This is a genomic window from Gardnerella sp. DNF01198P, from assembly GCF_049244165.1.
GTDB classification, from domain to species: domain Bacteria; phylum Actinomycetota; class Actinomycetes; order Actinomycetales; family Bifidobacteriaceae; genus Bifidobacterium; species Bifidobacterium swidsinskii.
Genome location: NZ_CP058382.1, coordinates 403700 through 461370 on the forward strand (window position 1 = coordinate 403700; position 57671 = coordinate 461370).

The 57671-nt window shown below is 43.1% G+C and carries 33 protein-coding genes, 3 tRNA genes and 1 pseudogene (2 of these 37 running past the window's edge); 28 read left to right on the forward strand and 9 right to left on the reverse strand.

Annotation, left to right across the window (positions count from 1 at the left end):
* From HXT44_RS01850 to ileS, 13 genes and pseudogenes are all read left to right on the forward strand, one after another.
* Positions 1-5262 carry the 3' portion of a Rib/alpha-like domain-containing protein gene (locus tag HXT44_RS01850; RefSeq protein WP_421783021.1) on the forward strand. 792 nt of this gene lie to the left of the window's left edge, so 5262 of the gene's 6054 nt are visible here — the last part of the coding sequence; the start codon falls outside the window, past its left edge; its stop codon occupies positions 5260-5262.
* Between the two features lie 272 nt (positions 5263-5534).
* Positions 5535-7217 carry a SpaH/EbpB family LPXTG-anchored major pilin gene (locus HXT44_RS01855; RefSeq protein WP_421783023.1) on the forward strand — a complete coding sequence of 561 codons (1683 nt, stop codon included), beginning with the start codon at positions 5535-5537 and terminating at the stop codon, positions 7215-7217.
* A gap of 209 nt (positions 7218-7426) precedes the next feature.
* Positions 7427-8545, forward strand: coding sequence for a class C sortase (locus tag HXT44_RS01860; protein WP_421783025.1), 1119 nt, complete (start codon positions 7427-7429; stop codon positions 8543-8545).
* A gap of 1001 nt (positions 8546-9546) precedes the next feature.
* Positions 9547-15606 (forward strand): S8 family serine peptidase, encoded by a 6060-nt coding sequence (locus HXT44_RS01865; RefSeq protein WP_421783026.1) that lies wholly within the window; start codon positions 9547-9549, stop codon positions 15604-15606.
* A 441-nt stretch (positions 15607-16047) separates the two neighbouring features.
* A complete protein-coding gene (locus HXT44_RS01870; RefSeq protein WP_285089557.1) occupies positions 16048-16830 on the forward strand; it encodes an Abi family protein in 783 nt (260 codons plus the stop codon).
* Between the two features lie 672 nt (positions 16831-17502).
* Positions 17503-23163 (forward strand): S8 family serine peptidase, encoded by a 5661-nt coding sequence (locus tag HXT44_RS01875; protein WP_421783028.1) that lies wholly within the window; start codon positions 17503-17505, stop codon positions 23161-23163.
* Positions 23164-23274: 111 nt separating this feature from the next.
* Positions 23275-24375: pseudogene (locus HXT44_RS01880) on the forward strand (class C sortase).
* An 88-nt stretch (positions 24376-24463) separates the two neighbouring features.
* Positions 24464-24537 (forward strand) — tRNA-Lys (locus HXT44_RS01885).
* A 120-nt stretch (positions 24538-24657) separates the two neighbouring features.
* Positions 24658-26073, forward strand: coding sequence for an exodeoxyribonuclease VII large subunit (xseA, locus tag HXT44_RS01890; RefSeq protein ID WP_041160555.1), 1416 nt, complete (start codon positions 24658-24660; stop codon positions 26071-26073).
* Between the two features lie 48 nt (positions 26074-26121).
* On the forward strand, positions 26122-26442 hold the full coding sequence (locus HXT44_RS01895; RefSeq protein ID WP_004110585.1) for an exodeoxyribonuclease VII small subunit: 321 nt from the start codon (positions 26122-26124) through the stop codon (positions 26440-26442).
* Between the two features lie 43 nt (positions 26443-26485).
* Positions 26486-26558, forward strand: a tRNA-Arg gene (locus HXT44_RS01900).
* A gap of 160 nt (positions 26559-26718) precedes the next feature.
* Positions 26719-27843 carry an Abi family protein gene (locus HXT44_RS01905; protein WP_219705410.1) on the forward strand — a complete coding sequence of 375 codons (1125 nt, stop codon included), beginning with the start codon at positions 26719-26721 and terminating at the stop codon, positions 27841-27843.
* A 346-nt stretch (positions 27844-28189) separates the two neighbouring features.
* Positions 28190-31600, forward strand: a complete 3411-nt coding sequence (gene ileS / locus HXT44_RS01910; protein WP_012913935.1) for a mupirocin-resistant isoleucine--tRNA ligase — start codon at positions 28190-28192, stop codon at positions 31598-31600.
* An 89-nt stretch (positions 31601-31689) separates the two neighbouring features.
* On the opposite strand, the gene HXT44_RS01915 is transcribed toward ileS, so the two are convergent.
* Together HXT44_RS01915 and HXT44_RS01920 are read right to left on the reverse strand one after the other, a co-directional pair.
* A complete protein-coding gene (locus tag HXT44_RS01915) occupies positions 31690-31893 on the reverse strand; it encodes a hypothetical protein (protein WP_033888599.1) in 204 nt (67 codons plus the stop codon).
* Positions 31871-32146, reverse strand: a complete 276-nt coding sequence (locus HXT44_RS01920) for a BrnT family toxin (protein WP_004110572.1) — start codon at positions 32144-32146, stop codon at positions 31871-31873. Before HXT44_RS01920 ends, HXT44_RS01915 begins: the two co-directional genes overlap by 23 nt.
* A 512-nt stretch (positions 32147-32658) precedes the next feature.
* Here HXT44_RS01920 and HXT44_RS01925 point away from each other — a divergent pair.
* The 5 genes from HXT44_RS01925 to murI all read left to right on the forward strand — a co-directional run bounded on the left by HXT44_RS01925 (position 32659) and on the right by murI (position 39165).
* Positions 32659-33588 (forward strand): ABC transporter permease, encoded by a 930-nt coding sequence (locus HXT44_RS01925; RefSeq protein WP_004110570.1) that lies wholly within the window; start codon positions 32659-32661, stop codon positions 33586-33588.
* On the forward strand, positions 33585-34781 hold the full coding sequence (locus tag HXT44_RS01930) for an ABC transporter permease (RefSeq protein WP_415692926.1): 1197 nt from the start codon (positions 33585-33587) through the stop codon (positions 34779-34781). Before HXT44_RS01925 ends, HXT44_RS01930 begins: the two co-directional genes overlap by 4 nt.
* Before the next feature lie 173 nt (positions 34782-34954).
* Positions 34955-36664, forward strand: a complete 1710-nt coding sequence (locus HXT44_RS01935; RefSeq protein ID WP_421783031.1) for an ABC transporter substrate-binding protein — start codon at positions 34955-34957, stop codon at positions 36662-36664.
* 6 nt (positions 36665-36670) lie between these two features.
* Entirely contained in the window at positions 36671-38332 is a 1662-nt protein-coding gene (nikE, locus tag HXT44_RS01940) for a nickel ABC transporter ATP-binding protein NikE (protein WP_102703406.1), read from the forward strand.
* A gap of 62 nt (positions 38333-38394) precedes the next feature.
* Positions 38395-39165: a glutamate racemase gene (gene murI, locus HXT44_RS01945; RefSeq protein WP_012913941.1), complete on the forward strand. Its 771-nt coding sequence runs from the start codon at positions 38395-38397 to the stop codon at positions 39163-39165.
* A gap of 40 nt (positions 39166-39205) precedes the next feature.
* On the opposite strand, the gene HXT44_RS01950 is transcribed toward murI, so the two are convergent.
* On the reverse strand, positions 39206-39856 hold the full coding sequence (locus HXT44_RS01950; protein ID WP_004110557.1) for a vitamin K epoxide reductase family protein: 651 nt from the start codon (positions 39854-39856) through the stop codon (positions 39206-39208).
* Between the two features lie 175 nt (positions 39857-40031).
* Here HXT44_RS01950 and HXT44_RS01955 point away from each other — a divergent pair, with 175 nt between their 5' ends.
* Entirely contained in the window at positions 40032-40889 is an 858-nt protein-coding gene (locus tag HXT44_RS01955; protein ID WP_102703408.1) for a PHP domain-containing protein, read from the forward strand.
* Positions 40890-41367: 478 nt separating this feature from the next.
* Here HXT44_RS01955 and HXT44_RS01960 read toward each other — a convergent pair whose 3' ends face one another.
* A complete protein-coding gene (locus HXT44_RS01960) occupies positions 41368-41586 on the reverse strand; it encodes a DUF3107 domain-containing protein (RefSeq protein WP_004105154.1) in 219 nt (72 codons plus the stop codon).
* A 63-nt stretch (positions 41587-41649) separates the two neighbouring features.
* Entirely contained in the window at positions 41650-43380 is a 1731-nt protein-coding gene (locus HXT44_RS01965) for a phosphotransferase (RefSeq protein WP_415693107.1), read from the reverse strand.
* Between the two features lie 155 nt (positions 43381-43535).
* On the opposite strand from HXT44_RS01965, the gene HXT44_RS01970 reads away from it, so the two are divergent.
* On the forward strand, positions 43536-45083 hold the full coding sequence (locus HXT44_RS01970; protein ID WP_421783033.1) for an ATP-dependent helicase: 1548 nt from the start codon (positions 43536-43538) through the stop codon (positions 45081-45083).
* Positions 45084-45237: 154 nt separating this feature from the next.
* Here the strand turns inward: HXT44_RS01970 and HXT44_RS01975 are convergent, their stop codons facing one another.
* Positions 45238-46998: a zinc-dependent metalloprotease gene (locus tag HXT44_RS01975; RefSeq protein ID WP_421783034.1), complete on the reverse strand. Its 1761-nt coding sequence runs from the start codon at positions 46996-46998 to the stop codon at positions 45238-45240.
* A gap of 260 nt (positions 46999-47258) precedes the next feature.
* On the opposite strand from HXT44_RS01975, the gene HXT44_RS01980 reads away from it, so the two are divergent.
* Positions 47259-48146: a YlbL family protein gene (locus HXT44_RS01980; RefSeq protein ID WP_410311005.1), complete on the forward strand. Its 888-nt coding sequence runs from the start codon at positions 47259-47261 to the stop codon at positions 48144-48146.
* A gap of 44 nt (positions 48147-48190) precedes the next feature.
* On the opposite strand, the gene HXT44_RS01985 is transcribed toward HXT44_RS01980, so the two are convergent.
* Positions 48191-48264: transfer RNA gene (locus HXT44_RS01985), tRNA-Val, on the reverse strand.
* A 118-nt stretch (positions 48265-48382) separates the two neighbouring features.
* Here HXT44_RS01985 and HXT44_RS01990 point away from each other — a divergent pair.
* Genes HXT44_RS01990 through HXT44_RS02000 form a run of 3 tightly spaced genes read left to right on the forward strand, consistent with a single transcriptional unit; the run spans position 48383 to position 51469 of the window.
* On the forward strand, positions 48383-49894 hold the full coding sequence (locus tag HXT44_RS01990; RefSeq protein WP_004110540.1) for a DivIVA domain-containing protein: 1512 nt from the start codon (positions 48383-48385) through the stop codon (positions 49892-49894).
* A gap of 31 nt (positions 49895-49925) precedes the next feature.
* Positions 49926-50672 (forward strand): DNA repair protein RecO, encoded by a 747-nt coding sequence (recO, locus tag HXT44_RS01995; protein ID WP_004110538.1) that lies wholly within the window; start codon positions 49926-49928, stop codon positions 50670-50672.
* Positions 50673-50674: 2 nt separating this feature from the next.
* Positions 50675-51469 (forward strand): isoprenyl transferase, encoded by a 795-nt coding sequence (locus HXT44_RS02000; protein ID WP_004105147.1) that lies wholly within the window; start codon positions 50675-50677, stop codon positions 51467-51469.
* A 17-nt stretch (positions 51470-51486) separates the two neighbouring features.
* On the opposite strand, the gene HXT44_RS02005 is transcribed toward HXT44_RS02000, so the two are convergent.
* Together HXT44_RS02005 and HXT44_RS02010 are read right to left on the reverse strand one after the other, a co-directional pair.
* Complete coding sequence (locus HXT44_RS02005) at positions 51487-52719, reverse strand: M20 family metallopeptidase (RefSeq protein WP_421783037.1); 1233 nt, start codon at positions 52717-52719, stop codon at positions 51487-51489.
* A 64-nt stretch (positions 52720-52783) separates the two neighbouring features.
* Complete coding sequence (locus tag HXT44_RS02010; protein ID WP_033888601.1) at positions 52784-53149, reverse strand: MTH1187 family thiamine-binding protein; 366 nt, start codon at positions 53147-53149, stop codon at positions 52784-52786.
* Positions 53150-53328: 179 nt separating this feature from the next.
* Here HXT44_RS02010 and HXT44_RS02015 point away from each other — a divergent pair, with 179 nt between their 5' ends.
* From HXT44_RS02015 to HXT44_RS02030, 4 genes are all read left to right on the forward strand, one after another.
* Entirely contained in the window at positions 53329-54849 is a 1521-nt protein-coding gene (locus HXT44_RS02015; protein ID WP_064621737.1) for a glycine--tRNA ligase, read from the forward strand.
* 69 nt (positions 54850-54918) lie between these two features.
* Positions 54919-56073 carry a tRNA dihydrouridine synthase DusB gene (dusB, locus tag HXT44_RS02020; RefSeq protein ID WP_064621738.1) on the forward strand — a complete coding sequence of 385 codons (1155 nt, stop codon included), beginning with the start codon at positions 54919-54921 and terminating at the stop codon, positions 56071-56073.
* A 202-nt stretch (positions 56074-56275) separates the two neighbouring features.
* Positions 56276-57487 carry a cell division protein FtsZ gene (gene ftsZ / locus HXT44_RS02025; protein ID WP_064621739.1) on the forward strand — a complete coding sequence of 404 codons (1212 nt, stop codon included), beginning with the start codon at positions 56276-56278 and terminating at the stop codon, positions 57485-57487.
* 24 nt (positions 57488-57511) lie between these two features.
* Positions 57512-57671 carry the 5' end (the start) of a cell division protein SepF gene (locus tag HXT44_RS02030; RefSeq protein ID WP_004105139.1) on the forward strand. The gene runs 299 nt beyond the window's last position, so the window shows 160 of its 459 coding nt (coding positions 1-160); the start codon lies at positions 57512-57514; its stop codon lies beyond the right edge, outside the window.

The window sequence follows — 57671 nt, forward strand, 5'->3', positions numbered from 1 at the left end:
TCTATTGAAAAATGTGGTTTAGGTACAGATGCAACATGTGAAGTAGATACATGGCGTCGAGCTGGTAATTTTGGTAGGTTATTTAAATCTTGGGAACAAGATAACGCTGTAGATTCTATTCGCTGGATTGTTACTGCAGAAGTTGAAGAAGGCAGTGACCCTTATAAGTTACCTTTTATGGCAGGTTGGATTTCCTACTATGGAGATAAGCATAAGTTTACAGTTTTTGGTCCGTATGATCATGATGGCGACGGCATACCAGACTTGGAAGAGTTTAAGTATGGTTTAAATCCTAAAAATGATGATGACATCCAATTCCCAAAGAGGTCTAAAGAGGACGCTGTTTACGGTGAAGTTACTTCCGTGAAACCGTATATAAATACTGGTGAGTGGGTTGGTGATTCTTATAACGGCGATTTTAAATATTATAAGGACATGCCAAATCATGGGGGCAGAACTACGTCTGAGATGATTCCAACTGATGCTGGAATAGAATTTACGTTTAAAAAGAATGAAATTGGAAATAGTGAGATACTTCCGCCCGGTGTTACTAAGACGTATAATCCTAATAATATGCAGCCTGGTCAAGCCTATATTAATCCAAGAACAGGCGAGGTTAAGTATAGTCCTAAGGCTTCTGATAGAAACAAAACTATACATTTTGATGTTCAAATAAACTATCCTGATCCTAAACCTAACAATTGTAAAATGAACAATTCAATTGTGAAGGTCAAAGGCGTTGATATACACGTTGTTTCGCAGGCGTCCCGGTATAACCCTTACTATGACGATACTACAGTAAAAGCTGGTGAAGAAAAGAATTCTCCAAATCCAAAAGACAGGGGAGGGAAGAAATTCCCATCTGGCACTAAGTTTAAGGCAGAAATTTATAATAAGTATCAAAATCCACCAACTTGGGCAAAGATTAATAACGAGTCCACTGGTGTTGTCACTTTCCACCCAAATAAGTGGGTTCCTGCTTCTAAAACTGGTCAGCCTGAGAAGAGACCTGTAGTTGTGCATTATCCTGATGGTTCAACTTCGAAGGATAAAGATTCTGGTAATCATGGTGATCCAGTTAATGCTCCAGTGTATGTAACAAGAGATAACCCTGGCACTGGTGACTTGCAGCTCCATATTCATAAGAACCAAAATGGTCAAGAGATTGACTACAACGATGGATTCGTATTCCGCAAGAATCGTGAAGTTAAGCCACAACCATGGATAGATTCTTGGTCAGTGCAGGAACCTGGCGATATTACTATTCGCTCTGTGTGTGCTGATACTACAAATCCTCTGAATCTTAAGTTTTATCTTAACGGTATTAATGGAATAACAATAAATGGTGAAAAACCGTGGCCTCATGCTACTGATGAGGAACAAGAAAAGTGCCGAAATGGTCAGGGCTGTGCAGCAAACAAATTATTTGATAGCACAGGCAGAACCATGGAGCGTACGCGTGGTAGCATCACAGGAAAGCCACTAAAGGTTGGCAATTACCAGTGCACTGTGTATGCTTTGAAGCCTAAAGCTTTGAAGAAATTTGAGGATGCTGCTAAAAAGAACAAAGATATTGAAAAGCAAACCGGTTCTCCTACCAATATCATTAATCCGGATACCTTCAAGGGTTTAAGAGAAGATATTGATTATACATCTAGGACTGTGCCAATTAAGGTTCACTCCGACGCGCATTATTATAACCCTCAATACGATAAGGTATATGTGCAGGCTGGTGGTAAGTCTAAAGAATCGGCTGCTCCAGTAAGCCATTCTGGTGCTAACGGCGTGAAAGGTAATGACAAGAGTCAACAGGAGCTTGTGCAGAATGGTACTAGGTTGCCAAAAGGCACTTGGTTTGAGCTAAGAACCTATCCTAAAGATAATGAACATGTTCTTACATGGTATAAATTTGTCAATAAGCAAAGTAACAAGAAATCAGGCAAGGATGAGCCTGAAGATAGTACTACTGACGCTAGATATGGCAAAGTTACTTTTTCTCCAGAAAAAACTGTAATGCTTGGTGAATATTTTGCTCCTGTAATTGTGCATTATCCAGATGGTTCCACTTCTGAAGATCCGGATTCTGGTAATCTTGGCAAGCCTGTATATGCGCCTGTAGAGGTAACTAGTCAACCGATCCAAAAAAATGATTTAAAGCTCAATGTTTATTCGCAATATGGCGGAAGACGAATTGAAAACAATGATAAAAATGGTATGCGTTTCCGTAAAGATGAAGTGTTAGGCGACGCTACTGGTAACACTAAGCCAATGTTCTTTGACTCATGGTCAAGTGCTAAGCAAGGAAAAATTTATCAGCGCATGCTTTGCTATAAAAAGAATCCACAAACTGGTAAACCTGAAAGCTATGAGATTGATGGTATTAATGGTCTGACACTTGCCGGTCGAAAAGGTAATACTACAAGCGGTGAATTTATTGATAAACAACCATCACAATGGACAAGAGCTACTGAAAAGAATAAGTATGAATGTACGGTTCATGGTAAAAACTGCAACCGTAACCTTTACTTATACGGTGATGAGCATGATACCGTAGAGCGCACTTGGGGTTGGTTACATGGCAAGGTTAAGGAAAATGGCGACTTTGTGTGCACTGTGTACGCTATTAAAGACCTTGAAAATAAAGATGGTAAGCATGGTGATTTACAAAATAAGTTTGATAAAGCTGTAAATGACTTTGTAAAGAAACCTGCTGATCGCAAGTTTGAAGAGGTTATTAAATCAGTCTTAACAGATAAGCCGGGTAGTGAAGATAGTCCTCAAGAAGCCACTCAAAGGCATATCGATTGGGATTCGGTAACCTTCCCAATTCATGTGCATAGTGATGCTCACTACTACAACCCAGAGTATAAGACTATTAGCATGGAGGCTGGTACCAAACAAGCCACTGAGGTGCCTAAGAGCAAGAAGAATGCCAACGATGCTAATACGTTGCAAGACGATGTGCGCGAAGGTGATCTACCGGACGGAACTTGGTTTAAGTTTAAGAAATCTTTAAGCTACACATTCTTTGAGGATGATCAAGATAATAAAGCTGACTCTGGTGATTCAGCTAAGAAGGGCACGGGTCAGTTTGGCAAGGTGACGTTCCGACCGCACAAGTGGTTCCCTGTTGGTTCTGACAAAGTGCAGGTTATTGTGCACTATCCGGACGGTTCCACTTCTGAAGATAAGGACTCTGGTAATCTTGGTAAACCTATTTATGCGAAGGTAGACATTACGCGATCGCATGATGAGGATGCTGGTAATTTACGGCTGAATGTTGGCGATCGTGAAGGTAGCGGCGACTGGAATGATACTACCATCAAACTCACTAAGGGCGAGGAACTTAGTACTTCTAAAAAGACGACCCGTTGGCTTGATTCATGGTCCAAGTATAAGCCTGGAAAAATCAATTTGCGCACAATTTGCAATAAGATCAATTCAGACGGCACTAAGTCTCACTACCAGTCGGGCGGTATTGCCGGCATTACGATGCAAGATGTAAAGATTTGGGATCATACTGAAGATGCGTCAGCGCAGAAAGCTTGCGAGAAGGATGCAAGTCAGTGCCACCCTGATAGGCAGCTGTACGACGATTACATTGCAAATGGTAACTCAAAAGATACCACTGAGCGTACTCGTGGGTGGATTAAAGGCAAGGCTAACGAATCCGGCGACTACGAGTGCGTAGTTTACGCGATTAAAGCAAAACAGTTTAGTAAAGACAATAACGATTTGCTTACTAGATTCGATGCAGCTGTTGGCGCACTTAACAAAGATGCAAGTAAGAATAACACTGATCCTTTGAAAGACTTCAAGTGGAAGCTTGATGGTAATAACGGCAACAAAAACGCGGTTAAAGGTGTCGACTACGAGTATCGTTCAATACCAATCCACATTCACAACGACAACCACTTCTACAACCCGAAGTATGTTGATGTGAGCGTTACGGCTGGTCAAAAGGTTGAGAATGCTGTGCCGCAAAGCGTTAAGAGTGCTAACGGTGCGGATAAATACCAGGATGTTGTGAAGGCTGGTGCGCTTCCGGACGGAACTTGGTTTGAGTTTAAGGATGCCACAAACGGCTTTGAGGTAAATGCTGACGGCACTGCTGGAAACAAGGTGTCTTTAGACTGGTCGTATTGGGCTTCTAATAACGCTGCCGATAAAACCGGTGAGCAAAGCAATAAGCCTGACAATCCTTCCAAGCAAAAGAATGGCAAGCACAGTTCCAAGGATGACGGCACTCGCTACGGCAAAGTGACCTTCCACCCAGATCAATCTGTTGCTCCTAAAGCGTACTTGAAAGAGATTGTCATCCATTACCCGGATGGCTCCACTTCGGACGACTCGGATTCTGGTAACAACGGCAAGCCTGTGTATGCGAAAGTTACAGTTGGAGGCCTCAGTGGAGCTGACAAGGATCTTAAGATGACATTGCTAAGATCCCAAGACGCTGATCCTGTTCATGACACGCTTGGTAGTGGTAATTCTCTTACTGTTATGAGCGGCACGAGCCTTACTAAGAATCCGTATGTGCTCGCGTGGAGCTTGAAGGATCGTAGCAATATTTCATTGCGTATGATGTGTGCTAAGCAAGGCGAGCAAAAGTGGAGTCGCGGGCTTGACGATACGCTCAATATGCACCTGAACCAGAATTATGGCGAAAGTGTAAAGCCGTGGGCTTTTGCAAATGCTGATCAGCGAAAGTCTTGCAGTCAAGACAGTAAGAATTGCATGGCTAACTTGCTGTATGGCTTTACGAAGGATAAAGATCCGAACAGCATAGAAAGTGCTGTGTCTCGCAGTGAAGACGATATTGCTGGCGTACCTCAAAAGGCTGGAAATTACACGTGCGCTGTGTTTGCGTTGAAGCCGAATGCGCTGACGGTGTTTAATAACACTGTTAATGGAAGTCTTATTGAAGGTAACAAGTATTCGTCTACAAATATGCAAACAACTCAGCTTGCCGGCGTAACCGTTGGAAAAGACTGGAACAGAATTGCTGTTAATGTGACCGTGATCGATCCGCCTAAATTCGCTCTGCCAAAGACCGGCGGAATGAACTGGAACGTGCTGCTTGGTGCGTTTGCTGTGATTGGCACGGGCGTGATGGCGGCTGGGTTCTTCCTTGAGCAAACCAAGTGGGGGCGCGCGATGCTCGAGGCGTTGCTGCGTAAGACACTGATTAAAGATTTTATCTGCAAAACTGCCAAAAAGCTTCGCGCTTTAAGGCGACGTAGCGAAAGGTGGCGATGCTGATGAAAATTTTCTGCAGCTTAAAAACTGCAGTATCAACGTTCCATGTGCTAGCAATGGCATTACGCGTTACACAGTGATGTTACACAGTGACGGTAATTATGCCGGAGCATGGTTCGGATTTAATCTTGCTGCGCGCGGCGCAAATCGTAGCCGCCGACAGAGTTCATGCGGCTTTGCGATGACTCCGCCGACCGTGCGCAACACAAAATAAAACAATAAACGTATTTTCCTCAAAACCTGCCCACAAGGGCACTGATATAAAGGAGAAGAAAGTGAATAAATTCACTAAACAATGCGTGGCGGCATTCGCCTCGCTCGCAATGGCTGGCACGCTGTGCGTCGCCGGCGCCGTGGTGGCAAACAACGTAGCATTTGCTACGGGTAGTGAGAGAGCAGCTGCTCAGCCAGCACCTTGGTCTGAAGTTGGTAAGAAGATGAAGGGTAAGATCATCATCAATAAGAAGGATGCATCTAACAATAATGGTTTGAAGGATGCTGTTTTCACCATTCAGAAGGTTACCAATATTAAGAGCGATAATGACCAGACTGGTCTTAGTGTAGATTTAACTTCTGAAGATGGCTGGACTAAGCTCGCTGCTAAAGTAAAGCAGCTTAATGCAACACCTCTTGATGAAACCAAGCTTACATTAGATAACGTAAAGGAAAAGACTACCGATCAAACTGGTAAGGCTGAATTTGATAACCTTGATTTGGGCTTGTATTTAGTGAAGGAAAAGTCTGCTCCTGCTGGCTATGCAACTGATGTGAAGCCATTCTTCATGACTGTTCCAGAGATTACGCGTGAAGCCAGTGCTAAGAACAACACCTACACATATGAAGTGTCAGTTGCGCCTAAGAACACCAATGTTAAGGATAATGTAACCAAGACCGCTGATAATGGAAAGATTGTTGGTGCTGGTGATACATTGCCTTACACTATTACTGCAAAAGTAAACAAGAAGAAGTCCGATGCTGCTGATTCTAAGACTGGAATTACGAAGGATGAGCTCCAAGGTTTTGCTATTTACGATGACGCTGTAACTGCGGCATATGATTCTGTAGGTACTGGCGTCGTTAAAGAAGTTAAGATTGAAGGTCAGCAGAATGCTATGACTGCTGATGATTACGTTGTGACTTCTTCCGCATTGACTAAGCCTGAAGATACAACTCGTACTCGCATCATGGTTAAGTTTAAGGATGCAGGTCTTACAAAGATTGCAACTGTTGTGAATGGTGCAAATGGCGCTGATGTTAAAATTACTGTTAAGTTAGAGTTTAAGTTGAAAACGGATCTTTCTAATTTTGTTGGTTCCGATAAGAAGTTAGATAACAAGTCTGGCTTCGTTCCAGGTCACGGTGCCGGCGTTCCAGATACTCCAACTCCTGGCGGTGACGCAACAACTGAGTTCCGTAAGTTCCACATCAAGAAAGTTGATGCAACTGATAAAACAAAGCTTCTCAACAAGGCTGAATTCAAGGCATTTGCTGATCAAACTGAAGCTAAGAAGTGTGCTGCTGACCCAACTGCTGCTCAAGCTTGCGATAAAGCAATGGCGGGCTTTACTGACACAGCACAAACTAATACTGAGGCTACCATCACCACAACTGGTGTTGATAAGACTGCTAGTGGTGTAACTAAAGATTATGTTGCTAAGGTTACAGATGCTAACGCTAATAGCAAGATTTATCTTGTTGAGGTTAAAGCACCAGAAGGTTATGCTCGCTCTGAGCAGCCTCATGAAATTTCTTTAACTTCTGCTGAGTCTAATGCAACTGCTCAGGAAATTGAAATTGTGAACGTCCCAACCAAGGATAATGGTTCTTGGTTCAACCTTCCAAAGACCGGTGCCGCAGGCGTGATCATCTTCGCGTTGGCTGGCATGTGCTTGGTTGCTGTTGGTATGTTCATCTTCTTGCGCAACCGCAAGAAGGATGAAGAGCAGCAGAACGCCTGATTGTAATTGGTGACTGCTGAGAAAAAATCAGCAGTCACTGCTACATGAATGTAAATATCTGTTTGCATGGCATAAATATTGGAGCTGGGTGCGACTTGTTGCTCCCGGCTCTATATTTGTGCGCTTTAATTGAACTAACTAGCGAGCGCAAAATAGATAAATCGTAAATCAAATCTAAATCCAACGAAAAACTCACGAAACGAGGAAGCATGAAATTAAACGACGCTGTTGCTAAAGTATATGCTTTCCTCAACAAAATCTCCCAAAACAAGCTTTTCAAAAACCAAACAAACGCAACTCAAACTAACGAAACCAACTTAATCGAAACCAACTTAACCGAATCAAACGCAACCGAAAATAACGCAACTCAAACCCACGCAACCGAAGCAAAATCCACCGCAAGCAATCACAAATCTAAGCAAAAATCTAAGCTCCGCCGCATCGTCGAGCCAATCGCATTCGTGCTGGCAGGCATTTTGTGCTTCAGTTACCCTGTTGTTTCAACGCTTTGGAATAATCGCGTGTCGAAGGAGATTTCTAACGCGTACGACAAGTATAACCACGATCAGGCTGGTGACGTGCGTCGCGCTCACATTCGTGCCGCGAAGCTTTACAATAAAACTCGTAAGAATATGCTTACCACGGATCCGTATGGTCCGGATGGGCAAAAAGACATAACTAACACACCTGAATACAAGCGTTATCTTAAGGCGCTTGAGGAGCCTATGGGCATTATCGGCATTGTAAAAATTCCGAAGATTGGCGTAAAACTTCCTATTTATCACGGCAGTTCGCAAGAAGTTTTAGCGCACGGCGCTGGTCATTTGTACGGCACGGATTTGCCGGTTGGCGGCAAGAACCGCCACACAGTTATTACCGCGCACACGGGTCTTGCGGATGCCACCATGTTCGATGATTTGGTGAATTTGAAGAAGGGTGACTATTTCTACCTCGACGTGCAAGGCGAAACTTTGCGATACAAAGTGTTCCGCATCAGCGTGGTTGAGCCGCACGATATTAGTTTGTTACAGCGCGAAAAGGGGCGCGACTTGGCGACGCTGCTAACGTGTACCCCGTATGGCGTGAATTCGCATAGGCTTTTGGTGACGGGGTATCGTGTGCTGCCGGACCCTGTGAAGGTGCCGGGTGACCACGTGCAATGGCCGCTTTGGATGACGCTATTCGTGATTGCAATGGCGTTCTCATTGATTATTTTGTCCATGATGATCGCTGTTGCAACGTCTAAGCGAGGGCGACAGCTCGACATTCGCGGCAAGCATTTGCTGGTACTTTCGCGCAAGATGCTGCGTAAGTTGCGTCGCGAGTAGCGCGACGACCTGCCTGAGCGCAGTATTGCGCGCGCGAAGGCAATTCGGAGCGCCGAGCTTGCTCAGCGTTGAAAGCACGGTGTGCTTTCAACGCAAGCGAGGTCTGCCTGCGGCTTTATTGACGCAGGCAGGGCAGGTTAGTGCGGTTGTGCTTTAGAAACTAGGTTGTGACTGGTGTGCGCTGACGACCTGCCTGAGCGCAGTATTGCGCGCGCTTGGAGCGTCGCACAATGCTAATCACTCCAAATGTGAGATAACGCTCGCACTATAAGTGCTCGCTTACGAAACTCGCGTTGGAAGTCCACTGGACTTCCAACTTGAGCGAGTTTCCGCTCCGAGTTGCTTTCGCGCGCGCTGTGCTGCGCTCAAGCATGTCGTCGCGCCTGCGTTTGGAGTGCTAAAGTAGCGCAAACCCTCCAAACGTGAGATAACGTTCGCGCGAGCGTAAAATTTAGGTCAGTTGCGCATATCGTCGGTTGGCTGAAAAATTTACGGTTTATATTGCGCAACGCACTAACATTAGTTGGTAAACCAGCAATATTTTTTTAAAAAACATTGTCAAAATGCAAGGTTGTTGAAAAATTCTGTAAATTATATGTTAACTACAGATTTTTTACATGTTACTTGTGGAAAAGTGTTTGCGAGAAAATGGCGTAATTTAGCCATTTTTTCTATCCTAAATACAAATTTTTCAAATTTTATTTGCTAAATTAACAAGTTAAAAAAATTTTTTCTCTTTAAACAAGTGCTAGAGTATATGAAAAATATTTTGTTGCACTTGCAAAAATACACCATTATTTGCTGTTTGCATGGGGGGGGGGTATATCTCTTATGCGATATTTAGCGGAAATGATTCAAACCAGCGTAACAAAAATATTTACACCCGTATGAAAAATTTTGGCAGCCAGTATGAAAGATTTTGGCAGCTGGTATGAGTTTGTGATAGCTAGAACCGAAATTTTTCCGGGATAACAACCACCATTTTGAAGGAGAGTATGTTTATGAAGTTCAAACGAACGTCATATCTGACTCGTTTAGCAGCATTAGGTGTGGCTGCGGCGACGCTTATGGTGCCGCTTGGTACAGTTCCTGCGGCATTTGCAAAAAATGATAATGAAACTAAAAAAGATGGAAATGCACTTGTCTCTAAGATACTTGATTCATCTTTAAAAGCTAATAGTGAGATTAAGTCTATAGAAGATTTACGCCATGTTAATCCAACTCTTGCTAAAGCTTTTGAGCATTACAGTAAAAAAGATCAATTTAATAAAAATTCAAATGCTCAAGTGACTGTTGTTGTTACGTTGAAAAATAATCATCAGCAACTCACGGATACTGACGAAAAAGCCAACATTCATGAGCAGAATGCTTTAATTAACCGCGTAAAGTCAAAGTACAATATGACGGTTCGTCGCCAAGTTGGTTATTTGATGAGCGCTTTTGAAGCTACACTCCCTGAAAAACACGTTCAAGATTTGAAACGTGAGCCAGGTGTAGTTTCTGTCGCAAAAGAACGTTTATATCATCCAATGGAAAATACTGCACGTAATTTGCAAGGTGTGCAAGCTGCGTTTAAAAAATATCATCTTGATGGCACTGGTATGTTGGTTTCCATCATCGATACGGGCATAGATCCAACTCACCAAGATATGAAGCTTGATGCTTCAGCTAAGACGCATCTTCGATTACAACCAACAGGTAAAGGCAACACTACTGACAAAGTGCCTGCAGGTTTCAATTACGCTGATGAAAATACTAATTTCACAGATTCGGGTGCGGAACAGCACGGTATGCACGTTGCCGGTATTGTGGCTGCTAACGGCGATGAGACTGGTGCTCCTGCATCTGAACATAATCGTGTTGATGGCATAGCTCCAAACGCTCAGCTGCTTGCTATGAAAGTATTCTCAAACGTGCCGGGTTCGCATGGTGCTCGTGATGTTGATATTGTTGCTGCAATCGAGGATTCTGTAAAGCTTGGTGCTGATGTTATTAACATGTCTCTCGGATCAGATAACGGTTTTGGTGGAACTTCTAATGCTACATCTCTCGCTTTAAAGAAGGCTCACGAAGCTGGTGTGCTTCCAGTTATTTCTGCAGGAAACTCCGGCTTGAACTTCTCTGAAAGTGGTGGCATAGACGATGTTCTAGGTAAGTGGGATGATGCAACTCTTGGTTCACCATCTTCTTATCCTTCTGCTTTCAGCGTTGCTTCTGTAGAAAATTCAAATATTACTCAGCAGTCTGCAAATTGGGTTGGAAAAGATGGCAAGTCACATACTTTGCCGTACAGCTATTCTATTGGTTCTTTAACGGATGCACTATCTCAGCATGAACTTGTGGATGCTAAAAAAGCTACTAAAGCTGATGTTAAGGATCTTGATCTTACAGGTAAATATGCTCTCGTAGAACGTGGCGATATCAGTTTTACTGAAAAGTTTAATAATGCGATTTCTAAAGGTGCTAAAGGTGTGATTGTTTACAATCACGACAAAGATTCATCCTTATTCATAGGAATGGGTGGATTGGACAAAATCAAAGGTTGCTTTGGTGCGTCTATTCCTCGTTCTTATGCATTAGAAATTAAAAAAGTATTAGATAATGGTGAGAAAGTAAAGATTGCTTTCACTGAACAATTCGTTACTATCGCCAATCCGGATGATGGGAAGCCTTCTAGCTTTACTTCTTGGGGTCCAACTCCAGAATTTGATTTTAAACCTCAAATTGCTGGTATCGGTGGTAATGTTTGGTCTACGCAGAATGGAAATAAGTACACCAGCATGTCTGGTACTTCCATGGCTGCTCCAAACGTTTCCGGTCTTTCAGCGTTGGTGATGGAAAGCTATAAGAAGCGTTTCCCTGATCTTAAAAAGTCTGAAATGGCTACTCGTGTAAGCCAAGCATTAATGAATACAGCAAGTATTATTGGACATAAAGATTCTGCAGATAGTCGGAAAATTCCTTACGCTCCTCGTCAAATTGGCGCTGGTTTAGCTCAGGTCGATAAAGCTGTTGCTACTAACGTGATTGCAACAGTCAACGGCAATTCGTACGTTGCTCTTAAAAACGTGAATTCTAATCGCAACTTTACAGTTACTTTGCATAATTATGGTAAGACTCCAGTAAAATTTGCTGTTCCAGATCAGGATGTGGTAAATGAGTCTAATGAGGCAAATAAAGATACAGTAACCTCTATTAGTGATACTGAAACGTTGCAATCAAAAACGCGTGAAGTTACGGTAAAGCCTGGCAAAACCGCTGATGTTAAGTTTACGTTAAGCCCAAATCGTTCTAAAGGCAATCATTATATTGAAGGTTGGGCGCGATTTGAATCGCTTACTGATACTCAGCCAGATGTTTCTGTGCCATATCTTGGCTTTGTTGGCGATTGGAACGATGAACCTATAATGGTAAAACCGGGAGAAAGCTATAGTGCAAGCCGTAGTGATCTTACGACATCATTGCTTTCTGTAGCTGGTTTTATGGGTAAACTTCCGGTTAATAATGAAACGAAGCCTTATGTACTTGGCGAATTTTCACCTGCAAATAGAGATGGCTGGATGGATTATGTTGTTCCATCTATGGCTATATTCCGCGGTGCATCTGAAGTAAAATATTCTGTGTTGGATTCACATAATAAAACTAAGATTGTTCTTGGAACAGAACACAACGTGAATCGTTCTACTATTTCTAATGTTGGAGCAACCGATGGCTTAGCCGGAAATTTTGACGGGTCTGTGTGGAATCCAAAAACAAGTAGATTTGAAATTCTTCCTGACGGATGGTACACGTATCGTATTCAAGCTCGCTTAGGAGATAAGTTTGATTGGCAAACTTATGACATGAAGGTAGCAATCGATAATCATGGACCTAAAGTCACAGTATCTGATCGTGATGCTAACGGCAATGTGAAGATTGTTATTAGTGATGAATTAAGTCCTGATCCTGGCGTACCAACTATTCATCTTCCTGGTGTAAAGGATGCCTTGAACTATGGTGATGAAGACACTCAATGCCCGTTGAATGAAGCAACTCGTACGCGAGTGTGCAAGACTATTCACATTGGTAATGAAGCTCAATACATAGATGTGCTTGTTCGAGACAATGCTATGAATTCAACTGAGGTTAAAAAGGTATTCGACACATATGCTGTGAAGAAACCGGATGGTTCAGAAGAATCTAAGAAGAACAAGAAGTTTATTATTCCAAATGAACAAAAACTTACTTCTCAACAAATTAAAGCTAATGCTCTAGAAGAAAGTAAGACCGACCCAGATATTAATGGTAAGTTCTATCTTGAGGGATATCTCACTAAAGATGTTGCTTCTATAAAAGCTTATGTGACTCCTGAAGGCGGTAAAAAGCAGGAAGTCAAATTAGCTAAAAAGCGCAAGGGTGAGAATACTTTCTATGCGTTTGTGCCACTGAAAAATGGTGAAAATACTGTGATGCTTAAAGCTTTTGATAGTAAGGGTGACCGTATTGGCAATAAGAAACTTGTTTTAAAGTTTAATGCACAAACACCTAAGATTACTGTTGATGGTCTTGACAACAAGGGTAATTTGCCTGTAGCTGCAGATGGTAAAGTAACTGTTGCTGGTAAAGTAACTGATACTCCTGGAGATACTGTAAAGCTAACGCTTAATTATCAAAAGGCTGCTGACAACACTACTGCAGCTAATGCAGTTGCTGGTTCTGTGAACAATCATGCTTCTGGTTCTGCCTCTGAATCTACTACTAAAGCTGTTTCTGGTGCTAATACAACTTCAGCAGCGAATATTAATGCAAATATGAAGCAAGCAGATACAGCTGCAGCTAGTAAAGAAACTGAAGAAGTAGTAACTGTTGGTAAAGACGGTAGCTTCAAAACAGTTATTACTCCTGCCGCTAAAGCTGTTATGGTAACTCTTGTAGCTACTGATTCTGCTGAAAACACTACAACTATAGGTTTGGCTCTCGCTGGTCGTTCAACTCCTACGCCTAAACCTGCAGCTGCAACAAAAGATTTCATGCTTACTAATGCTGGCTCTATGGGTTCTTATGCGTGGTTAATTCATAAGAAGAATAATGGTCCAGACGTTATTGGCACTGATTACTTTGTTGCTCAAGGTGATGTGAGTTCCAAAGTGACTAGCGTGGTGTTTACTCCAGCTTCGCGTTTTGATGCTACAACTAAGAATCTTGTAACTCCAAACCCATTGCGTGCTGAAATTAAGAACGGAAAGTTTAGTGTAAAGCTTCCAATGCATCCGGGTATAAATGATTTCCGCTTGCAGGTGAACACTAAATCAACTGACGAAGATGCTGATGAAGACGATGAAACGAATGTAATCGATACTCCTGCAGCATTCTACTTCGACATTACGCCTCCAACAGCACATTTCGATACTCCAAAACTGTATGGTCACACGTTGTTCACTAATCGTGACACAGTGACTTTCAGTGGAAATGTATCAGATGATGCTTTCGGTCAAAGTTTGCGAATTAATAATGATTCTGTAGGTGATTTCTACACTTTGGACACGAATGGTAAAGAAACAACTCGTCGCCAATTCTCAACTGACATTCAAGTAGACAATGGTGATAAGTTGCTGCTGCACTTAAGTGATCAGGTTGAATCTCATTTACTTGGTGTGATTCCAGTTGTTCTTGATGAAGTTGATCCTACTGTTAAAGCAGGTTTGGTTGAAGGCGAAGAAATCACTGATGGTCACGAAATTACTGTTAAAGCAGAAGATGATAATTTGAAGTCTTTGCGCGTTATGGTTGATGGTCATCCAGTAGCGTATACGGAAAATTATCTTCCAACTACAGCAGTAGAGGACACATTAGTGGATGTTTCTAAGGTTAACGATAATCCAACTCCAGATAAGCCAAGTTCTACAACATTAACGTTGAAGATTCCTACTAAGAAGTTGGTTGATGGTACTCACACTATCACTATTGAGGCGACCGATTTTGCTGGTAATACAGCAAGTGACGCAAGTAATAATGCAAATGGAGCTACTGCATATACATTCACGGTGAAGAATGGTGTGAAGCCTGGTGAGAATCCAACGAAGCCAAGTAATTCAGGAACCAAGGATGAGTCAACTCAAACTGATTCTGCACCAATTCCTCCTGCTTCTACAAAAAAGATCCAAAAGTCTCTTGCTGGATTAGAAACCAAGAATGTCACAGCTGGAAAGGAAGTAAAGATTTATGTTTCTGGACAGCCTGAAGCTGTGAAGAAAGCCAAATCCGGTGATCGCATGTATGCGTTCATTTACTCTGATCCTAAGGATCTTAAGGGTGAAGATGGTCATGAATATGTGACAGTGCATACTGATGAAAACGGTAAGTACTATTTCAAGGCTTTGATTCCTAGCGGATATTCAGGTAAGCACACAATCTTACTTATGGATGCAAAAGGTAACCAGATTGCTTCTGGAGAGGTATCTGTATCTTCCTCTGCTTCTTCTGATAGTGGCAGCCAAACTGGTTCTGATAATAAGAATAATCAGAACCAGAATGGTAGCGGTAATGCTGGTAATACTGGTAACTCTGGTAATACTGGTAATAGCGAAGGTGGAAGCACGGGTCACGGTAACGGTAGTGGCAACAACGGTGGCAGCACTAGCGGTAATGCAAGCGGTAATACTAGCGGTAATGCCAGCGGTGATACCAACAATAATAGCCGCGGTGGTAGTCATGGCGGTAGCCACAGCTCTAACCACGGCGGTAATCATGGTGGAAAATCCTTTACTACTGGAGGTAATTCCAGTAATAATTCGGAGTCGTCCTCAAAGGATGATTCTGATAAGGAATTGAATGAAGATGCGGATTCTGCTAATGCAGATACTTCTGCCAACGCAGGTGCTGCATCCGGCGATGCTGCTGCAAAGCAGAAGGCTGCTGAAAAGGAGCAGGCTGACGCTAAGTCTGCCGCCAAGAAGATGACTTCTGATTTGGCGATGACTGGTAGCAGTGTGATTGGCATGGTTGTGACGTTTATGGTATTGCTTGCAAGCGGTGCTGTAACGTTTAAAACTCGCCGCCATCATACGCACACAAGCAAGTAAATAAACAAAATAAGTAAATAACATAAATAAACAAAGAGCACTTTTCATCTTCTAGTAAGATGGGAGTGCTCTTTTTGTATGTAATATATTTTGGAGAATAATCCATAGTTTGTTTTACATATTAATTTGCTTCATCATTCATTCACGTGGATACTCGTTCGCTCTCCAAATGCGAGACAAGTTCCCCGTATTTGGAGCAAAACACAACCTAAAACCCTCCAAATGTGAGAAACTTTCCTCGCTTTTGGAGTACCACACAAACCTACGTTTAGTAAACCCACCATCCAAAAACAACTGAGCTCTTGTTCTAAACAAACAAGAGCTCAATGAAATCACGTGTAGGAGCAACCTACACAGGTAAATTAGAGTCTACCACATCCCCTTAGAATTTGCGTTTGTCAGGTTATATTTCGTGGCGAATGTCAAACTAAATGTGCAATAATGTACAATATTTTCATGTCTGCTAATACATTTTTTACTTTGCAAGAAGCGCAACAATTTTGTGGCGTGGCTAGATTTAATCGTTATATGCGCGATGCAAATAACGATTTAGGTACAGCTATGCTTATATGCAAATCGAATCATGAATTAGCAGGAATATTGCATGAGCAGATTGGATACGTAGAAATATGCGTGCGTAATTCAATTGATTTAGAACTTCGTAAACTTGCGTTGAAAGAAAAGCAAAATGAGGAATGGACCAATCCTCTGTATACGCCAGATTTGGTTAAAGATTTGATTGAAAATCAAATCAAGCAAGCGAGAGAAATTGCAGTTCACTCGCATGATGGTAGAAGCGTAAATCATGATGACATTTTATCTAAACTCATGTGGGGAACATGGGTAAAGCTTGTTGGATCTTCGGAAACAAAAAATAGCAATCGCATTCAACAAAAACTTTGGAAAGATGCTGTAGGCAATGCGTTTCCATTTGTGAACTGTTCAAAAATGAATAAAGAGTACGATGAGGATAGAAGAATAATAGCAAAAAATCTTATTTATATTAAAGAGATTAGGAATAAAGCAGCTCATTTTGATAATTTATATAACATAGCTAGGGGAAAGAGGAATCTTACGAACGCACTGTTTACGCTACTTCATGCGGTTAATAAGTTGTTTACAACTGGATGGATTGATCCCTCAAAAATACGTAAAGCTGCTAATAAATATTTGGAACTGATGATTGGTGTTGATGAAGTAAACGGTATGAAAGCAAATGCGTAAGTTGCGCGAACTGCCTGCCTGAGCGCGCGCAATGCTGCGCTCAAGCAAGTCGTCGCGCCCGTGTTTGGAGGGCTTTGGTGGGTTTTTGCTCAAATCGAGGTAACGCTCTCACCGTGTAAAATTTAGGTCAGTTGCGCATATCGTCGGTTGGCTGAAAAATTTACGGTTTATATTGCGCAACGAACCAACATTTGTTGGTAAATCAGCAATATTTTTTTAAAAAACATTGTCAAAATGCAAGGTTTTTGAAAAATTCTGTAAATTATATGTTAACTACAGATTTTTTACATGTTACTTGTGGAAAAGTGTTTGCGAGGAAATGGCGTAATTTAGCCATTTTTTCTATCCTAAATACAAATTTTTCAAATTTTATTTGCTAAATTAACAAGTTAAAAAAATTTTTTCTCTTTAAACAAGTGCTAGAGTATATGAAAAATATTTTGTTGCACTTGCAAAAATACACCATTATTTGCTGTTTGCATGGGGGTGGGGTATATCTCTTATGCGATATTTAGCGGAAATGATTCAAACTAGCGTAACAAAAATATTTACACCCGCATGAAAAATTTTGGCAGCCAGTATGAAAGATTTTGGCAGCTGGTATGAGTTTGTGATAGCTAGAACCGAAATTTTTCCGGGATAACAACCACCATTTTGAAGGAGAGTATGTTTATGAAGTTCAAACGAACGTCATATCTGACTCGTTTAGCAGCATTAGGCGTGGCTGCGGCGACGCTTATGGTACCGCTTGGTACAGCAAATGCTAAAGATGCTACACAGAATAACGGTGTTTTTACAAAAAGCCAGTTATTAAAATTAAGTAAAGAATCTCATAAAAGTTATATTGATAGCTACAATCTTTACAAAAAATTTGGTTCAAAAACAGTTATTAATTCTAAAAAACCTGTAACTGTTATTGTTACTTTGAAGAAACAGCCACAACTTCCTTCGAAACAATCTGAAAGCAGTAATAAAGCTGACCAGAATCGTCTTATTGAAAAATGGTCTTCAAAATATGGCATGACAGTACGTCGCCAATTTGGTTACCTTATGAATGGTTTTGAAGCAACATTGCCAATTAATAAGATGTCTTCTTTGCAAGCTGAACCAGAAGTAGCTTCTGTTGCAAAAGAACGTTTGTATTACCCTCTTGAAAATTACGCTCGCGGCTTGCAGGGTGTGAATGAAGAATTTAAAAGGCGTGGTCTTGATGGAACAGGTATGCTTGTTTCTATTATCGATACGGGCATTGATCCAACTCATCAAGATATGAAGCTTGATAATTCAGCTAAGAGTCATCTGAAAGTACAGCCACGAAAAGGTTTCACTGATAAAGTTCCGGATGGCTACAATTATGCTGATGAAAATTACACTATTACAGATAGTGGTGCAGAGCAGCATGGTATGCACGTTGCTGGTATTGTTGCCGCTAATGGTGATGAACCTGGTAAGCCAGCAGACAAAAATTGGCGTGTAGATGGAATTGCTCCAAATGCACAGTTGCTTGCAATGAAAGTCTTCTCAAATATGCCAGGTTCGCATGGTGCTCGTGATGCTGATATAGTCGCTGCAATCGAGGATTCTGTAAAGCTTGGTGCAGACGTTATTAACATGTCTCTTGGCTCAGATAACGGTTTTAGCGGAACGTCAAGTGCTACTAGTGTAGCGTTAAAAAAGGCGTATGAAGCTGGTGTGCTTCCAGTTATTTCTGCAGGAAACTCCGGCTTGAACTTCTCTCCATCTGGTGGTGAAGATGATGCTCTTGGAAAATGGGATGATGCTACTTTAGGTTCACCTGCTGCGTTCCCTGAAGCATTTAGCGTAGCTTCTGTTGAAAACTCGCATCTTACTCAGCTTAAATCTGAGTGGGTTGACAAAGATAATAAAAAAACGCCAATTCCTTATTCACCTGCTTCAGGAAAAGCTGACGGTAAAGAACATGAGATCGTGAACATTGGTCTTGGCAAAGAAGATGAAGTTAAGAATTTGGATCTTCACGGAAAGTACGCTTTAGTTGAACGTGGAGCAATAGCATTTACTGAAAAATTCCAGAATGCTATTGATAAGGGTGCTGAGGGTGTAATTGTTTATAACAAAGCTGGCGATTCAGCACAGTTCCTTGGCATGGCCGGAGTTGATAAGTTCACATGCTTTGGAGCATCAATTCGTCGTGATGATGCTTTAAAGATTGTTGATGCGCTCAAAGCTGGAACAGTAAAAATTTCATTTAATGATGCTTTCATGGTTAATAATAATCCAGAAAATTTGAAGCCTTCAACATTTACTTCTTGGGGTCCAACTCCAGAACTAGATTTTAAGCCTCAGATTGCTGGTATCGGTGGTAATGTTTGGTCTACGCAGAATGGAAATAAGTACACTAGCATGTCTGGTACTTCTATGGCTGCTCCAAACGTTTCCGGTCTTTCGGCGTTAGTGATGGAAAGTTATAAACAGCGTTTCCCTAATCTTTCTCCAAAGGATCGCGCGATTCGTGTACGTCAAGCTTTAATGAATACCGCAATGATTCTTAAGAATAAAGACGGTGTTCCTTACGCTCCTCGTCAAATCGGCGCTGGTTTAGCTCAGGTAGATAAAGCTGTTGCTACTAATGTGATTGCAACAGTCGACGGAAATTCATATGCTGCTCTACGAGAAGTTAAAGATTCTGGACGTAATATTACTGTCAATTTACATAATTACAGCAATAAAGACGTAACTTATAATATTCCTCAGCAAGATGTTATTAATGAATCAAACGATAAAGATAAGAATACGCATACGTATATTAGTAATGATGAATCGTTAAATTCTCTTAGTCAGACTGTGACTGTTCCAGCGAATAAAACTGCATCTGTCACCTTTAAGCTTGATGTTAACTCTTCGCGAGATCATTATGTTGAAGGATGGATTCGTTTTACTTCAAAAACTAGCGGAGAACAAGACTTAGCTGTTCCATATCTTGGCTTTGCTGGAAATTGGAATCATGAGCCTATAATCCTTGGTCCTAAAGACGCATATGGCAAATCTAAAACTAAACTACTTGCAGGACCTTACTTCATGATGCCTGCAGTGCAAGTAAATAAGGAATCGGACAGTGCTTACGAATTCTCTCCTAATGGAGATGGTGTATTAGATTCATTAGTTCCAGCTATGGTTTTGTTGCGCAATGCTGCTGATTTGCGTTATTCGATACTAAATGATAGGGGTAAAGAATTACGAGTACTAGGTGAGGAACATAATGTTTCAAGAATGAGCTTAGGTAATTTTGGCTCTCTTGATAAAGCTGAAGCTACTTACGTTTCTCCTGTAAGTAAGTTTGACGGTAAAGTATATAATCCTCAAAAGGGAAGCTTTGAAACTCTTCCTGACGGTTATTATAAGTACCGTATCTCTGCTCGATTAGGTGATAAATTCAGTTGGCAGAATTGCGATATGCGTTTCAAGATTGATACACATAAGCCAGAAATGATACTTTCTGATCCTGTTAATGTGAAAGTCGATGATGAAGATGATAATGGTCATCCAATAAAGAAAGATGCACAAAAAATCACCATTCGTGTCAAAGATGCTATGAAGAGCGAACTTAGTGATTTGATGGTTTCAAGCCAATCAGTTGATAAAACTATCAAAATGTATGATGACGATTATGAAAAAACACCATGCAAGACAGATAGTGAAGGTTATCACGTATGCGACGTTATCTTAGATAAAGATGACACTTATATTAGTGCAAGCATAAAAGATATGGGTGGAAACTGGAATGATCAAAGTAAGGTCTTTAAGGATAAATCTTTGTATCTTACAGGTAAAAGCGTGCTTGATGGCGAGAAGCTTGGTTTGAAGGATTTGAAAAATGGTAAGGTTGATCTCATAGGTTATGTAAGTAAAGATATAAATCATGTGAAGATTAGCGTTACTAACGGTAGTGATACTGTTCAAACCCTTGATTTGAAGCCTGAAAACATGAAGTTTGACGCAGGATTATCGTTAAAAGACGGTAAAAATGATGTTAAAGTTGAAGCTTCTGATTCTAAGGGAGCGGTAGTTGCTTCGGATAGCCTTACAATCTACTTTAATTCGCATATGCCAACTGTTAGTGTCACGAATGCCAACAGTGATGGAATGTTGCCTGTTAAAAGTGATGGTTCGGTAGAAATCAAGGGTAAAGTTACTAATACAAATAAGCTTCAAGTTCGTTATAAGCGTGCAAAAACATCTTCAGATCCTGATGAAAGTGATTGGCTGACTGGCGAGAAGAAAACTACTGTTGATGCTCGTGATAAAGTTACAGTCAAATCTGATGGAACTTTTGATGTTACTGTAAAACCTCTTACAAGCGAAAAAAGTATCACATTAGTTGCTATGAATGATGGCAATAGTATTAGGCAAGATATTGGATTAGCTGGTCGTGCTACTGTATCAAAGGCTAATACTGATGATGAAGATGGCTCTTTGAATTTGATTGTTGCTGATAATTTGAATGTAATAGACAAGAAGTATATGTGGATACACAGTGACAAGACTGATTCAAAGGACATTACTAATAATTCTCTCGTATTTAGAGGTCATGTAGATAAGAGCAAGAATATTACGTCTATATCATTTACTGAGGCAAATCACGTAAAAGATAATGGTGAATATGAGGATCCAAAACCTATTGAGACTAAGCCTGATGATCAAGGTAATTTCTCTATAAAGTTGCCTATGCATCCTGGTGTTAATGATTTCCATCTTCTTGTGAAGTCTGGAGATAAGAAACTCTTTGATGGTCCGGCTGCTATCTTCTTTGATAATGAGCCTCCAAAGATTACGTTATCTAAGCCAGAACTTTACGGCAATACTTTGTTTGTCAACAAAGACACTGTAGATTTCGAAGGCACTTTGAGTGATGACGCATTCGGATATGATTTCTATATCAACGGTTCTGTGGTATCCGACTTCATGTCGTTTGACGGTGGTGGAGCTGCTGTAAATCGTAAGAGTTTCACAACTGAGATTCATGTTGCAGACAAAGATCACATTCTCATGCAATTTAGTGACAAGAATAAGTATCAATTTGCTGGAATGATTCCTGTAGTCTTTGACAATGAAATTCCAACAGTCAATATGACATTACTGAATGATCAGAAAGTCAGTGATTCATATGTTATCAAGGTGAGCGCAAAAGATAAGAATATTAAGTCACTTCATGTGTCTATCGACGGTAAGGATGTGTCTTCTGCAGAGAATAATTTGCAAAAGACGTTAGCTGCTAGTATCCTCTCAGAAAATGAACCGGATGCTGCTAAGAATAAGCCAGCTGTTCCAAATAAGAGTGAATTGACTGTTAATGTTCCAGTTAAGGAGCTTTCTGCCGGAAAGCACTTAATCACAGTTGAAGCTGTTGATTATGCTGGTAACGTTGCAACGAAGAATACTTCCGCAGAATTCGTCGTTGAAAAGAAGTCGAATGATGGTCATGGGAACGATCATGGTTCCTCCTCTGTAACTGTCAATCCTCCTTCCACCTCAACTCCAGCACCTAAAGCTCCTGAATCTACCGCAAAGCTAGATCAGTCGCTTAAGGGAATCCTTGTTGCTGGTGAACATATGAATAATGTTGTTCGTGCTGGTAAGAGCAATCCTGTGAAGTTGTATTTCGCTGGCATGGATGCTCCTGCTAAGGGTGATGCTGGCTCTAAGTCTCACAAGACTAAGGTCTCTTCTGCCACGAGCGAGTTCATCAAGGAACTTAAGAAAAACAAGGTTGCTTACGCTTATGCTTACATGTATTCTTCGCCTGTGTTATTGAAGGGCGCAGATGGATCTAAGTATGTGAAAGTAACTTTGGATAAGAATGGTCAACCTCAGTTTAATGTTGTGATTCCAGCTGGCTACTTCGGTAAGCATACGATTGTTTTGCTTAACGACAAAGGTGAGCAGCTTGCTTGGGCTAACGTGTGGGTTGTTCCTGAGAATGCTACAGCGTCCGATGAAACAGATGCAGAGATTAACCTGAAGTATTCGGAGCTTCATTCTGGTACTGGATTCGGCAACGGATTAGGTGCTGGTTCTGGATTTGGCACATTTACTGGCACTACTTACGTTGGTACAGACGGAAATGCCTCCAACGGAAGTGCCAACGCAGGTGCTGCGAATGGCAACGCTGCTGCAAAGCAGAAGGCTGCTGAAAAGGAGCAGGCTGCCGCTAAGTCTGCCGCCAAGAAGATGACTTCTGACTTGGCGATGACTGGTAGCAGTGTGATTGGCATGGTTGTGACGTTTATGGTGTTGCTTGCAAGCGGTGCTGTAACGTTTAAAACTCGCCGCCATCATACGCACGCCAGCAAGTAAATAAACAAAATAAGTAAATAAACAAACAAAAGTAAATAAACAAAGAGCACTTTCATCTTCTAATAAGGTGGGAGTGCTCTTTGCTCCTTTTTTATTATTATTGGAGGAATTATGAAGCTAGCTGATTTTGCAGAGTCTGCTCGCGCGCTATTTAAGCGGCTGACTCGTATGCGCGCTAATAAGTCCTCCAAAAGTGCGGAATCTTCCGCAAGCTCTGGAATCGCTGCATCTTCCGAAAATACTGAATCTGCGCAGTCTACGCAGTCTTCGTAATCTTCATCATCACAAGAGCAATCTTTCCCAAAACCAATGTCCACACTTCGCAAGCTGGCTGAGCTGATTGCGCTTGTTACTATTGGCGTTTTGTGTTTCAGCTATCCTGTGGTTTCTACTTTGGTCAACAATCACGCTGCCAAAGAACTCTCAATCTAGTACGATAAATTAAATAAGGAAAAGACTAAAGAAAATCGCGCGGAAATTTTGGGAAAAGCGCGTGAATACAACGCTCGCCACAAGGCGATTATTAGCGCGGACCCGTATAACGGCAATAACGACTACATGGACACTCCCGAATATAAAGAGTACGAAAAAGTGCTTAGTGATGTCGATGCTGAAGGCGTTGTGAAAATACCGAAAATTGACGTGAGGCTGCCGATTTACCATGGAACTACTCAAGATACTCTCGCGATGGGAGCGGGGCATTTGTACGGCACGGATTTGCCGGTGGGCGGCAAAAGCAGGCACACGGTTGTGACGGCGCATACGGGTATGCCGGATGCCACAATGTTCGACGATTTAAACACGCTGAAAAAAGGTGATTACTTCTACTTTGACGTGCAAGGCAAGACTCTTCGATACAGAGTGTTTCGCATAAATGTGGTGGAGCCGAACGATATTCGTTTGTTGCGGCGCGAAAAGGGGCGCGACTTGGCGACGCTGATTACGTGTACCCCGTATGGAGTTAACACGCACAGGCTGCTCGTGACGGGGTATCGTGTGTTGCCGGATCCTGCTAACGTGCCGGGCGACCATATGCAGTGGTCGTTGTGGATGACGTTGTTTGTGATATCGATGGTGATGTCTGCGGTGTTGATGGCGATGATGCTGATTGCGTCGTTGCGAAAGAAGAATGGTGTGAGTAGTGTGCAAGGCAGGCATTTGCTGGCGGTTTCGCGCAAAATGTTGCGTAAGTTGCGCAAACGACCTGCCTGAGCGCAGCAATGCGACACGCCGGCTTGCGTGCAAGCTCATTCTGAGTATAGTAGTTACTCGGTTCGCGAAACGAGCCAAGATAACCAACGCCCCTTTAGCTCAGTTGGTTAGAGCAGCTGACTCTTAATCAGCGTGTCCAGGGTTCGAATCCCTGAGGGGGCACAAGCGAAACCCAAGCTTCACTGCTTGGGTTTTTTCGTATCTAATCTCTCCGTCACGCATATGCAGCAGCGCGCGTTTGTCCTTCTTTGCGGTCAAGCTGGAAACATGACCTCGTCAAATATGATGCCGCAATTATTCCAGGATGATGCCCAGCTTGAACAGCCGCAACCGTCGCAACAACCGCTGCTAAATTTAGCACAGTCGCAGTCGCAACAAGTTCAGTCGCAGCTGCAATCACTTACGCCGCAGCAAGCTCAGCCGCGACAGCTCCCTCTAAAAGCCGCCGACACGACTGCCGAAAATCCATGGCCTGTTGCCGTTTTAAGCCAAAAGTTCCACAGTGCAGTAGAACGCTGGCCAGCCGCGTGGATTGAGGGTCAAATCGTCGAAATTAACATGCGCCGCGCTTCTTCCGGTTACATCACCCTTCGCGACAGTAATGAAGAAGTGTCGATTTCCGTAATGGGCTTCAGCAATTTCGTGCAGCAGGCGCGCGAACTTCGCCAGGGTGACCGCGTAGTCGTTCACGGCAAGGCGGATATTTGGGTAAAAGCCACGCGTTTGAGCTTCGTTGCAGACGAAATCCGCCGCGTCGGTGCCGGTGACTTAAAAGCGCAAATTGACGAGTTGCGAAAAAAGCTTAAGGGCGAGGGCTTATTTGACGCTGAAAATAAGGTTCCGCTGCCGGAATTTCCTAAGTGTGTCGGTCTCGTGTGCGCTCCTCAAGCGCGCGCGGAGGGCGATGTTATTACGAACGTGAATTTGCGCTGGCCTGTTACGCGCTTCAAAGTTATTCACGCGCACGTGCAGGGCGTGCAGTGCCCGGCGGATATTATTGCCGCAATTAAGCAGCTCGACGCGGATCCAGAAGTTGACGTTATTATCGTTGCTCGCGGCGGTGGAAGCTTTGAAGATTTGATTGGTTTTTCAGATGAGGGTGTGGTTCGCGCTACTGCTGCGTGCGTGACGCCGATTGTGTCTGCAATTGGTCACGAGGACGATTGGACGCTGATTGATTTGGCTGCAGACATGCGCGCTTCGACTCCTACGGATGCTGCAAAGCGCGTGGTTCCAGACGTACGCGAGCAGTGGCAGCTTATTGATAACGCGTTGCAAACTATGCGCATGCGAATTTCTGCGCGCGTAGACAATGAGATTCGTCTCGTTGAAGGTTATGCGAATCGCCCGAGCCTTACGCGCCCGAGCACTATGCTTGAGCCGCACGAGCGTTTGGTTGAGCAGGCTGTTGAGCGAATGCGTCACGGTTTGGTGCGACTTCTTGACGACGCGAGTTTGACTGTTGAGAAGGCTCACGCGAGCTTGACTGCGCTAAGTCCGCAATCGACTTTGAATCGCGGGTACGCTGTTGTGCAGCTCAGTGGTGGGCGAGTGCTTGACGATGCGGCTTTAGCGAAAGTTGGCGACGATATGACAGTTACGCTTAAAAGTGGCGTGGTTCTTGGCAAGGTGACTGGAACAAAGTCAGCTGTTACTAAGTCTGCTTTCATAAAGCCAAGTAAAAAGTCAAGTAAGTAATTTTTTAGATATTTTAGATATTTATTTAGATACAACGAAAGGTTAGATATGAGTGAGAAAGTAACGAAAAAAGCGGAAGAATCAGCAGAAAACACAGAATTTGCAAGCACACTTACGAAAGAAGAGCGCGCTGCGATTGAGACGATGCCGTACGAAGAGGCTCGCGAAAAGCTGGTTCAGGCGGTTCAAGCGTTGGAAGCTGGCGGTTTGACACTAGATCAGTCCATGCGTCAGTGGGAGATTGGCGAGGCGCTGGCAAAGCGCGCGCAGGGTTTGCTTGCCACGGTTCGCGCTAAGTTGGACGCGGCACAAGCGGAACAATCGGCGACGGCGGCTACGGCTGGCACGCAGTCTAATCTTGAGGATTAAGCGCGCCGCAGTGACACGCCATAGTGTATAATTGCCATTTGTTGCCTCGGTAGCTCAGTGGATAGAGCACCACTCTCCTAAAGTGGGTGTCGTCAGTTCGATTCTGATCCGGGGCACTTTTATGTGTGGACGTTGTGCAGTTTATATTTGTGCAATGGTGTTGTGTGCTGTATAATTCGCCTATTTTTTGTTGACAAATATTAGTTTCTTTCGTATAATTGAGTAGTGGTGAAGCCAGGCAGTGTCTGGTTCGCGAAGAGCCAATCAAGCGATTGATTGGCTCTTCGTGCATCTAATAGCGGGGGATTGGTGGGGATGATGGTGATTTATAAACCTTTTACTACTATCAGACAACAAATAGAATTACTTAAGTCTAGAGGAGTAGTGTTTCCTGATGAGATTAAAGCTATGGAAATACTTGAAAGAGAAGGTTACTATAGCGTTGTAAATGGATATAAAAATCCATTTCTTGAGTCAAAAAATTCGAATAAATATGTTCAAGGAACAAAGTTTGAACACATTTATTATCTTTTTAAATTTGATCGTGAACTTCGCAGTGTTATCTTTGCAGCTACAACTAGAGCAGAAGCATTGTTAAGGTCATCATGTTCATATTGCTTTAGCCAAATGCACGGTAATGAAGTTAATGCTTACCTTAATGAAACTAACTATGAAGATCCAAAGGAATCAGGTGGTTTAATTAAAGCATTTAATCGAATTATAGAAAATAATAAGTCAAATAATCAAAAATTAAATATAGGAAAAGAGTACATACGACATTGTATCAATAATCACGATGGGCAAGTTCCATTATGGGTTTTATCTAATGATTTGACTTTCGGACAGATGTTCTGGTTTTACAAAGCGCAAACTAAATGCGTTAGAGGTTTGGTTGCTAAAAAATATACTGAACTTTATAATTCTTCACACTGTTCTCAAAAAGATATTACGTCAATAAAAATTGATTCTATTTATAGAAGAATTAAAGAGTTCAGAAATATTTGTGCGCATGATGAACGTTTGTATTGTGCTAGACCGCATAGTGATAATGCAACAGTCTTTCAGCTTATTAAAGATTTCGACATATTATTAGAAACTAGCTATTATCTAGAGTTTTTAGAGAAGATTGAAAAATTACTTGTTGCGCTTTGCGATAAAGTTCCAAATTGCTCTAAAAATGTTATTGAATGCATTGGAATGTCTAGTATTGATGAATTTTATGATTGGAAAAATAAAATTAAAGAAAATATTATCTTGAATAGTAACTTGTCTGTTCCAAACGAGGCAACGCTTAAGGCTATGAATCACGCTAATCAAATTATGAATGGCAAAATTTCTGACGATGGCATTGCTTTTAGCAATGCTAATGAAGCTAAGGCATTTTTGGATAATATGTCATGAAAATGTCATGAAAATTATTCGCGAGTCGCGAAATTATTCCTAATGTTAGGGGATAGTGTTAGATTATTTCTAACTTAAGCGATGATCCGTTATCGGCGGGGAGTTTTCGGAAGAACGGCGAGGATTCGTAAGGTTTTCGCTTATTAGAACCGACGGGGTTGGCCCGCACAGCCAAACACGAGAGGCTATGGGAATAGTTCGATTGCGTTGCATATTTGTGTTACGCACTTGCGTTATGCATTGCGATACACGTTACGTAATCATCTTATAGCAAGCGAGGTGGTACCGCGGCAGTAACTGTCGTCCTCGCAGGGAAATATTCACCCTGTTGAGCGAGGAGAGCACAGTGAGCGAATCCACTAATCCAGCAGCAAACGCGTCCGAAAATACGTCCGCAAATCACGTATACCCAAAGGTAAGTGTTTCAGCATCAACGCAAGAAAACTCCGGCGCGCAAGTTGCACCAAATCCTTCCTTCCCAAAGCTTGAAGAATCAGTTCTCCAATACTGGGATGCAAACAACACTTTCCGCAAGTCAATCGAATACCGTCCGTCCGGCAAGGGTAGTCAAAACGAGTTCGTGTTCTTCGACGGACCTCCATTCGCAAACGGTCTTCCTCACTACGGCCACCTGCTCACAGGCTACGCAAAAGACGTCGTTCCGCGCTATCAGACTATGCGCGGTCGCAAAGTAAACCGCGTTTTTGGTTGGGATACTCACGGTCTTCCTGCAGAGTTGGAAGCGCAGAAGGAACTCGGCATCGAGTCGGTTGAGCAAATCGAAAAAATGGGCATCGCAAAGTTTAACGATGCTTGCCGTGCCAGCGTTTTGAAGTACACAAACGAGTGGCAAAACTACGTGCATCGTCAGGCTCGCTGGGTTGATTTCGAGCGCGGTTACAAAACGCTGAACATTCCATACATGGAATCCGTAATGTGGGCTTTTAAGCAGCTTTATGATAAGGGCTTGGCTTACAAGGGTTACCGCGTGCTTCCGTACTGCCCGAAGGACCAGACTCCGCTTTCCGCCCACGAGCTTCGCATGGATGCGGACGTTTACCAGAATCGTCAAGATACTACCGTTTCCGTGGCCGTTAAGCTTCGCGACGAAGCCGACGCTTACGCAGTCTTCTGGACCACTACTCCTTGGACTGTGCCAACCAACTTCGCAATCGTAGTTGGCGCAGACATCGACTACGTGGAAGTTCGCCCAACTGAAGGCAAGTTCGCAGGTAAAAAGTTCTACATCGGTAAGCCTTTGCTTGGCTCCTACACTAAGGAACTTGGCGAAAATTACGAAGTTGTGCGCGAACTTAAGGGCGCTGAGATGGCTGGTTGGCGCTACTACCCAGTGTTCCCATACTTTGCAAGCGATTCCGCGCTTTCCGAGGGTGGCACTCCTGGTCCTAACGCTTTTACGATTTTCACTGCAGATTATGTTGACACCGCTGAAGGTACTGGTCTCGTTCACCAGGCTCCTTACGGCGAGGACGATATGAACACGCTTAACGCGCACGAAATTCGCAGCGTTGACGTGCTCGACGCAGGCTGCAAGTTTACAAGCGACTGCCCAGATTACGAAGGCTTGTACGTTTTCGACGCGAACTTGCCAATTTTGCGTAACTTGCGTGCAGGAGACGGTCCGCTTGCTCAAATGCCGGAAGATCAGCGCGCGTTGCTATTCCAAGAAAAAAGCTACGTGCACAGCTATCCTCATTGCTGGCGTTGTGCAACTCCGCTTATTTATAAGCCTGTTTCTAGCTGGTTTGTGTCTGTTACGAAGATTAAGAAGCGCTTGCTTGAGCTTAATCAGGAGATTAATTGGATTCCTGGAAACGTTAAGGACGGTCAGTTTGGTAAGTGGCTTTCTAACGCGCGCGACTGGTCGATTAGCCGTAACCGCTTCTGGGGTTCGCCAATTCCAGTGTGGGTGAGTGACGATCCAAAGTATCCTCGCGTAGACGTGTACGGTTCTTTGGAAGAGCTTAAGGCTGATTTTGGCGACTATCCGCGCGATGACGACGGCAATGTGAATATGCACCGCCCGTATATTGATCGCCTTACTCGTCCAAATCCAGACGATCCTACTGGAAAGTCGCAAATGCATCGTATTACGGATGTTCTCGACTGCTGGTTTGAGTCTGGTTCCATGCCTTTCGCGCAGTTCCATTATCCGTTTGAAAATAAGGAATTCTTCGAAGAGCACTTCCCATGCGACTACATCGTTGAATATATTGGTCAGACTCGTGGCTGGTTCTACACGCTTCACATTATGGCTACGGCTCTATTCGACCGCCCAGCTTATAAGAACGTGATTTGCCACGGCATCGTGCTTGGTTCCGACGGCCAGAAGATGAGTAAGCATTTGCGCAATTACCCGGATGTGAACGGCGTTTTCAACGAGTACGGCTCGGACGCAATGCGCTGGTTCCTCATGTCTTCGCCAATTTTGCGCGGTGGCAATTTGATTGTGACTGCAGACGGCATTAGGGATACGGTTCGTCAGGTTATGCTTCCAGTTTGGAGCTCGTACTACTTCTTCACTTTGTATGCGAATGCTGCAAACGGTGGTAAGGGTTATGACGCTCGTCGCCTTCGCGCGGATGAGGTTGCAGGACTTTGCAACATGGATCGTTATTTGCTTGCTCGCACGCGTTTGCTTGTTGAGCGCGTAGAAAAGTGCTTGAACGCGTTTGCGATTAGCGATGCTTGCGCAGCAGTTGGCGATTTTATTGACGTGCTTACGAATTGGTATATTCGCGGCAGTCGTGACCGCTTCTGGAATGAAGACGAGACTGCTTTCAACACGCTTTACACTGTGTTGGAAGTGTTCATGCGCACGATTGCTCCTCTTGCTCCTATGGAAGCTGAGGCTGTTTGGCGCGGTCTTACCGGTGGCGAATCCGTGCATTTGGCTGATTGGCCTTATTTGGTGGAGCCTGAAACTCTTTCAGACGGTGAGAAGAACCCTAAGGCTGGAACAGTCACTGAGCTTGGTGCTGTTCTTGCTCATGACGATGCTTTGGTTGCTGCTATGGATAAGGTTCGCGAGGTTGTGTCTTCTGCGCTTTCGTTGCGTAAGGCGGAACAGTTGCGCGTACGCCAGCCATTGGCAAACTTGACGGTTGTTGCAGAAAATACTGCTGCTGTTGAGCCTTACGAGCAGGTTCTTGAGCGCGAGCTTAACGTGAAGAATGTTACATTCTGCACTTTGGAAGACGCAAGCAACCACGGTTTGAAGATTGTTCACGAGCTTAAGGTGAATGCGCGCGCGGCTGGTCCTCGTTTGGGTAAGCAGGTGCAGTTTGCTATTAAGTCTTCTAAGAGTGGCGATTGGCGAGTTGACGAGTCTGGCGCTCCTGTTGTTCAGACTCCAAACGGCGAAGTTGCGCTTGTTGAGGGCGAGTATGAGCTTGTAAATCGCGTTGAGTCTTCGGATGCTCAAGCGGCTGCGAATACTGCTTCTGCTGCAATGCCAACTGGCGGTTTCGTTATGCTCGACACTGCTTTGACTAGCGATTTGCTTGCTGAAGGTTACGCTCGCGACGCTATTCGCGCTGTTCAGGATGCCCGTAAGGAGAACGGTTTGGATATTAGTGACCGAATCGCTTTGACTTTGAGCGTGCCAGCTTCGGACGTTGTTAAAGTTGAGCAGTTCCGCGATTTGATTGCGGAGGAGACTTTGGCTACGAGCTTCGAGGTTGTTGAGGCTGATTCTAGCGCAACTGAGCTTAGCGTAACTCTTAAGCGTGCGTAAAACACAACTAACAGCTAATTAACTAAACAAAACGTGCCGGTGTATTTCAATACGTCGGCACGTTTTGTTTTACTTCTAGTTTTATTTGACTACCGTGTTGTAGCTACTCTAAAGAATTTCATTATTCTCAATATCCATCCAGGCATAATAAAAGTGACGTGCTTTTGTTCGTTCGAGTGGTTCTCTATAATTGGATGCTCCAAATCAAAGTACTCAAGTACGTCTTCGCCGTTATCGAATTTTCTATCAATTTCTTTTCCGCTTATCTCTTTACTTTTTGTGGTGTTTTTCATAATATTGTTCCTCCTTCTTTCGTGATCTTCTTACAGAAATAATACGAATTCGATTATTTCTTTTTGTTATTACTGCAGTCCAATGTTTGCTGTCTATCTTTCCAAAAACTAAGTAGCGAGAGTCATCATTGCCTGAATTTTTGGATTTGATTTCAGTTATTTCATTATTCCAAAGTATTTGAGCTTTTTTGAAACTGATACCATGTTTAGCTAAATTTTTTAAGCTCTTTGCAGGATCGTACTCAAAATTCATACTCACCTTCTATCGTCTATTTTAACGTAAAATAGCATCAATTGAAACTATTTTTAATGATTGTTGTTTTGTATTAAGTATCGTAAATGCTTTAAGTCGGCTTTCCTAGATTTTTTTACGCATTGTGGTTAAAGGCTATTTATAGAAGCAAGCGCTACCGCATTGAGCTTGCTTGAAGCGCACAATGCAGCTTCAAGCAAGAGCAGTTAATTAACATTTTTTGGATTGTTGGTCGTCAGATTACGCTTTCTTAAGAGAATAAAGAAAGCGTAATCGAGTGCGCGCCGACGCTGAAAGCACACTGTGCTTTCAGCATTGAGTCGGTGCTACCGCATTGGGTCTCTTTTCGCGCTACGCTTAATCGAAAAGCGAGTCAATGTGACACCCCGTTTTCTATGGGTTCCTATAGTGTCGATAAGACAACAATACAAATTTTTACTCGATTTGTGTTTTGCGTTAATTTATATTGCATGATATTCAAAAAGAAAGTGCAGGTGACGAAATGAGTAAAGATGAGAAGGGTCGGTGTATTTCGTTCACGCTATAAGCGTGATTCATCTAGCGTCACCGTTCCTACTGGAAATAATTCTGGCATTATTATCGGAAGTATAATTATTGCAATTTTTGTGATTTTGGCAATTTTTGCCGATGCTTTTACTGCAATCACTGGCAATAATCCTTATGATGAGCATCCAGAATATTTAGATTTTAATTCTGTTCCAACAGGTTTTGGTGGCATTAATTTCCAGCATTGGTTTGGTCTTACGCCACTTCGTGGTCTTGATATTTTTGCAATTGTGGCTCATGGCGCGCGCGTATCTCTTGGAATTGGCGTCGCTTCTACCATAATATCGCTATTTCTTGGCATCGTAATCGGCATGATTGCAGGGTATTTCAGTGGTTTTGCAGATGCTTTGCTTTCGCGCACAATGGACGTGTTCTTCGGTTTCCCGTTCCTGATTTTTGCGATTGCTTTGTCTGCTGTTGTGCCGCAAGATTTTCCGCGTCCGCTTCTACTAATACTTGTTTTAGGATTTTTTGGTTGGCCAAGTATTGCGCGTTTAGTTCGCGCTCAAACTCTTACGCTTAAATCTCGCAATTTTGCAGTTGCATCTCGCGTAATGGGAGCCGGTACGTGGCATGTTCTTCGTGAACAAATAATGCCAAATATGATGCCGTTGTTGCTTGTGAATGTAACGTTCCTTATTCCTGGACGAATTGGAGCTGAAGCTGCGTTGTCTTTCCTTGGCGTTGGTATGAATCCGCCTTCGCCTTCGTGGGGTCGCGCTATTGCGGAAGCTGTGCAGTGGGTTTTAGTTGACCCATGGTATTTACTTTTCCCTGGAACTGCACTGTTCTTGCTAACTTTCGGTTTTAATCTTGTTGGTGACGGTTTGGCCAGTGCTCTTCAGCCTCGCGCTAAAAAGGCGGCGACGGCATGAGATATAAGGAAAATATTAGTAATAGCGATACAAAAAATAGTAATAGCAGTACGAAAAATATCAGCAATAAGCAGAATGTAAATAATACGCAGAAGAAAAATATGCAACAAAATATTGGTAATAACAGCAATAATGAATCCGCAAAAAACCCGCGAATTATTAGCAAAACCGTAGATTTTCTTACGTTTTTAATAAAGCGTTCAGCAAGCGCGGTACTTGTTTTAACACTGATTGCAGTTGTATTATTCCTTATTTTCTTTATGCTCCCAGCGAATCCTGCGCAACTAGCTTGCGGAAAGCCGTGCACTCCTGAGCGTTTGGCTCGAGTTTCCGCATTTATGGGCACGGACGCGCCGTGGTATGAGCAGCTTGGAAACTATATTCGTGGGATATTTTTTGGACGAGAATTTGGAACTAATTCTGCATCCTCAGGAATTTCAGCCGCTGGTGACGCAATTATCTGCTCGTCTCCATGCTTAGGCTGGTCCTTCACGCTTAACGAACCAGTCACAGATCTTATTATGAGCCGTTTTGCTGTGACAGCTTCTTTGGCGATTGGCGCTGCATTACTTTGGGTAATTATTGGTGTAGTAACCGGAGTGATTTCTGCTTCTAAAGAAGGATCGCTTTTTGATCGTGCATTTAGAGCGCTTTCTTCAGTGGGGATTTCGTCCCCTGCTTACCTGATTGGTATGCTTGCAATACTTGCTTTTGCAGTATATCTGCCAATTTTCCCTACAGGCGGTTATGTGAATTTTTCGGATGATCCTTTAGGTTGGCTGCAGCATTTGCTACTTCCGTGGATTGTTTTGGCACTTCTTAACGCTGCTTATTATACGCGACTTACTCGTGCTCATATGCTTGACGAGTTGCAACAGGATTATATGCGCACTGCCTTGGCTAAGGGTATGCCGCGAACGAAAGTTATAACTCGTCACGCTCTGCCTAACGTAATGCTTCCTGTGCTAACAATGTTTGGCTTGGATCTAGGCGGTTTGCTTGGCGGTGCTGTGATTACTGAGAGAGTTTTCTCTATGCAAGGTTTGGGTTCGCTACTTCTTGATTCTGTTAAAAATCTTGATTTGCAAGTGCTGGTTGGTGTGACGCTTTTTGCGGCTGCGCTTGTGATTGTTGCGAATCTTATTGTTGACATCTGTTATCGTTTCATCGATCCTCGTGCCGCAGTCTGTTAGTGCCTTTCGAGTGAAATTGTTAGTGGGCGAGGACTAAGCGCTTGCGTTTGCTTGATGCTGCTCGTGTCAGCTCGCTCACTTTTTCTCAAGTTCAAAAATGTTAAATAGCTTATGCGCGAGTTTTAAAGAATTAAATTTTAAATAGAAAAGATTAAAGAAATAAGGGGATTATTATGTTCATTTTCAAAAATAATACGGCTTCAAAGAAAATTCTTGCTTCAACAGCAGCTTTTTCACTACTTACAATTTCACTACTTTCGCTTTCAGCTTGCACAAATTACAACTCTGGGAAAACCAGTATTACGAACACTTCCGTGCTAAATTCTAATCCTAAAAAAGGCGGAACTTTTACAATATTTACGTCAAATACGAATATGAATTTCGATCCAGCGCGCAGTCAGGGTTTGCCAATTACGTCAAATAATTTCATCTTCCGCGCACTTACTACGTGGAAAGTAAGTCCGGATTCAAGCGAGCAAACGCGCGTAGTTCCAGATTTGGCAACGGATACTGGCACAACAAGTGACGGCGGAAAAACTTGGAAATACACTCTTAAAAAGGGTGTTAAGTATGAAGATGGAACCGAAATCACTTCGCACGATATTAAATTTGGTATTGAGCGCTCGTTTGCAGATTCGTTAAGCGGTGGTTTTGGATATCACAAAACTCTTCTTGTTGGAGCTGAAAACTATAGAGGACCATTCGACGGAAAGTCGCTTGATTCGATTGAAACTCCAGATAATCAAACGATTATTTTCCATTTGAAAGCACCTTTTGCAGATTGGCCGTGGGTGACATCTTTGGCTGCATTTGTGCCAGTTCCAACTAGTTCAGGCGATGCTCAGATATATAGTAAAAGGCCGAAATCTTCAGGACCATACAGGATTGTGCAGAACGAAGTTGGAAAGCAAGTTGTAATGCAACGCAATAAGTATTGGGATTCCAAGCTTGACAGTACTCGCACAGCTTCTGCAGATGAAATTGTGTGGAAACTTGGTTCAGACACTACTGTTTCAGCTCAGTCTATGATTCAAGGAAATACGGATACAAAAGCCGCATTTTTGGCTGATTTTGTGCCGCCTGCTCAGCTTGCACAAGCTCAAGCGCATCCTCAATCTCGCAAGTTGCTAACTACTAGTAGTGATGGTGCTCTTGAATATTTGGCTATGAATACGCGCAGAATAACGGATATCAATATTCGAAAAGCGATTCAGTATGCTGTTGATAAGCAGTCGTATCGAACTGCGAAGGGCGGCGAAATTGCTGGAGGTTTTGCTACTACGCTTATTACGCCTGGTATTTCTGGTCGAAAGCAGTTTAATTTGTATTCTGAAGATCCTCGAGGGAACGTTGAGAAAGCTAAACAACTGTTGAAAAAATCAGGTAAAACCGATATTAAGTTGATTCTGATTGCTCGTCCGGATCAAACGCAAGTGGCATCTTCTGTGCAATCAAGTTTAAAGCGAGCTGGTATTAAAGTGACGATTAAAACTGTTGACGCAGTAAACTTTACGGATGCAATTACGTCAAATTCCGGAGATTACGATTTGGCTTTGGCTTCGTGGCAGCCTGATTTTCCTTCTGCTTTTGCGAATTTGGGACCGCTTTTTGATTCTTCGCAAATTGGCGGCGGTAACTGGAATATTTCTCGTTATTCGAATCCTAAAGTAGATGCTTTAATTCGCGAAGCTGTGCAAACTGTTGACGAGAATTCGGCTCATAAACTGTGGCAAAAGGCGGATCACGCTATTATGGAAGATTCTCCTGTTGTTCCGCTTATTTACTCGCATAATACGTTTATTCATGGAAGCGGTGTTGAGAATTTCTACATCGGAAGTTTTCCTGCTTACCCTAATTATGCAGCTGTGTCTTTGAATAGGTGATTGAAGATGACGAATTTGGATGCGCAAGCTTTGGATAATAAAGATTTGGATGCGCGTAAAAGAATTGTTATAAGTGTTGAAGATTTGTCGGTTTCGATTGACGGTAGGCAAATTACACGCAATGTTTCTATGCGATTGCGTGCTGGAATGGTTTCTGCGTTAGTAGGCGAGTCCGGTTCTGGAAAGTCACTTACTGCGCTGGCTCTTATGGGATTGCTCGATAATAATGCGCGTGTTGAAGGGAATGCGGCACTTCTTAACGCTTCGGATGCTAACGAATCTTTTATAAATTTGCTTAGCGAAGATGCCTCTTATGAGCATATTCGCGGTGGTATGATTGGCATGATTTTTCAGGAGCCGTCCAGTGCGTTTAATCCTGTGAAAACAATTGGCAAGCAAATAGAAGAAGCGCTAATATATCATCCTGAAAAAGCAGGAAAGCTTAGCCAAAGAGAGCGTAAGAAGCGTGTGATTTCGCAGCTTCTCGAGGTTGAGTTGAGTGATGCTGAGCGCGTGTATCGTTCTTATCCGCATGAGCTTTCTGGCGGCCAACTCCAGCGTGCGATGATTGCTATGGCTTTAATAAATCGTCCACAAGTTTTGATTGCAGACGAGCCTACAACAGCACTCGACATCACCACGCAACGAGATATTTTACGTCTTATACGTAATTTGTCGGAGAAATTACAGCTTGCTGTATTAATTATTACGCACGATATGAGTGTTGTGCGCGCGCTCGCAGATGAAATGTATGTAATGCAAGGCGGGAATATTGTGGAATCTGGCGAAGTTCAGCATATTTTTGCGAATCCTAAGCACGAATATACGCGCACTTTGCTAGATTCTGTTCCTAAATTTGATATGCAATATGCTTCAAGTGGTGATTCTTATGAAAGTATAGAAGAAGTAGCAAAAGCAATTGCTAAGAATATTGCTAAGAATATTTCTGAATCTCCAGGATCTGAATCTCCAGTAGTTGAAGTTCAAGGCGTAAGTGTGAAGTATTCGCATGCTCGTTTTAGCAAAAATTCAAATAAGCTTGCTCTCGCTAATGCAAACTTGCGCATTAACTCTGGCTCTACACTAGCTTTAGTCGGGGAGTCTGGAGCTGGGAAAACCACTATTGCAAAGCTTATTTCTGGGCAAATCAAACCAAATTCAGGATTAGTGCTACTTAATGGAGAAAACTTAAACAGATTAAACAATAAAGCTCGCCGCCAAGCATTATCGCGAATTGGATACGTTTTTCAAGATTCAGGTTCCGCACTAAATCCGCGTAAAACCATTGGCTGGAGTATTGCAGAACCATTACTTTTACACACGAATCTTGATGCCAATGAGCGTTTAGAGCGCGTTGAAGAAATGCTTAATCAAGTACAACTGCCAGTTGAATTCGCAAGCCGTTTTCCTCACGAGCTTTCCGGAGGTCAAAGACAGCGCGTAGGTATTGCGCGAGCGTTGATTTTGCAGCCTTCTCTGCTTATTGTGGATGAGCCAACTTCTGCGCTTGACGTAACAGTGCAACGTTGTGTACTTAACTTATTGCATGATTTGCAACAAAAATACCGTTACGCATGCTTGTTTATTACTCATGATGTTGGCGTTGTGCAAGAAGTTGCTAGCGAAGTTGCCATAATTAGAAATGGCAGCGTTCAATATATTTCGTAGTATGTTTTCCTAGTATGTTGACACTCGCCATTACGATAGTAAGCGTTTTTAGGAGGTAGTTTATGGCATCGTCGGCAGCAATTGGCGTTTTTGATTCTGGGCTTGGAGGCATTTCCGTGGCTCGTCAGTTGCATGCTGCTCTGCCGCATGAGCGAATTATTTATTTCGGCGACTCTGCAAACGCGCCATACGGCATTAAAACGCCTGAAGAAGTTAAAAAGTTAAGCTTTGCAATCGTCGAGCATTTTGTTCGTTTAAATGTAAAAGCTGTTGTAATTGCTTGTAATACTGCCACTTCCGCAGCTGTGAACGATTTGCGCGCGCATTACAATATACCTATCATAGGTATGGAGCCGGCGCTTAAATTAGCTTGTGATTTAGGTAAAGGTGAGCCTCAGCGCGTAATCGTAGCTGCAACTCCGCTTACTCTTCGCGAGCGCAAGTTTGCGGATTTGCTGCAACGTTTTTCGCAAAATAACACGATTTTTTCGCAGCCTTGTCCTGATTTAGTGCGTATTGTTGAGCGTGGGGAGCTTAATAATCGTGATGTAGTTTTTGCTGCTCTTCACAAGTATTTCGACGAGTATGATTTAGACAGTATCGATTCGGTTGTGCTGGGCTGCACTCATTTTGTGTTTTATAGGGATTATTTCCGCGAGTTTTTGCCTGCGCGCACGAATATTGTTGACGGCAACGAAGGAACTATTAATCATTTGCGCAAAATATTGGAACTTAATAATGAGCTTGCAAGCGATTCTCAAGAAGGCAGCATAACTCTTACTAATTCGGATACAAGCTTGCGCATGCAGCAACTTGCGAAGAGCTTGTGCTGAAAGACTTGCGTTAAGATTTTGCGTTAAAAATCGCTCTTATTCAGCCAAAAAATACTTTAGAATATTGGCACAAAATCAAAGTAAGCAATGCCGCAACCCAAAGCACATCTATTAGCAAGTCGTATCGCAAACGGTAATAGCTTTCAACCAAGCTAAAACGCTTAACAAGCAACTTTTGCGAACTTACGCTTGCGTGAGTCAAAGATATAAATTGCATTGTTGTGGAGAACATAAGCACAATGCACCACGGGCACAACGCGTGAATTACGAACATAGATTGCGAAAACAGCCAGTAAGCATAGACAAGAGCGCATAACCCACCAAGCCAAGTGCAGATTGCGAACCATCGCGGCACGCGTACGCGAATCATTCCAATAACTGCGAGCGTTACGAATACGCTTTCTGCAGCAATTCCAAAGAATGCGTTTGGGAAGCTTAATTCGCCAAATTTCACAATTTCTGCCTGCCAAGTTTGTGCAACTCTAGAGCAGGACACAACGCTGTTAAAATCGCAGCTGAGCAGTTTTTTAGGTGCGCGCGCTAAAGCAAGGGTTTCAGCAGAAAGTATAAGCGAAGTTACGAGTGCTACTGCAGAGAAAAATAGCATAATGCCATACGTCCATGCTGCAGAGTGCCTCCATCCGCTAAGTGTTGTTTCATAGTTTTCTTTAGCGGCGTCAGTTTGCTTCATTGCTGCTCCTAAAAGTTACTAATTGCGAATGATGTGAATAATAATAAATAATAGCAAATAATTATGTGTGCATATTCATTTCTCGTTACATGGCACAGTTTACGATGATTATATGACCGCAATAAGCAACAACCAACGTGAAGCATCAAATCATGCTAGCGATAGCAACTCCAGCATGATGAGTTTTGCGCGCGAACGCTGGGATTTGCACTGTCATACTGTTTATTCAGACGGTACTGCAACTCCAGAAGATTTAATTACGCAAGCTAAAATCGTTGGTTTGCAAGGTGTTGCTATTACTGATCACGACACAACTGCAGGATGGCATGATTTTCAAGAGGCTGCTAAAGCTTCGAATATGCCAGTATTATTTGGTTCGGAGATTACTGCGCAAGACTCAGGCGTGTTTGTGCACATGCTCGCATACCAGTACAATCCGAAAAATAGCATGATTGTGAGCATGTTTGAGCTTACTAGGAAGCGTCGTTTTGATCGCACAAAGCGTATGGTTGAATGTATGTCGCGCGATTTTCCAATTACTTGGAATGACGTTTTGGCTCAAGCGAAGCTCGGTGACTTAACTACGATCGGGCGGCCGCATATCGCTGATGCTTTAGTAAAAGCTGGCGTGTATAAAACGCGTTCTGAAGCTTTTGCTGGGCCTATTTCTCCGTGCAGCCCGTACTATATACCAACTCCTTCTCCAAATGTTCGTGAAGTTATTGAGGCTGTTAAAGATGCTGGAGGGGTTGTTGTTATTGCGCATCCTGCCGACCCTACGCGTAACCGCGTGCTTCTTTCGGATAATCAAATTATATCGTTTGCTAAAGCTGGTCTTGACGGTTTAGAAGTGTATCATCGCGGAAATTCTAAAGCACAGCGTGAAAGACTGCTTTCTTTAGCGAGTAAGTGCGATTTGCTTGTGACGGGCGGCTCGGATTGGCATGGCTACGGTAAGCCAAATCGTTTGGGCGAAGAAACAACAAGCCGCGAAGTAGTATCGGAAATACTCTTGCGCGGCTATAAGCTCTAAATTCCTTATTTACTATTTGTTTAATGTGGCGCGAGTTTTGGGGGATTTCTTTCCTCGCGCGTCCCGTCCTTCGTGCGCTCTGGCTGCTAAAAGTGCTTATTGTGTTCGCCTTTCTTTAAAGAATGTAGCTTCTCAGTCCTCTTTTAGCGCTCGTAAAGAAATCCCCCAAACTCTGCGTGTTTAATCGTTAATAACCGTGTCTATCGCAGAGATTTTTCGATTTTTCTTCTTCGCTTGGCGAATCAGCAGCCTGAGGCTCTGACGTTCGCCGCGCTCAGTGCGAAAAATCTCAAATCTCTACCCACGCGAACATCCCATGCAACTAGAGCCGCGCAATAGGCTATGTTGTGTGCGTTGTAGGTACATCCGGAGTAGCGTATGCGGTAGCACAGATGCTAGTGCTCACTAAGCAATAAGTAATTAGCTTCTGCAGAGCAATACTGCAAAGCTTCAGAAGGTTTGGCTAGAGTTCGTTATTTTAGTTGAGTGCTCCGAAACCTACTGAATGCTTTGGTGTATCGCCGATGAGCGCGTAAGACAGCGACGAAGCTGAGACCATAATAGTGCGCCCATTTACGTCCGTAAACTCAAGCATATCTTTGGAATCGTTAATCACTTTGCGCACTTCTTCTGCGCTTTGGTTGGTTTCAAAATCGATGGAATCAGAAACGTTTTTTACTCCTAAAACAACTCGCATACATACTCCTTTTGCTTTTTACGCTATTTATCGTTTTAATTAGTATTTAGTATTTTATTTATCTTAGTCTAAGTCTGCTTGTGCGTCGCGCATTGCTCGTTCTTCACGCTCTAGCAGAGGGATGATTACGGTTTCTGGTTTATCGTCATTTTTTTGCGTATTTCTTTCTGTATCTTCAGAAAGTTTTGAGTCCGAAGAAGTCTCGTTTGCGCTATCAACCTTACTGTCACGCTCAACTATAACTTCATCCTTAACCTCAGAATCATTGTTGTTCTTGGCGTCCTTGGTTTCCTCATTGCTACCAGCGTTACTAACGTTTTCATGCTCAGCACTAGCATTGCTATCGGCAGATTTACTCATTGCAGTTTGCACAATAGTTTCTGCGGTTTCGTGTACTGTTTGAGTTTTTACATGAGTAATTACTTGAGTTGCTGTGTCGTCAGCGAGTTGTGCTGCTTTTTCAGCCTCCTCAGCGTTAGCTGCGTGTGTGCCAGCATATTGAACTTTGCGCTCATGAGTATCGTCGCTTATAGTTTTGTTGCTATCGTAAGTCTCGTCTTGAGTGTTATTTAATTCAGTATTTCTTTCTGAAGTAATGTCTCGCTCATGAGTTTCGTCGCTATTTCCAGTGTTTAGTTGGTTTTCAGTAGAATTATTCTTAGAAATTTGGCGACTTTGCGTATTGTCATTTTCAAGAAGTGTTCCAACTGTAATAGTCGAGGCGGGATTTCCTGCAGCACGACCAGTTTTAGCAGTTTGTGCATTGCTAATACGACTAAGCTCGTGCGCTAAACGCTCAACTTGAGCCTTAAAACGCATAATACTGGTGTTATCTGCACGTTGCAAAGCTTGAACAAAATCGCCAACTTGTTCCATTTGCAGCCACAAGTTTGCGCGAAGCATAATCAAACTATCTAAACGAGAACCCATAATTCTACCGTATGCAGAAAGCACTGCGTTTCGGCGCTGCTCGTTAAGTTTTGCAAAAATCCAAGCCAAATCGCGCGCAGGATCGTTAATTTGCATTCTTTGCCAATTTGTCACAGCAGTAATTGTTGAGCCAGCAAACAAAATGTCGCCATCCATAAAACCGCCGTGTACTGGGCAAGTTTCAAATGACCACAATCCTTCAGTTTCCAACACTCTTGACCAACTGTCAGTGATTTCGGTTGGAATATGACCGGCTTGACGAAGTCTTTTAATCCAACCGGTTAACTGTGCGCGAATTTGACCAGTAGTAAAAGCAGGGTATTTTCCGCGCGTTACGAAAGTAGGGCGCAGGCGATGAATAGCGCCGATTGCAGTTCCAACATTTGCGCAATCGTCGGTAGTAAGAAGACGCAAGTCGCGAGCGCTACCTTCAAGATGTTCGCAAATAAGCACAGTGTATTCATCGTTGTTGTTGGCAATAATGCTTGACATTCGTATAGATTGCTGTTGTGTAGATTGTTGTTGTACGTATTGTTGAGTGCCAGCAACTGTAGAATTTCCATCGGTTACATTATTTGCAACGTTTCCAGCGTTGTTATTAGCATCTTCGCGTTTTCCTGGCATAAACGTGAGCATAGTGTCGTAAGCGAATCCCAAAGCTGCCAAATCTTTACTGTGCTCAAGAGTCCATGCTGCACGAGCCCGGTCATGCAAACGCTTGCGACCTTTACTATCCGCACTGATAAAAACGTCGTAAAGCTTACCGGAAATATCTTGCACAACGGCGTGAGAAATTCCAGCCGCGGTATCAGTGGCATTAACTTGCTCACTTTGGCGCGTTCCTGCAAACTGTACTTCGGGCATGGCTGCAGATGCCAGTGCTGCCAACTTGAATCTACTGAGTTGTGTCACACTCCCACAGTAATACAAAGCACCGAAATTTTGCCAATTTTTTGTAAGTTATACACATATTTTTATTCTTGTTGCGTAAGTGTTGTTATTGCTGCAACAATAGAATTATGAATTCTTCACCAGAACCTTCGCAAGTGACTTCTAAAACTTCTCAAGTGACTTCTCCAGAAGCACTTTTAGACGGGTTGGATAATTCGCAACGCGAAGCTGCTACCGCACTAGAAGGGCCAGTGCGCATTATAGCTTGTGCAGGAGCTGGTAAAACGCGCACTATTACGCGCAGAATTGCGTATGCTTGCGCTACTGGTAAGTGGGATCCTGAAAGAGTTTTGGCAGTTACTTTTTCTGTAAAAGCAGCTGCGGAAATGAGATCGCGTATTGAGGCTCTTGGTGTAAGTAATGTTGGATGCGTCTCAACATTTCATTCTGCGGCTTTGCAACACATTCGCAGCGTGTGGAACGACGTCTGTTCAGCACAATTTCCATCAATTATGAATGATTCTCAGCAAATCATAGCTTCTGCGCTTAAGCGTTATCCGGATTTTGCGGATATGACTTTGTTGCAAACTCGCGATATTTTGGCAGAAATTAATTGGGCGAAAGTTTCGCTTATTGCGCCTGACGATTACTTGCGTGTGTGCGCTTCTACGCACCGTTTGCCTCCTGCAGGTTTAGAGCCGCAGCAATTTGTCGATATATATGAAGCTTACGAAACCGAAAAAAATGCGCATAATTGCATCGATTTTAACGATATTCTTCTACTTTGCTGCCATATTTTACGAAATTTTCCGGAAGCTGCAAACCGTATTAAGCAATCAATCGGATGGATCACAGTTGACGAATATCAGGATGTGTCTCCTTTACAGCACGAATTGTTGCGATTATGGATGGGGCAGAACCGCGATATTTGCGTAGTGGGCGATCCTGCGCAAACAATCTACTCGTTTGCAGGTGCGAATAGTTACTATTTGCTTTCATTTCCGCAAGAATTTGCTCCTCTTGGAGCAGATATTAGTTTGAATACCGACTACCGCTCCACAGAACGCATAGTAGGTCTTGCTAATAGAGTGCTTGTGGCTTCTGCGCATAAAAAGGATTACGTAAAAGTTAAGGCGGCAACAAAAGGCGGCGTTCGTGTTAGCCAGCAAGTTTTTGCAACCGATGTTGAAGAAGCTTTGGGTGTAGTTGAGCAAATTGCAAAACTTGTAAAAAGCGGCGTTGCGCATCTTGGGGAGTGCGCAATACTAACGAGAACCAATGCTCAACAGCAAGTAGTTTGTAAAGCGTTAAAAGCAGCAAAACTTCCGTATCGCGTGAGAAAAGACGTGGGGTGGCAGCGAAATGTTTTAGAGGATGCGCAAAGCTACGGTTCTCAAGGTATTTCTGACATTTTTGCATCTTCTAATATTTCAACTGTTACTGTTTCAACTATTCATGCTGTTAAAGGTTTAGAGTTTGCGCATGTTTACGTAATTGGCTGCTCTGAAGGGCTTATTCCTTTTGGCTCTACGACTGATGACAGTGCTTTGGAAGAAGAGCGCAGACTTATGTACGTTGCAATAACTCGCGCAGAAAAGACTTTGCATCTTTCTTACGCTTCTAGAAAAGACAGTGGAACTGGCATGAATCGCGTGCCTAGCCGCTTTCTGGCTTAATCTCGCGGCATAAATTTTACGCTCGTGTAAAGTTTTGGTCGTTTTTGGTTGAGACCGACCTTTTCTTTACACAGTTGCACAGTTTATGCCGTTTTGAGCGTTGATGTCGATTATTCAGCTGGATTGTTATTGAATCAGGAGTTTTACAAGAGTTTTATTCGCCGTCAGCATCAGTTTTATCGGAATTGCCGGATTCGTTGCCAGCTTCGTTACCGGATTCGTCGCCGGATTCGTCGTCAGTTTCGTTACCGGTTTTGCTGTTTTGCTTCTTTTGGCGTGCATCCTCTTCCAAAAGCTTGCTAAGTTCAGCATCCCAATCATTTGTGCCTAAATCGTCTTCTGTTAATTTTTCAAAAGATTTTTCGATAGGCTTATTTTCGATAGCGTTATCAGTATTTTTGTTACTTTCGTAACTGTCTGCACTTTCGTGACTTTCGCTAGTTTCGCTAGTTTTTTCAGTTGCTTCGCTAGTTTGGTTAGACTGAGTTTCTATTGCATTTTTTGCAGCAGTTTTCGTTGCATCCTCCGCATCGATTTCTTTCGTAACTTCGTCACCTGCGTTACCAGCTTTACTTTCATTACCAGCATCCTTCGTAACTTCGCTAGCTTCCGGCAAAGTTGGCAACAAATCTGGATGACTCCACAAGCTATCTCGCTCTTCAATACCGCGCTCGCGAGTCAACTTTTCCCACAATTGCGATGCCTCGCGCATACGGCGAGGGCGCAAATGCAAACCAAGTAACGATTCAAACGTCACTTCTGCAGGTCCTCCTGCAGCTCGCTCGCGACGCATCATCTCTCGCAACTGCTCAATGTGCACAATATGAGCCATTCCAGACTGCCATGTAACGCAATCAACCCAACCTTCAACAAGTGCAAGCAAAGTTTCCAAACTGTGCAAAGCTTGACGCTGCTCCTCAGAATCATTGCTGCCAATATTTTGCAAATTAACAGCTCCTGAAATTGCTTCCGGATTCATTGTTTCCACGTCGCGAAGCTGTTCTTCCATAGCCTCTAAATCAATACTTATTCCGTTTGCGTACTTAATAATCAGTGCTTCAAATCGTGGCATAAGCCATGGCACGGATGCAAATAATCTTGCGTGTGCAGCTTCTCGCAAAGCCAAATAATTCATGACTTCTGTAACATCCAACTCCCACACTTTTGCATACTCAATGCAGTTGTATGGAATTAATCCGCCTGCAGGATTTTGCAACAGCGCAAGACCTTGATCAAAACTGCCGTGTACTTCGTGTGAAAGTGCTCCAGCTGCTTGACCCAGTTGCATAGCAAACGAAGTGTTTCCAAGCAGTTTCATGAGTTGCGCTGGATTATTCATTCCTTCAGGCAACGGAATCGGCACAACTCCTGCAAATAATCCTTTTACTTCAGCATTATCCACATCTCGGAATCGCTCTTCAATAACAGAAGTGAGTGCTTCATTTACTGATTTTGCAACAGGATTAGCGAATTTAACCCAAGCTTCAAGCGTTTTTTCTACCCAATCAGCTCTAGACAATACTTCTGGCGTTCCAGGAGCAGGATTGAAATTGCACGTTATATCTAGCCATAAGTTCGCTTGGCTTAAAGCTCTTCGTGTGGCATCTGCTACGTCTGCATTTACATTTCCTTGATCGCCATTAGCGTGCTGTAAAGCAATAGATTGCGCTAACTTGCGATTAATTGGCCCTTCTTCAAGTGTTGCTTCCATTTCGTATGGATTATTAAGGCCGCCTGCACTAAAAGCTTGCATCATTCCGCGAACTTCGTCTGGTTTAGGAAGCTTATCTGGATTCTGATTTAAGAGTTGTTCGCGTAGCTCAAACGGAAGCTGGTCAAGTTGTTTCCATGCTTCTTCTCCTTGTATTGGCCCAAAGCATTCAATGAGCCATTGGTGAATTGCATCGTCATTCATGAGCGTATCCTTCTCGTGCCACGTGTTGCATAATTTACAGTTTTTATTTTTATACGTTTCGTATCTGCACGTATTTGTACGTATTTTATAAGTATTTATACGTATTTTACACGTCTTTATATGCGAGTTTAGCGCATCTTCTTAATAAAAATATTTCTTAATACAAATATTCTACTCGATAATATGGTTTTATGCGCTATAACTTGCGTGCAAATATATTTTAAAGCAAAACTATATAGGGCTTGTGCCATGATACAAGCATGTTTCGCTTTTCTACAGGTGCTAGTGTATTCCGTACGTGTTTTAGATTCTTGCGTTCGCTGTCTCATGCTTTAGTTTTGTACATTACTTCGCATTCTTTGCGATATTTTGCAGGATTCTTTACAGTAATTGTTGCGATTTTTGCGTTGTCGCTTCCAAGTGCATACGTCGTAGAAGAGCCTGGTCCAACGCAGGATGTTTTAGGATCCCTATCAAATACTCCTGTGATTGATATGTCTGGTTCTCGAGTAAAAGAAAATCATGATACTGGTAAATTATTGTTGATTACTGTCAATGTTTCTGGTGTTCCTGGATATGAGGTTTCAACATTTTATTCATTGATTTCGTGGATGAATCCTCATAAAAGTTTGTTGCCTCGTGAAGCTATTGTGCCAGTAGGGCAGAGCGCTGACGAGTATGAGAAGGAATCCACGAACGAGATGGATAATTCGCAAAATCTTGCTCAAAATGTTGCGTTGCAGTACGCGTCTAAGCATCTTGGAATTAAAAAAGAAGATGTAAAAGTTCGTTTACATATTGAAGATATTGGTGGACCGTCTGCCGGAATGATGTACACTCTAGGAATTCTTGACAAGCTTACTCCTGAACAAGAAACTGGTGGTAAGACGATAGCCGGAACTGGAACTATTGAAAAATCGCAAAAAATTGGTGCAATTGGTGGTATTCGTTTAAAGATGATTGCAGCTAAAAGAGATGGAGCTACTTGGTTCTTAGCGCCTTACGATAATTGCAATGAAGTTGTTGGGCATGTGCCACAAGGTTTGCGCGTTGTAAGTGTAAAAACATTGGATGATGCTTACAAAGCGTTAAAAGCTATTGGTTCTGGTCGTGGGACAGATAAATTGCCAAGTTGCAATGTGAAATAAAACTATAAACCAAATAAAGCAGAAACCAAATAAAGAGCAGAAAGTGGGCGATGAGGGACTCGAACCCCCGACATCCACCGTGTAAAGGTGGCGCTCTAGCCAGCTGAGCTAATCGCCCGTTTGCAACAAATTAAAAACATACATGATGGTGTGTACGAATGCAACGTGTGGCGCGCGTCGTAACAATCGCGTACAGTATACTGAATAAGAACATGTGCTCAGGAGGTCGATATTCGATGGCTCAGAAACCTGATACCGCTCGTAATGCTTCAGCAATGGAGCGTGTGGGTAAGCGTAAGTTAGGATATAACGTCGCACAGGTGAATGCTTTTCTAGAGCGTGCTCACACTTTGTACGAAAGCGATGAAGCTCGACTTACGCAGAAAGATATTCAAGAGGTTTCTTTTGACTTGGAGCGTAATGGTTACATTATTGGTCAAGTTGATGCTGCGTTATCGCGTTTGGAACGTGCGGTAGTAGATAAGTGCACTGAGCAAGAATTGGCGCAATGCGGACGAGTTGCATGGAAAGCTCGTGTAGAAGCGCTTTATCGTAAACTTTTGCAACATGCTCAAAGAGATTATCGCGATCGTTTTGATCGTGGTTCTTCGCATCACCCGTCTTATGCGCGTAAACAAGTGGATATTATGGTCGATCAAGCGTTAGATAAGATTGCTCTTATGCTTGGTCATGAGCTTGAGTGGGAGACAGACAAAGAAACATTGCAAGATATTGATTCTGCTTATGTTTCTAATGTGATTTTTACGCAAAAAAACGGTAAGCACGGTTATGATGAGCGTCAAGTTGATTATTATTTAAACGCTTGTGTGCGTTTGCTTAGCAGCTTGGAATCTTTTGAGCGTGTAGAACAGTATGTTGATGCGGATAATAGTAGTTCCTCATACTCTCGAGCAGCATCTGAATCTTATTCTGCTCCTGCTTCTGTTCCTCCTTCCGTTCCACCTTCTGTTATTCCTGTAACTAAAGCTGAAGAGCCTGCTAAATCTTCAGAATCTACGGAATCTTATAACCATTCTGAAGAGCCTGTTCCATCATTTGCTCCTTCAATAAAGCCTGCATCTGATTTCAGTGCTGCTTCTGCAGCTTCTTCCGCTTCTGCCACTGCACCTTCTGCTTCTTCAATATTCAAACCTGTTGAGGATGCTGTGGACGATGAAGACACTGCGGATAGATTGTCTAAGATTGCACCTCGCTCAATACCTAGCGTGCCAAATCATGATAAACAAAGCATTTTTGCTCCTGTAGATTATGCTAATCAAGATTCTAATGATTCGTTTGAAGCGTTAAATAAGTCTGAGCGCGCAATATTTACACCTCATGCTGCTGCAAGTAAGCCTTCTAATGTTCTTAACGATACTGATAGCAATGACGAGCTTTTGCAAAGCGCTACAGTAATGCGAAACTCTTCTGAATCTTCTGTGCTACCTCCTTCTTTCACTCCTGCAGCTCGTAATCGCAATAATTCATCTGCGCCTAAGCCTGTTGCGGCTCCTGCTCCTGATGAATCAATTCCATCATTTGCTCCTCAAGATTCTGCACAGCATTCCTCGCAGCATTCTTCGCTTAATATTCCGGAGTTGCATGTTTCTAATTTGCAGCCGAGTAAGCCATTGAGTTTAGATATTCCAGATTTGTCATTCCCAATTATTGGTCATATTGATGAATCTACTAATTTCGGTAGCTCTTCTCAAGGCGACGACGATTCGGAAAATAACGATCGTAATTAATCTAACTATTAAAAAAGATATAGTTTGATTTATGCCATTGTATCGCGATGAAGCTGTTGTGCTTCGTACTTTTCCTTTAGGTGAAGCGGATAGGATTGTTGTGCTTCTTACTAAGCGGCATGGCAAAGTTCGTGCTGTTGCAAAGGGAGTTCGTAGGCTTAAATCACGTTTTGGTGGTCGTCTTGAGCCGCTTATGCGTGTTGATTTGCTTCTTGCACAAGGTAAATCTTTGGATGTAGTCTCGCAGGCTGTTTCTATTGCTGCTTATGCTGGTGAAATTTGTGCAGATTATACGTCCTATGAGTATGCAAACGTCATGCTTGAAGTTGTGGATTTGCTTGTTTCTAACGAATATACAGATGAATACAGGCGTGAATATCAAGATACGCTAGGGCAGTATCGTCTACTTACTGCGGCTTTACTTTCATTGTCTAAGCATAAGCATTCTCCTGATGCTATTGGCGTGTCGTATATATTGCGAGCATTGTCATTAGCTGGGTGGTCTCCGCGACTACAGGCTTGTGTTGTATGTGGAAAAAATGAAGATTTATGCTATTTTTCGCCTTGCGCAGGTGGAATGATGTGTGCAAGTGATCACACTCCGGATTCAATAGTTTGTGCTAATTCGACGCGTTTGCAATTGTGTGCGCTTGCGCAAGGAAACTGGTCTGTTCTTGACGGAGTGTCGGTTGATTCTTCTACTATGCGATGCGTTCAGCAATGGGCTGAATATTATCTTGAGCGACCTATTCGTTCGATGGGGTTGTTACATTCGTAAGTATGGCTTTTGAAAACGTGGATTATAAGTCGCTTGATATTCCAGCGGCTCCTTTTAGTGACCCTTCTCGCATACCAGATTTTCCTAAGGGCAAAGTGCCTCGTCATGTCGGTGTGATTATGGACGGAAACGGACGCTGGGCAAAAGAGCGCGGAATGATTCGAACCGAAGGTCATAAAGCTGCAGAACCGGTAGTTTTTGACGTTATTGCAGGAGCTATAGAAGCAGGAGTTCGTTATTTAAGCTTATACACTTTTTCTACCGAAAATTGGAAGCGATCTCCGCAAGAAGTGCGCTTTTTAATGGGATTTTCTAGGGAGATTATTCATAGGCGAGTTGCACAAATGAACGAGTGGGGAGTGCGAGTTCGTTGGGCAGGAAGGCGCCCTCGTTTGTGGAAGTCTGTTATTGACGAGTTGGAAAAAGCGCAAGAAATCACCAAAAATAATAAAACTATTGACGTTGTTTTTTGCATAAATTACGGCGGTCGTGCGGAAATTGCGGATGCTTGCGCGCAAATTGCGAAAGAAATTCGAGACGGCAAAATTAAAGGCGATCGCGTAAGTGAAAAAATGATTGCTGAGCACTTGTATAATCCGGATATTCCAGATTGCGATTTGGTGATTCGCACTTCCGGCGAGCAGCGCACTAGCAACTTTTTGCCTTGGCAAGCATCCTATGCGGAACTTGATTTTGTGCCGGAACTATTCCCAGATTACGGCCGCGAAGCGCTGTGGAGATCAATCGACCGTTATGCGCATCGCGACCGCAGATTTGGTGGCGTAAAAAACGCCTAGTATCTCACTAAGATTTGTTACTTTTCGCTAGCGAGCCAAGCGCAAGCTGCTACAACTGCAGCTTCTAATCCGCGATTAAGAGTGGGCTGCAAATCTGGGGCGAATGCCGGATTGTGATTTCCAGGAGCATTCTGCATATCCGCAAAACCACCTAAGCCCCAGTAAGCGTAAGGAGTTTTAAAAGCGTTCGCGACTATAGAAAAATCTTCCGAAGCAGAAGCGCGCGAAATATCTACAGAATCTTCTCCAAAGTATTCATCAAAAGCTTTACGCACGCGCAAAGACGCATTCTGATCATTATTCGTAAGCGGATAGCGATCATAATACGTAAACTCTGGTTCTTTAGGACATCTTGCAAGCTCGCACTCTCCACGCACAATTCGTTCAATAGCATTGTGCACAAATTTTTGAGTATCTTCGCTATAAGTTCTTGTGTTAATTAAAAGCTCGGCATCATCAGGAATAATATTCGACTTACTTCCTGCATTAAGCGCGCCAACTGTAACAATTGCGTAATCTTTAGCTGCAAGTTCGCGAGAAACAATCGTCTGCAATTTAAGCACAATTGATGAAGCAACAACCACCGGGTCAACGCTCAACTCAGGCATAGAACCATGCGAACCTTTACCAAAAATGTGCACGCGAATCGAAGCTGCAGTAGTTAAGAACGCGCCCGGACGAATACCGACTGTTCCTGCAGGAATAGCACCCAACACATGCTGACCAAGGTAAACGTCGGGCTTTGCAATCATGCTCGTAATGCCATTTTTCACCAAGTCTTTTGCGCCTTGAGCTGTTTCTTCTCCAGGCTGAAAAACGCCAATGTACGTTCCTTTCCAAGCATCTTTATGTTCATTAAAAGCCTTCAAGGCACCAAGTAGGCTGGAAATATGAAAATCGTGACCGCAAGCGTGTGAAACTCCAACCGTTTTGCCATTTTCGTCTTGCGTGCTAACTGTTGAAGTGTAATCTTTTCCTGAATTTTCTTTAATTGGAAGCGCATCGATATCCGCTCTCATAACAACAACAGGACCTTCGCCGTTTTTAATCTCTGCCACAACGCCTGTTTTTCCAACTCGCTTTGTTTCAATCCCAGCTTTGCTAAGAATATCAATAATTGTTTGAGCTGTATGATCTTCTTTCATTGACAGTTCAGGATGTTGATGAAAGTATTTGTATTGTTTTTCTCGTTCTGCTTGGGTTTCATCTAAATCGGATAATATTTTCTGAACTGCCGTAAGTTGCAGCATAAATTCCTGCTTTCTTTTGTTTTATTATAACTTTTTTGAGTTTTGAGATTATTTGATTTTAGTTTTATTCTTCTTTATTTCGTTTGTCGAGAATCTTATCTACAAGCGCACTTTTTGCGTCAATTTGATTGCTAAAACCAGGGCGAATATCTAATTTTAGTATTACTCCAGTACGGTATCCTTTACTAACTAAAGTCATCGTAGCATCTTTCACAACGCGCATAACGTCATCAAATTCGCCCTCAATATTCGTGAACATTGCGTTAGTTTCGTTCTTTAATCCAGAATCGCGAATTACTTGTACAGCATCCGCCACGTACTCGCTCAACTCGTCTCCGACTCCGCTTGGAGCAATGCACAACGCCGCGACCGTGTTAGTTCTGTGCTCGTTCGCGTGGTCGTTTGTATTCTCGTTATTATTTTCACTCATAGTAACAATCCCTTTAAAATCGTAATCTTATGCAAATCTAGCAAAACAAGACAACGCCAAATAATGCGTCAACAAACTTATAAATTTGCATTACTTTAACAATTTTACAAGCGTCACAGGGTTTTTCTATAATAGCAACGTTTTCACCCGAATTTTCTAGTTTTACGAAAAGGTGTATTGTGGCTGTTTCAAAGCTTGATGAAGTCGTCTCCTTGGCTAAGCGTCGAGGATTTGTGTTCCCAGCCGGCGAAATTTACGGTGGCACGCGTTCTGCGTGGGATTACGGCCCGCTCGGTGTTGCGTTAAAAGATAATATCAAGCGCGAATGGTGGCGCTACATGGTGACCACGCGTGGAGATGTTGTTGGAGTGGATACTTCCGTTATTCTGCCTTCACAGGTGTGGGTTGCTTCCGGTCACGTTTCCGTGTTTAACGATCCTTTGATTGAGTGCTTGAATTGCCATAAGCGTCATCGTGCAGATAAGTTGGAAGAGTCTTATGCTGAAAAGCATGGCGACAAGATGCCAGAAAATGGATTAAAAGACATTGCTTGCCCAGATTGTGGTACTCGCGGAAACTGGACTGAGCCACGTGACTTCAACATGATGCTTCGCACTCATTTAGGACCGGTTGAAGACGAAAATAGCTTGCATTATTTGCGTCCAGAAACAGCTCAGGGTATTTTCGTTGATTTTAAGAACGTCATGACTTCTGCTCGTCAAAAGCCGCCTTTTGGCATTGCGAATATTGGTAAGTCTTTCCGCAACGAAATTACGCCTGGAAACTTCATCTTCCGCACTCGCGAGTTTGAGCAGATGGAAATGGAGTTCTTTGTAGAGCCTGGAACAGACGAAGCTTGGCATCAGTATTGGATTGATACACGCGTAAATTGGTATGTTGATTTGGGTGTAAAGCCAGAGAATTTGCGCATGTATGAGCATCCTAAAGAGAAGCTAAGCCATTATTCCAAGCGCACTGTCGATATTGAATACAAATTTGGCTTCCAAGGTTCGGATTGGGGAGAGCTTGAGGGTATTGCAAACCGTACTGACTACGATTTGTCTGCTCATGCTAAGCATTCCGGCGAGGATTTGAGCTACTTCAACCAGGCTACTGGCGAAAAGTATGTGCCTTACGTTATTGAGCCTGCGGCTGGTCTTACGCGCTCGCTTATGGCATTCTTGGTTGATGCTTACGACGTTGACGAAGCTCCAAACACTAAGGGCGGAGTTGACAAGCGCACTGTTCTTCGACTTGATCCTCGTTTGGCTCCTGTTAAAGCTGCAGTTTTGCCTTTGAGCAAGAAGCCAGAATTGCAAGCTGTTGCTCAAGATTTGGCTGCAGATTTGCGTCAGCATGATTGGGTTATCGATTACGATGAGGCTGGAGCTATTGGTCGCCGCTATCGTCGTGAGGACGAAATTGGTACTCCTTTGTGCGTAACAGTCGACTTCGATACTTTGGAAGATCATGCTGTTACAATTCGCGAGCGCGACACCATGCAACAAGAGCGTGTTTCCTTGGACAAGGTTGCAGATTACGTCGCTAGCCGAATTAACGAAAAGCGCGTTAAGTATCCGCAAGGTCCTGTTGAAATCGTTGGTACTCGTGCAGCCGACGGTGCTACGGATATTGCTAAAGAAGCTGGCGAAGACGAGTCTAAGCCTGTACAAATCGCGACTGCTGGCGGATTGTACTAATACGTATTTGAGTAGTGCTTAAGCATTAATAAGCAAAATTATTATTACAGTGAACGGAGTTAAAGCAATATGAATTTTTCTATAAAACCAGTGGATTTAGGGAAAGTTCATATTGCAACTCCTGTTGTTTTATCTCCAATGGCTGGGATCACTAACTGGCCATTTCGCGTAATCTGCCGCGAATTTGGTCCGGACGGGCTTTACGTAGCAGAAATGATTACAGCTCGAGCTTTAGTTGCACGAAATCCAAAAGCATTGCGTTTATGCCGTTTTGCTCCTAGCGAAAAAGTGCGCTCTTTGCAACTTTATGGTGTAAATCCTTCTATTGTAGAGCAAGCAGCTCGAATTGTTGTCGACGAAAACATGGCTGATCACGTTGACTTAAACTTCGGCTGCCCAGTTCCAAAAGTGACGCGACGCGGCGGTGGTTCTGCTCTTCCTTGGAAAACTGATTTGTTGCAAGAAATTTTGCATCGCGTTGTTTCTGTTTGCGAACCAGCAGGAATCCCTGTTACAGCTAAATTCCGCGTTGGAATTGACGAGAATCATGAAACTTTTATTCAAGCTGGTCATATTGCGCAAGAAGAAGGATGCGCTGCTGTAACTTTGCATGCTCGTACAACTGCAGAATATTATGGTGGTCATTCAGACTGGACGCGTATTGGCGAGCTTGTAGAAGCACTCGATATTCCAGTTTTTGGCAATGGTGATATTTGGGGTGCGGAAGATGCGCTCGCAATGTTTAAGGAAACTGGTTGCGCTGGCGTTGCTATCGGTCGAGGATGCCAAGGTCGCCCATGGTTGTTTGCTGATATTCGCAATGCTTGCGAAGGTAGCGATAATCGTGTGAATCCTACTTTGACAGAAGTTGGTTCCGTTATTTTGCGTCACTTGAAGCTCTTAGTTGAGTTTTATGATGGTGACGAGCGTATGGCTGTTCACGACTTGCGTAAGCATGTCGCTTGGTATTTAAAGGGCTTTCCTGTTGGTGGTGGCACTCGTAAAGCGTTTATGGAGTGCGAGTCAATTGAGGATGTTCAACGTAATCTCGATATGCTTGACGGTTCTCTTCGTTTGCCAGAAAAAGTGTTAGACACGCCGCGTGGACGAGTTAGATTTGCTAAAAAAGTTCATTTGCCGTATGGGTGGTTAGATTCTCGTACAACTAGTCACGAAGAGCGAGAGGCGTTATTTGGTGATGATCCAATGGATGCAAGTTACTAGTGTTTTCTAGGGCTTTCGTCATTTTTTTGCACTGATTATTTCGATAATGTTCTATTAAAATCACCTTGTGCTCATATTTGCATATAGCACGGTGTATTATCAAAACAGTGACATTTTTTCAGTTTATTGTGAAAACGTCGTCAGTATCGAGCGTTTTGCGCTAAAATATTGTGTAAACGTGCGTGAGTGACAGGAGATAACGGTGAGCGAGATTGCCCAGACTGACAATTTCAACGACAAAACCATCATCAAGGTAGTCGGCGTCGGTGGTGCCGGCGGTAACGCCGTCAATCGGATGATCAGCGAGGGTCTACAGAATGTAGAGTTTGTGGCCATTAATACTGACGCTAAAGATTTACTGCGTTCTGATGCTGATGTAAAGATTTCATTATCTGATGCTTCGAGCCGAGGCTTGGGCGCTGGTGCTGACCCTGAAAAGGGTGCTAAGGCTGCGCAGGATCATCAATCAGACATTGAAGAGGCGCTTAAGGGTGCTGACATGGTGTTTGTTACCTGCGGTGAAGGCGGTGGTACGGGTACTGGTGCAAGCCCGATTGTGGCTCGTGCAGCTCATCAGCAAGGTGCTTTGACTATTGCTGTTGTTACACGTCCATTCGGTTTTGAAGGACCGCAACGTGCTGCATCTGCAAAACTTGGTATCGAGAATCTTCGCAAAGAAGTTGACGCGTTGATTGTTATTCCAAATGATCGTCTTTTGGAAATTTCTGATCGTACTATTGGAATTATTGAAGCATTTAAGACTGCAGATACTGCATTGCTCGCAGGTGTGCAAGGCATTACTGATTTAATTACCATGAATTCTTACATTCATGTTGATTTTTCTGATGTTACAGCTGTTCTTCGCGGAGCAGGTACCGCATTGTTCGGTATTGGTGCTGCAAAGGGCGAGGATCGTGCAACTCAGGCAGCTGAAATTGCTATTAGCTCCCCATTGCTGGAAGAAAGCATTGAGGGTGCTCACGGTGCTTTGATTAATATCGCAGGTCCAAGTGATTTGAAGCTTCAGGAAGCTTCTGCTGCAACTGAACTTGTTCGTAAAGCTATTCATCCAGAAGCTCAAATTATTTGGGGTCTTTCTTTGGATGATTCTTACGGCGATGAGGTTCGAGTTACGGTTATTGCTGCTGGATTTGATGCTCATCCTAAGGCGGAGGAGTCCTCAGCTAAAGCTGGTCAGTTTGTTGATATGCAAGCAGATGTTAAGCCTGTAGCTCCTGCACAGTCTACGTCATCTTTCAAAGAGGAAGCTCAAGCTGCTCCACAAGTAGAACAACCTGCTTCTATGCCTTCTATGTTTGAGCCTGCAATGAATCAGCAATATTCTCCTTCTGCAGCTCCTGTACAGCAGCCTGCTGAACCTGACGAATTAGATATTCCTGATTTTCTGCGTTAAGCGTAACGAGAGGAGGGTTGCTTCATGGCTGGCTTTATGAAGAACGTGATGTCATACGTTGGTATGGCAGATGTGCCTGAGGATGATGATTATGCTGAATCTGATGTTCAAGAAACGTCATTCGATAATGATCGCTCGGTAACTCCTGCTGTGTCGCAACATGGTAATGATTTGCGTGGTGGTT

Bases quoted from the DNA above. Each gene is read 5' to 3' on its own strand.
- HXT44_RS01860 (WP_421783025.1), top strand. From the start codon at position 7,427: ATGAAATTAAACGACGCTGTTGCTAAAGTATATGCTTTCCTCAACAAA.
- HXT44_RS01980 (WP_410311005.1), top strand. From the start codon at position 47,259: ATGTTTCGCTTTTCTACAGGTGCTAGTGTATTCCGTACGTGTTTTAGA.
- HXT44_RS01975 (WP_421783034.1), bottom strand. From the start codon at position 46,998: ATGAATGACGATGCAATTCACCAATGGCTCATTGAATGCTTTGGGCCA.
- HXT44_RS01930 (WP_415692926.1), top strand. From the start codon at position 33,585: ATGAGATATAAGGAAAATATTAGTAATAGCGATACAAAAAATAGTAAT.
- HXT44_RS01955 (WP_102703408.1), top strand. From the start codon at position 40,032: ATGATGAGTTTTGCGCGCGAACGCTGGGATTTGCACTGTCATACTGTT.
- HXT44_RS02005 (WP_421783037.1), bottom strand. From the start codon at position 52,719: ATGCTGCAACTTACGGCAGTTCAGAAAATATTATCCGATTTAGATGAA.
- HXT44_RS01920 (WP_004110572.1), bottom strand. From the start codon at position 32,146: ATGAATTTTGAGTACGATCCTGCAAAGAGCTTAAAAAATTTAGCTAAA.
- dusB (WP_064621738.1), top strand. From the start codon at position 54,919: ATGAATTTTTCTATAAAACCAGTGGATTTAGGGAAAGTTCATATTGCA.
- recO (WP_004110538.1), top strand. From the start codon at position 49,926: ATGCCATTGTATCGCGATGAAGCTGTTGTGCTTCGTACTTTTCCTTTA.
- HXT44_RS01870 (WP_285089557.1), top strand. From the start codon at position 16,048: ATGTACAATATTTTCATGTCTGCTAATACATTTTTTACTTTGCAAGAA.
- HXT44_RS02010 (WP_033888601.1), bottom strand. From the start codon at position 53,149: ATGAGTGAAAATAATAACGAGAATACAAACGACCACGCGAACGAGCAC.
- HXT44_RS01915 (WP_033888599.1), bottom strand. From the start codon at position 31,893: ATGAAAAACACCACAAAAAGTAAAGAGATAAGCGGAAAAGAAATTGAT.
- nikE (WP_102703406.1), top strand. From the start codon at position 36,671: ATGACGAATTTGGATGCGCAAGCTTTGGATAATAAAGATTTGGATGCG.
- HXT44_RS01960 (WP_004105154.1), bottom strand. From the start codon at position 41,586: ATGCGAGTTGTTTTAGGAGTAAAAAACGTTTCTGATTCCATCGATTTT.
- HXT44_RS01950 (WP_004110557.1), bottom strand. From the start codon at position 39,856: ATGAAGCAAACTGACGCCGCTAAAGAAAACTATGAAACAACACTTAGC.
- murI (WP_012913941.1), top strand. From the start codon at position 38,395: ATGGCATCGTCGGCAGCAATTGGCGTTTTTGATTCTGGGCTTGGAGGC.
- xseA (WP_041160555.1), top strand. From the start codon at position 24,658: ATGATGCCGCAATTATTCCAGGATGATGCCCAGCTTGAACAGCCGCAA.
- HXT44_RS02000 (WP_004105147.1), top strand. From the start codon at position 50,675: ATGGCTTTTGAAAACGTGGATTATAAGTCGCTTGATATTCCAGCGGCT.
- HXT44_RS01970 (WP_421783033.1), top strand. From the start codon at position 43,536: ATGAATTCTTCACCAGAACCTTCGCAAGTGACTTCTAAAACTTCTCAA.
- HXT44_RS01925 (WP_004110570.1), top strand. From the start codon at position 32,659: ATGAGAAGGGTCGGTGTATTTCGTTCACGCTATAAGCGTGATTCATCT.
- HXT44_RS01875 (WP_421783028.1), top strand. From the start codon at position 17,503: ATGAAGTTCAAACGAACGTCATATCTGACTCGTTTAGCAGCATTAGGC.
- HXT44_RS01935 (WP_421783031.1), top strand. From the start codon at position 34,955: ATGTTCATTTTCAAAAATAATACGGCTTCAAAGAAAATTCTTGCTTCA.
- HXT44_RS01965 (WP_415693107.1), bottom strand. From the start codon at position 43,380: ATGCCCGAAGTACAGTTTGCAGGAACGCGCCAAAGTGAGCAAGTTAAT.
- HXT44_RS01865 (WP_421783026.1), top strand. From the start codon at position 9,547: ATGAAGTTCAAACGAACGTCATATCTGACTCGTTTAGCAGCATTAGGT.
- HXT44_RS01895 (WP_004110585.1), top strand. From the start codon at position 26,122: ATGAGTGAGAAAGTAACGAAAAAAGCGGAAGAATCAGCAGAAAACACA.
- HXT44_RS01990 (WP_004110540.1), top strand. From the start codon at position 48,383: ATGGCTCAGAAACCTGATACCGCTCGTAATGCTTCAGCAATGGAGCGT.